Below are 57,671 nucleotides of genomic sequence, written 5' to 3' on the forward strand. Positions count from 1 at the left end.
TTTCATAGTATTGTCATTATGTTAGAAAATTTCTACATCAGTTCTAGCTACTTTAAGCCATTACCATAATTTCCTATTCTAGATGAAGAATTCCTAATATAATACAGCAAATTTATAACATAATTACGGCACTTTAACTTCTACATACGTAATATTCTACCTCGTCCAATTTCTCGCAATTTAACATTTTGGTAAAATCCTCATCCTTAGTTAGGATATAACACCGTTGAGTATATGCAAAAGCTGAAATAAACAGATCTATTCTCCAATTCTCTCCTTTAGGTTTAAGTCCTTTATTCCTTATTTGTTTTTCTAACCTAGAGGCAAATATAGCCTCATCTATATCAAAAGGCAATATCATGAAATCAGATAAAAATTGCTGTAACTGTACATCCTCATCTGATCCAGCGAGAATTTCCTCGTAAATTAGTGTTGTTATCGCTTTTCTACTACATTGATTAAAAATTCTTGACAATATATTACGCTTCCTCTCATAATTTCTTCTCAACAATATTCTTATATAATCAATTATTACACTTGTATCAAAAATTACACACTGACTGTTGCATAAGTTGATAATCTCATCAACGTTCATTAACTATCTCTTCTAATCTTTCGATATTAATATAATTAACAATATCTTCAAAAGGTCTAGGCTTAATGCAGGGATACTTTTTAGAGTATATAACTTTAGTTATTGCAGAATCTATAATATGGCCAACTAACGCACCTACTATTACACCAGTTATAGCCCCGAGAAATTTATCATCGTCGGATTTGCTTAATGAGCTACCAGCACCAGTTATAGTATCCATTACCTTCCCTATGATTACCTCCTCAATCTCTTCCCCACCTAACTTCTCGCAAACGGATTTTGCGATCCTAATGCTCTCATCGTCATCGTTAGCCGTATACCTAATGTTTATTTCTCCAATCCTTCTATGATCCTTAGACACAATATACCTAGCAACATACTCGTTCATAAATGTAGAGTCTAACTACTAACTAATAAATCTATTTTAAAGAGCGAGAGTGTAGCGTTCAGTATTAAATCTTTCGGTCAAACTTCATGCATAGTGCTAACTAACATTGCCTATATAGAAGATAGTGCTGTTATTAAGCCATAAATTCATACTTTAACGTAAAAAGGCGTCTCTGAGAATCTAAGCTAAACTATACTCTATATAGAGAATTCTCCTATTTAATAAATTTATGGCTTAATAACAACATTATCTCCACACTCACTTTCTAAGGTTAGCTAGCTTTAAAAAGCAGGGACATACTCATGGCGTATTACGCTATGCATATAAGCGAAATTCCTTTCGGGGATAATTAATTGAACGTATTTTTTAATAATTCCTCTAACTCCTTCTTTGCTTTTTCTAACTTTTCGTCCCAAAAATCGCTAAAGTAATATTTTAAATTAAGTAACCACTCTATGATCTCTTTTATGTCACTTATTACCTCCTCAGAGTTCCTATAATCAACAAAGTTAGGATCAAAACCATTATACGAGAACTTGTGTAAAGTTAAAGCAATTCTTATCACGTTCTCAGCGTCGATGCCTAAGTTTTTTAGGTCTTTTGAGATCCCTATTAAACCTGTTGTAGGTGCTGAATACCCCACGTTCTCGTACCAATACTTTTCCTTCTCGTCTTTTAATTTGATAATCTCGTTAAGGTTCTTTACAACCAGTGCACTAACAGCGGATTTTACACTTAAAAATGCCTTTGAAGAAGCGTTCTGTAACAGACCCTTTTGTATCATCTCTAAAGCCAATTTACCTTCAACTAAACTATCGTATAATTTAGCGTAAATATAACCTTTAGAATTATTTTTATAATCTAAATATCCTTCCATATGTTAAGTGCATACTAACGAGTAAAAAGCTTTAAGTCACTGCGGTACTTTCCACTGACGTCTTATATAAAACATTTTAGTCAGATCTTGCAATAAAGATCTAATTAATATGTTTTATATAAGGAAGTCAGGTTAAGAGTTTTCCGAATGCAAATAATTGAATAAATATAGAATGGTACTGTACTAGCACGTTATTAGTATCTTAAGTATAAATCGGGGAATTCTCTCCAATTTCGTTAATTCTTCTTTGAAAGAATTTTCACAATCTTTTTTGCTTAAATTATAATTTAAGAAGAATCTACAATTTCTCTATTTCTCTTATTAACTACATAGAAGTTTATTGAGCAGTTATGTTTAGAGTTAACCTTCAGAGCTATCCTTGCAATTCTCCCTATAACATCATCACTCTTATCCCTAACAACCAAAACATTACTATCATAAATTAAATCATCTTCTCCGGAGCAGTAGCATAAAAGATGAAGAAATGAGAGTGGTTTGCATTTAAGATAGCATTTAATTGAAAATAACTTTAAAAATTATAATATCTTTAACGTCTTCTTAATCTTCTAATACCTAATACTATTAATACTATGAGGAATATTAATGCAAGTAAAGATATTAATGAACCATATCCAGATGTATTGTTGTTAGTTACTGGAGGGTACAGGTAAAGTTTGGGTATGCTAGCATTTCCAATAGCGTGGAAGTTATTATTACCTATTAAAACCCACGCATAATTGTTTTGAAATAATACCATTAAGTTATCAGCAGATTCTTCAGTGTCTGACCCAAAGGTATAAAGGCTATTTGGACTTATTATTGTTCCATTCTGTAAAATGATTTGTAATCCTAAACTAGAATTCATTGATTTAAAGTACGTATACTCTCCATTGCCTTGCCCAGCAAATACTAGCTCTAGATCGTAATAGAATTGATTACCAGTCAGATTATAACCATCTATTAGTAAATAAGCAGATCTCACGCTAAAAACATGAATTGTTACATTATCATACCACTGTATACCGGTTCCATTATTATAGCCGAAGGAAATGGTAACGCCTTGTCTAGAAATATTATCAAGTTTAGTGAAAAGTATTAGAGAAAAAGGAAAAGTGTAGTTATAATAGGTAGTTGAATATGCATAGTAAAAGTTACCGTCCTTGTAATAGTAGACAGCTCCTTTACCGCTAACGCTAGCGTTAGTTAAGTAAGAGATATTCGAGGTAAAGTTCCATATATTATCCTCTATATAATATATTTTGATAGATGTTATAAAATCTATCACATTTTGAAGCCAAAACTGATAACTTTCATTATTCGTGTTAACCTGTAACACGACATTTAACTGTAGTGAAGCTCCAGATCTATTCGTACCCATAGGCGGTGTAGCATTAAATGCCGAAATATTATATACTGTTACATAACCTATTGCCTCCAAATATTTCATTATAGATCCCTTTAAAATGCCAGAGACATTATATACGCCATAATCAGTAATCCCTATTGGTGCAGGAAGTGAAGATTTATAATAATAAACACTAACTGGCGTTAGTAAATACTCTACATTTACAGTTATTGTATTATTACTCACATTATTCAGAACCACTAAATAATATATTCCAGTACTTAACGGACTTGTTTTAAAGCTTACATCATCGCTTACGTTAAAGTAGATGGGTATACCCTTGCTATCATTCTTAAAAATCAAGAATTGTTCTTGGTTAAATAACATTATTGTTGAGGGTAATGTGGTAATCACATGGAAAAATATACATTGACCGGAGGTGACATTTAATGGATAATATTCATAGTAGTTAGGGGGAAGAGCTACAGGTTGATAAGATATTAGAGATGAGGACATTATCGTTTTCAAAAATGATATCAAGAATAACATTAATAATAGGACATAGAGGATTTTCAAGTTCACATCAAGTAGTTATTCTAATTATATATATAAGATTTTCTCATGAATACCATCTGAACTACTGGTTTAAATGATCTATTTAAATTATTGAAATTAATTCAATATTTAAAGTTTTTAAAATATAAACTAACTAAATTCTATTCCATATTTTATATTTAAGATAAAAATAAATTAGGTATTATTGCAGAAAAGGGGGCGTTCAGTGGGAGCTTTCGGTATAAAAACTTTTCCTTAAAAATCGAGTATAGTGTGTACTACTTACGCAATGAAACCTGCTTTACTCACTAGCATCAAAGGGCTTATTATAATACAGCACAGCCCAAGTAATAACAGCTAATTTCCTTGCACACGCAACAATCAACTTCTTACCCTTAAGCCTACCCTTATGATCCTCATAAAAACGCTTGATAACAGGATTAACCTTGATGGCAGTCAAAGCTGCAAGATAGAAAGCCCTCCTCAAAACAGCATAACCCCTCCTAGAAATACCTATAGTTTCGTTGAGTCAATTCAAGTAGCTCTTTAAGATTAGATTCCTTTATCGGCTCGTGTCCTAATTTCTCAATCTCATTAAGCCTCACGCTCTTTTTATGTAATTTGTCGCATTATTAATAATCTCTTGCATTTACCTTGGATGCTTTATTCCAAAACCACTCACTCAATTTTTAGTATAGAAATTTTATTCAGCTAAAATATCAGATAAAACTCATTGGTATAGAAATATATACTTATTTTAATTTTTATAACTAATTGGATTCCTTATTAACGTCGTTTATATTTTCCATTTCGACGTTCTCTAATACCTCTATCATTACCTCCTCTGAGAGGAATATTAGAGTCATTCCTTTTATTCTTCTAACTATCATATCAGAACGCATTAGCTAAAAAATGAGAGAGATGAAAGAAACTATAGAAGATCTTGAATATTATGTAAGATCAATATTTTAATATGTAAAGTGAGTCTTCTCATTTAAAATTTGCAAGCATGCTCTCTTTAAAAGACATAAGTTATTAAATAAATCAATAATTGATTTTCTCAGCCTAGAATATTTGCTCATGGTATTACGAATCAAATAATTAAAATCTCGTTCTTTAGACGTGCCAAATGGAAGAATTTTTAACTCGCTTCAAATTTTCCACGGTATGGAATGTCCTTTTTGCGGATTTAAGTACTTGATAGACGTAAATGTAGGGCAGAGCACTAACAGACGCAATATAAACCTAGGATTTAATCTTCTATCTTTTGGCGTTTCAACAAACTTATTAAGAGAGTCGCATTTACTCTCCTTCAAAGCTGAATATTGCAGTAACTGCAAAAGAATATATACGGCGTGGAAATTGAATGATTTAAATAATATAGATTTGGATATAAGTAAGCTAAATTGTAGAATTTTAAAATGTTACGTCGTAATACTTATTTTATCAATTACTCCTTTTAAGAGGTACAAGAAAGATATTGCAAAGCACTTTGGCCTTAACGTTACTGACGTTCTAGATCCACTGATTATAATCATATGGTGTAGAAAAAATAATGATGGAATACTTATTAGACAGTTAAGAGGATATTATGATATGAATACTCACATTATAAGTATGCAAGGGTTACGATAATCTGACACCAGGCAGGTGAAAGATAATGTATGATAAATTGAGTATATCCGAAATAATTCTATTAACGCTGAGAGAAAAGGGAGGAAAGGTCGATATTGACAAACTGCAAGAGAGAATTAAAGAATTCTACAACTCTAAATGCACGAGCGAAGTATGCGAGAAAATTGATCCTAACGATAAAAAATTGATTGCTAACTCCTTATATTATTTAACCACCGTAGGGTTAGTGACGTTGGAGAAAGAAAAAATAGACAGCGAAGAAGTATATGAAATTGTAAAGAAATATAAAGATTATTTACTTCCAATAGTAGTATTATACTATCCCTACCTGGGTCGTAGGTTTGTTTTACCTCCCGTTCTTCCAGAGAAATTTACTAGAAGAGATATTAAAAACCTTATATTATTCTTGGAGAGATTAAAGGAAAATAAGCCGTCATTAAAAATTGAAAATGATATAGAAAAACTAAAGATGCTGATGAAAACTAGAACGCTCGTGAAATTAACGAAAGAGGGAGAAGAAATAGCTTCTAAGTTATTAACAGAATATAAGGTATAAGGTTTAGCAATCTTTTCTTTATGAAACCTGTCTTCATGCTTCTTCCAAGAATACTGTGTATGTTAAGAATACACACAATTTAACAGCTTCTTAATTTTAATTGTACAATTAGCTAAACGTTACTAGGATTTTTTATCAACTCCTTTACAGCATTAGCAGTCTCCTTGTCTTCGAAAAATACGTAAACTCCTCTCAACCCTCTGGTTAGCATTATATAATATCTATTCTTAAGGAGTGCTAACGCCTTCTTTTTATCTTTATAAGCGATTGTCTTTAAAGAAACCCTTCTGCCTACGTAGTCAGTTATTGGATCAGGGTTTACTGTCCAACCGTTATTCCTCCATATTAAATCTCTTCCCCATACAACTCCAACATAATCAGCTTCAAACCCTTGAGCCCCGTAAACCGAGGAGCAGTATTTTAACGGGTCAAACTCATCGTTCCAATACCTAGGGTATTCAACCCTCTCATGCATTAGCCATTTAATTTTCAACTCTTCCCCTTTAAATTTTACCCCTTTATATAAATCAAAGCCCGACTGTAAAGGATAGCCTATCCTTATGTTCTTTATGTTATTCCAGTTGGTCTTATCCTTGGTATCTCCTTCAGACTCTGTAAAAGAGCATATTAACGCTATTTTGCCTCTTTTTCTCCTATTTTCCAGCTCGTTAAGCATGTCAACTATATTGTCAAAAATTCTAAAATCAAAATTACCCGGATTTCCTTTTACTCCTTCTAAAATCCTTTTCACGAAATCTAGGTACTGCTTTGGTTCTCTCACAGGAGAAGGTAACTCGTACTCTTTTACATTAGTCAAGTATTTCAAAAAGTTATCCCTAGTTCCTACCTCATTTCCTATGAGTACTTGAGAATCGTCGTAAAAGTAAACGTTAACTATACCTCTAGGAGAATTCTTTATTACCTCCTCGGTCATCCTCTGGGCCTCGTCAAATATTATAAGGTCAATATTGAGATTGCCGAATTCCTTAGTAAACCACTCTTCAAAACCCTTCTCTCCAACTCCTGGCGGTTCTCTTCTTCCGGTTGAGTAAAACATGATGAAAAAAGATGACAGTTTCTCTCCCAGAGCTTTCCTTACAGTATTGATTAGCCTAAACTAATATTCTTCTAATATTTATGGCTCTAGGTATTACGTTCCAATGCGGCAAAAGGTTTTAAGTCATCAGTAAAAAGACTATCTTATGTATGTGTTATTTAAGGGAACACTTACAAACTTCCTCTTCTCACTTGACGATTACAAAACGAGAAAATCTAAACTTATACAAAAATATCCTCAAGGCTCTTTCATTTGGGGATTTAACCGATCTAGTAAACTTTTAGAAAATCAAGTAAGAGCATTTTTATACCTTAATAAATCTGAGTCACACTTAAAAGGTGGTATAGTCTTGGAGGGTGAGATAATAGATATTGCGGAATTAAGCGAAAAATACTGGCCAGAAGGGGAATGGAAATATTATGTGACATTGAAGATTATATATATACCTAAATCGGTACTTTCTACGACAGATACAACTAGATGGAAAATAATAGGTTTAGACAAACTTAAGGAAATAGGAGTTAAAATTTTACCTGGAATACAAAAAATAGATAATGAACTTGGTAGGAGAATAGAGAAACTTTTAGGTGAGATCGATGCAAACTAGCATTGATGATTTTCTAAATAATAAGTATCGTTCCGTGCTGTTTAGAGATATAGTGAAATTAAGGACAAATTATGCTACACACGATCTCTATCCATATCCTGCAAAATTTATTCCTAATGTGATAAGGTATTTCATAGAAGCTTACACCAAGCCTGGAGAAACGTTATTTGACCCATTTGCTGGATCTGGTACCGTGGCAATTGAGGCTGAGATAACAGGCAGGAATTATATTCTATGGGATTTAAATCCAATAATAGAAATCCTGGTTAAAGCAGAAACGTGGAAGGACGAAATTTCGGAAAAGATTTTTGAAATAGATTTTAATTATAACAAAAGTTTTATACCTAAATGGAAAAACTTAGGTTATTGGCATCCTAAAGAATTTATAGCTCAGTTGTCAAAACTTTGGGCATATTACCACGACCATCCGAACCCTTTAGTCGCAATACCGTTGTTTAAAATTACGAAATATTTCTCTTATGCTGAACTGGAATTCCCAAAATTATATAAATCAAAATTTGCAATAGAAAGAGTCAACGAGCTGTTAAATTCTAATTGGAAAGAAATAATGAGAGACATGTATTGGAAAGAAGTTGAAAGAGTTATAAGGAAGGTTAAGGAATTTCAATCTTTATGTAAATGCGTTTCCAGTGGAAAAGTTTACGGAGGAGTCGACGTTTTAAGCGAAAGCCCTCCAAATGTAAATGCTGTAATAACTTCACCCCCCTATCTGCAAGCCCAAGAATATATAAGGACGTTTAAAATTGAATTATATTGGCTGGGCTATGACGATAATAAAATAAAAGAGCTAAGTAAAAAGGAAATTCCATATAATAAACCCCCTAATGTAGAAATAAGGAGTAAAACCTTCAAGGAATACCTAGAAAAAATAGAGGAATTTGGAAATAAGAAACTGGTCGACATTTATATTACCTACTTTAGGTCACTGACATACTTCTTTGGTAAGGTTAATGCAAGAACCTTAGGAATATTTGTGGGGCCAGTAAAAGTAAGAACGCTTAGAGTACCTATAGACGAAATATTAAAGGAGCATTTAGAATCATTAGGCTGGAAGCACGAAGTAACTTTCATAGACAAAATAGTATCTAGACGAATAAAGGAAGTGTATAAGAACCCTGCTACAAAGTTAGAAGACGAACGCACGCCGACAGAGCACTTACTTATTATGAAGAAAAATTAATTTCTTCCTTCTCCCGCTTAATTTTAAACGGAATTACAACATCATATGATAGCAATAATATACTCATGTATAGGCCCATTATATATCAAAATTGCAGAAGAAAAATGTGAAAATATAGAGGAAATAAAATCTAAATGGAAATATGCATGCTTAATTGAAGTGTTTGATGATAAGAAAGAAAAGATGCTTTATACCTCATGATAAGATTATATCACATAAATAATGCTTAAGTATTAGTAGACTCATAATGATATATGAACTTATTAACAGTTAAGAAGTATTTGTTTAAGCAATCACTTACAAAATTCCAAGAGGTCCAGTTAAAGTATATTAACTCTATACTACAAGATATATTGGTTCCAATTCTTTGTGATTATAAAAATATTGATATCATTAAGTCTCAGATAACTGATATAGAAAGTTTCTATTTTGGCTTTAAGCAAAATCCTTCATTAATATCAGAAAAACTAGCTCTCCCATTATACATATCAAATAGATTTTTTATTGCTTCATCTGGCCCTAGATTCGGCTCAATATATGAGGATCTTATTAGATCTTTTCTAGAAAATTTTGGCTACCAAGTAGATGAAAGAGTAAATATATTTAAATATACACTATTTAGTGAATATTATCAAAAAAAGTATTCTAAACAACAAAAAGTAATAGATTTCATTGCGAGAAAAGATAATAAACTTTACTTAATAGAGCAAAGAACAAGTGAGCATTCTGGTGGAGGAACTGCTCAAGGATCACTATTAGATAAGTTTAAAGTCTTTCTGAATTGGATTATAGAGAAATCTGCGGACTCATTAATAAATAAAGGTATAAGAGAAATATATTTAATTATATTTATTTCATATTCAGAAAAACATGAGATATTGACTGAACAAAACGTGAATAGAGGTAGAATAAACGGTTTAATTGGAAAAATAGTAGAAAATCTCGGTGATTATTTTACCCGTCTGGTAAATAAGGGGTTTAAAACAGAATGCAAAGATCTAGCATCGTGTTTAAAAGAATATAGGAGATTAGTATTTTACACAAATCAAATTAAAATTGAGTTTAGAATTATGCTAGGAGAAGAATTCTATAAAGAAATATTAGGAGAAAAATATTCTTCGCTGAAGAATAAGATAATTAATGAAGAATTAGGAGACGATTTATGGGTAATATACTCCATTTTACCCTATGAATTAAGATTGTATTACGAGGAAGGATTTATGTGGTCTAAACGCATATATGAAATGTTGATTTCACGATATAAGAATATTATTACCAGCGCCTCTAACGAAGATGACATTATAAATAAGATAGCTAGTAAAATTATGGAAGATCAAAAAGATCTAAGATTACTGGAAACAAACAACTTATCAAAACAATATGAATACCTAAAAACTCTGTGCGCAGCTTCACTAATCCTTTATGCGTTAAAATGCCCGAGTAGACTAGGTATATAATTTAATATTATATAACTAAAAAAGATTAAAAATTATTTTATCATTTTAGTGATTATAAACAACCATTTTATTCAATAGATACTATTCAAGAAATATATTTAGTATTACATTCCTCCGCTATTTGTCTAGCATTATCTATTAGATATATGATATTAAACGATTCTTTATTTTTATTAAGAATATATTCATTTTTCATTATAAATTCCTTGACATAATCTAAGTTAATTTCCTTAGGAGACGCTACAGAAGATCTAATATAGCTAATCTTATTCATATCTATAGTAGCATTTTAGGGAAAATTCTAGAGTTAAATAATTTTCAAAATTATGTGGAGATAAATTTTGAAGTTTCATTATATACACATTAGATCTTTATGGTATATCATAAAAAATTAAATATAAATATTAATTGAGCCCTTTATAAGAATATTATAATGCAAGGATTTTCCAATAAATGCTATATGAAAATTTAATGAAGCCCTAATCCCAAATAGGATCTAATGCTTAATTAGGGAAATTCTCCATCTGTAGTCGATTGTCGACATAATGTCCATACTGATATCTGTTATACAAAAAAATTTAATAACGTTAATAACTAGTTTAAACATGTTATGCATAAAAAAAGAAGTAGTATCGAAGTAATAATTAGTATATTAGAAGCGTGTAACAAGGGTGACATTAAGAAGACAAGAATAATGTTTATTACGTATTTAAATCCTAGATCTTTCTACAGATATATAGAAATATTAAAGAGTAAAGGATTTATATCTCTTAATACTGATGAGACGTACGAGCTAACTCCAAAAGGATATGATTATTTAAATAAAGCTAAAGAGTATCTAGAAATTAAACGCAAATTACAGATCCTAAAGAAAGAATTGGATTTTAATAGTCAAAATTAAGATACAGTAAAATTAATTATGTTTATAAGATTGAAATTACGTATCGCCTTATATTTTGAGCCTTCTACTCGAGAATATTTAAGGGTATTAGGCAACAATACTTTCAAGTGCTATTGTACTAATAGAATCAAAAATACAAAGGGACTGTTCATCCTAAAAGGTGGATTTTATATACTTCTTTTTTAACCATCTTTATAAAAGGTTTATTTATACAGTTTTCCATGGCTCATCTTCTCTAAAGAATTTATTGCTAATCAATGGCTCCCACCACCATCTATTATTGACATACCATTCATACACTTTTCTCAGCCCATCTGCTAAAGTAGTGCTAGTATACCTAAGTTTAGTATTTATCATGCAATATCTTTTATCATGGCCAGGTCGATCGGAAACAAATCTAACTTCGATCTTTCTATTCATTATCTCTTCTAATAGTTTAATAATCTCTATATTGGTAACTCTTTGACCTCCAGGTAAATTATAAACATTACCTTTCCACTCAGCCTTAGATAATAGGTCTGCAATAATTTTTGCAGTGTCTTCAACGTAAATCCAATCTCTTTCTTGTTTTCCATCTCCATAGATCGGTACGTGAAGACCTAATAGGGTACGAATTATTGTCTTCGGAATAAATTTCTCTGGAAACTGTCTTGGACCGTAATTATTTGATGGTCTAACTATGATAGCTTCTACATTATAAGTTCTTACATAAGATTTAACAAGAAGGTCTGCCGATGCCTTAGAAGCACTATAAGGAGAGGAAGGATTTAGAGGAGAATTCTCATCAGCACATTCTTCACCATAGACTTCATCTGTTGAAACGTGAACATATTTAAAATTATATAATCTCAATGCTTCAAGAATATTAACTGTACCTAAAATATTGGTTGTAACGAAATCTTGAGGTTTATAAATTGAGCGATCAACATGAGTCTCAGCTGCAAAATTCACTATAATTTCTGGTCTAAAACTCGCTATAACATCATGGAGTTTACTATCTCTAATATCGCCCTTGACGAAATCGTAGTCTGTGCCACTTAAATTTTCTAATCGACCAGCATAGGTTAAGAGATCAAAAACTAATGGTTTAATTTTTCTTGAATTTAATTCTCTAACAAAAGCAGAGCCTATGAAACCCGCTCCTCCTAAGACCATTATTTTCATCATAACCCACTTCTAAAAGCTCTAAATTATAACTGAAGAATTCTCACCTATTATTAGTTCCTGCCATTTTCCTCCTTTCTCTACTGTCGAATTATTACCTATTAATGAATCCCTCAAAGAAACGCCTCTCAACTTAACATTATCTAAAATTACACTATATTCTATCTCACTATTATCTATTGTGCACTCTTTACCTATGGAGGTAAAAGGACCAATATAGGAATTTTTAATCTTACTACTATTTCCAATATATGCAGGACCTCTAATAGTTGAGTTTTCTATGACTGCACCTCTCTCTATTATTACTCTGCCATCAACTGCAGAATCCTTAATTTCACCTTCTATTTTTCTAATTGCATATCTGTCTAAAAGGAATGAATTAGCTTCTAAAATATCCTTGGGAGTACCAGTATCCTTCCACCAACCATCGACTATTTCATATTTAACCTCCTTACCTTTATCTATGAGAGATTGTATTGCATCCGTTATTTCTAATTCACCCCTCCAACTTGGTTTCAAATTTTCAATGCTATCAAAAATATCTCTAGTGAATGCATAAACACCAACTAAGGCTAAATCAGAGATGGGTTCTTTAGGCTTTTCAACCAATTTAATAACCTTACCATCTTTTATAACTGCAACTCCGAAACGATTAGGATTATTAACCTTAGCTAATAGGATTGAGGCTGAGCCATCAAATTTTGAAAATTTGGCTAAATTATAAGGCACTATATTGTCCCCTAGATAGACTATAAACTTATCAGAAACCATATCTTTAACGCGATATACAGCATCTGCTAAACCCCTAGCCTTACCTTGGTAGACATAACGTATATTGACATCTAAATGAGTACCATCTCCATAGTATTCTATAACTCTCATCGGATTATTATCTCCTAATATAATTATTATATCTTTAATTCCAGCCTCTCTTATTTGCTCTAGAACCCATTGGGATACTGGCTTGCCTGCAATTTTTATTAATTGTTTAGGCCCAGTATGTGTTAAAGGCCTAAGTCTCGTTCCTTGTCCTCCATGAAGAATTACAGCTTCCATTTAAATCACCATATGCTTTAAATTTTCATCAGTAGAGTAAAAATCTATCGAAACAAGTTTTTTAGCCTTTGAAATATCCAAAGATGAATCAAAGGGTCTTTTAGCAATCCATCCCTCTATCCTATCTACCTCAATTACCTTACCAGATAAATTATAGAGCTCCTTTATCTTTTGAGCTAAATCATAACGAGAAATCCTCTCTCCAGCAATATTTATAATGCCAGTTTTCTTATATGTTACTAGCTCATTAATAGCTTCCGCAAGCTTTGTAGCTGAAATAGGAGAGTAGAATCCCTTAAACGCTAAAACTTCCTTTCCCTCTTTTAAATTCTTATAAACATAAACTGGAAAGCCCTTATTTCTAAAAACTCCAGAAGTTCTAACAATAAGAGTATCATCATAAGATGATGCATAATTTTCTCCTAAAAGCTTAGTTAAACCATAATAATTTATGGGATTTGGGAGATCATCTTCTTTATAAAGACCTTTATTTCCATCAAAAACATAGTCAGTACTTATTTGAATTAGATAAGCCTCTATTACTCTAGAAGCTCTAACTATATGTCTTACGGCTTCAGCATTTATTTTAAATGCTTTATCTCTTTCTACCTCGCATCTATCTACATCTGTAAGTGCTGCAGCGTTTATAATGATTTCTGGTTTTTTCTTAATAATAAAGTCTTCTAAAGATAGATAATCCGTTAGATCTAATCTTAAACCTTCTGATAATTCATGTAAAGCAAAGGTTTTAATTAACTCATAATTTGAAAGCTTTCGAGATAGTTCAAGCCCTAATTGCCCCGATGCCCCTATAATCATTATTCGCATTAGTAAAAAATAATACAGAGCACATATAAAAGCATTTTTCCCAATTAATAAAGTACCAGTTAGATTAAGGATTTTTAGAATTTTTAAGTATGAAAACAATATATTAAATAATCTCAAATTTTTCTTTAAATTAATAAATTTAGGATATATCGTTGATAAAAATTCTAGCAAAAACATATATTAAGTGGTTAAGAATTATACCTAATATGAAGAAGAGTAAAGCAGTCTTAAGATTATCAGTCTTTGTGGTTACTTTCATTATCTTACAAACGATTGCTTCTTTGCACTCTATCTCCATGAAGTCAGTAACTGCTACTCCAATAAAACACGTTGTAATTATTATCCTTGAGAATCACTCATTTGATAATTTTTTTGGAACTTACCCTTTCGGAAATCCTCCTATATATAATAATATAACGGATTCGCTAATGAGGCCAGTAGGACTTAATTTTGGTGTTAAAATTGCCCTTGATAATGGTAAATATACAAGCCCATATTACGTTGACTCAGTGATCTTATTGGATCCTACTGAAGGATTTAGTGCATATCACAAGGACTGGAATTTCGGTGCAATGAATGGTTTTGTTGAGGGATCTGGTACTCAATCTTTAGCTTATGTCTCATATAAACAAATTCCTCTCCTTTGGGATTACGCAGAAGAATATGTCCTAGCTGATGATTATTTCTCACCTTCTTTAGAGTCGACACAGCCTAACAGAGTGAATTATTTAACAGGGTTTTCCACTAATATTACAAGTGATAGTTTTATTATTAATGTTATACCATTTAGTTATACAATTATGTATCAGCTGTCTCAATATAATATTTCTTGGGCTTATTTCGATTATGGTTATCAACAAGGGCAAAAATTACCGCCTTTTCCATTAGAAGTATTTAGCGGAGCCAATGGATATAGTGATCATTTCTTTAATACTAGCGTTTTCTTGCAAGATCTTAAGCAATGTACCTTACCTTCTATTTCTTGGCTTATGTTTACTGGCGGTGGTGGAAGCGATTATCATTATGTTTATGACATGCACCCACCATTTAACCTCACTATAGGTCAAATTAATTTAGCTTACTTTATTAACGCTATAATGGAAAGTAAGTATTGGAATTCTACTGTAATTTTCATAACTTTTGATGAGGGAGGAGGATTTTATGATCAAGTTCCTCCTCCAATAATTCCCACATATGGAATAGGATATGATAAATTTCTAAATAGTCTAGGAATTTATAATTATACTATATTAGGACAGAGGATTCCACTACTTATAATTTCTCCTTATGCTAAAGAAGGCTGGATTGACAATTATACTATGTCTGGATATACTTTGTTAGCGTTTTTAGATTATAATTGGCATATACCATTTCTTAATAAGATAGTTGCAAATAGCGATGTTCAAGGTTTACTTCAAGCCTTCAATTTTTCTCAAATTCCTAGAAAGCCTATAATTTTAACTCCTAATAACTGGACTTATCCTATACCTTTGCAATATCCAATACATTATGGATACACAGCTACTGTTCATAATAATTATACTAATTACCTATTATTATATAATAAAGGATTAATAAATAATACAGTTTTAAGCTATATAATGCAATTTTCTGAAAATAGTTCATTCAAATATAATACAAGTATATATAATTATACTCAAACAACTATTTATTACACAACATCATATTCATCACAACCTTTACCCTCAATCTCAATTGGCATAAGTTCAAACGAACTTGTAGATATCTTCTTAGTTTTGCTTATAGCGATAGTAGTAATAATAATTTATTATACCATTTCTAGGAAAAAACTATAAATTTTTTGTTTCTAATAAAAACATTTAAATTTATTTCCATTTATCTAATAATTTTCTATTTAAATATTTTCTAAATTCAGTACTATCTTCTCCATACTTAACTAAATAATTAAAACATGACGAACAGACAATTTTACCAGCATACTGATTTGTAGCAATTTCTCCACAATATATGCAAGTCTGTACTTGTTGCTGCAATTGAGTTATTCTGGCTCTAGCTATTAAGTCATCTGCTATATTTTTATAACCGACTATCTTAGATGTTTTAGATTTTATCTCTTCTTCTATTTTAGGGAGTATAACCGAAGGTTTTTCGTTTGTCACTAAATAAACATGAAAAATGATTATTTTACTATCTTCCATCTTTGTATATTTATAATGTGCATAATTTTTATTATCATTACTACTTGTAACTTCTACTTTTTTAGGTTCAATTTCTTCTTCCTTACCATCATCATAAATTATTTTAACTTTCATCTATTATCACACTTTATCGTTATTGTTTAATCCCTATATTAAATTGCGCAGTATAAGCTTGTGAAGACGGTATATACATTGGATTATTTTCATTCACATTAAAATAGAAGAATAGATTCTGCACTGTTTTAACATTAGTAGTGAGTTGCTGTAAACTGAAAAAGCCTATTGGTTTGCCCGTACTATTATTATATAACCCGTAGTTTTGCTGGAAATAGTTAAAGGCTATGTAAGCATAAATTATGCTTATTGCAACATTAATATATGCGAAGGCATGAATTCTATAATTATTTGCTAACTCATAACCATAAGCTGCTCCAGAAGTATGAGAGGAATTAATGAAAGTATTAAAAGCAACGTAAAGCATATTTACAGTGCCGCTTAATTGTAATGATTGACCGGGTGAAGGTGAGCCAGCAATAAATATAAAGGAATTATGTGTTGGAATTGAAGAGAACAGATTTCCTAATATAGTTATGGAATCTACTACATAGTTATCCCTTATCAGGATTACTAAATTCGATCCATCATCAAAATTATTAAAGGCTATAAATATAGTATGACCTCTATATAAATCAGATATAACAGCATTATAGTTAACAAATGAACATCCTACTATCCCATAATTTATACCTTGTGTCAGCTGTACACTGCCACCATTAAATGTAACATTTTGAAATTGTGTTGCAACTATTTTTAGATTATCTGCACCTTGAGTAACTATAGTTGCTCCATCAAATACACAGCCAACAACAGAACCATTATTACCATCAGTTCCAGGATTTAAATAGGTTATGTTAGTGCCTACAAATACACAGCCAACAACAGTCCAACCCCTGGGTGAGATTGCTAAATTACTACCGTTTTCAAATCTACAACCTATCGCCATTAGTTCCCTTGATTGCGTATCAAACAATAACTCTGCATTATTAGCATAACAATTATATAAGAGCACAGTACCTGTTTGATTTAACCATATGTTAGCAAAGAACTGTACACTATCGAAGTAAAACATAATTGAGTGCATATGATATGGCATTCCAGTAATAATAACCCATCTCTGTGGAGTTAAATTAATTAATCTCATGTTCTTAAAGGCAATTATCCAACCCCATGTAGAATAACCAGCTTCCTGCTTATTTGCTACTCCGTTGTTGTTCGTTATATACTGCATTTCAACCGTACTTATTGAGCCTATTGCAACTAAAGGAGGAACACTAGATAAGTTATTAGGATTTACATATATAATTTCTCCTAGTCCGTCACCTTCGAATATATAATGAAGAGATTGATCTAGTAATAAAGTTACTTGCGATGAAGCGTAAACATAAAGTCGACCTCTAATTATAATATGAGCGACTCCGTAAACTAAGGACAGTTGTAAAGCTTCTTGTAAAGCTTGTGTTGCATCACTACCTGGAGGAACGTAAAAATCTACATCAGGATCCATGTGATCTGAGATTATTATAGGCATTTTTAAGTCACCCCACCATAAAATAGAGCTCCCATTCTTTGGAAACCTATTCCAGTAATTAAATCGCCTAAATACATTAAATATCTATATAAACTCCAGAAAACTGGTATAGTTACCGGATCTTGTGCTATGGACGAGGAAAGGGTCGAAATCTGGGAGGATGATAGAACCGTAGTATAGAATTGTATGTTCTCTATTATAGAATACCAAGATCCTACATTAAGTCCACCTTGTTGGCTATGAATAGGGAAATTATTTATCCATAAATATGTGCGATTAGGATAATTTACACTTATTGACCCCGATGCTACTTGATTGCCGTTAATATAAATTGCTGCTTGACCATTACTATATGTTACCACTAAATGGAAGGGAATATTTGATGGAAAAGGTGCAGATATCGAACCGGTAGTACCTTCGAATATTATATCATTACTACTTGCTCTTATACCCCAAGCTTCTCCATCTTCTAACGAACCATAAGACAATATATATCCAGTATATCCGCTAGGTTTGCCAAAAATCCATGCTGAAATAGTGAATTGTGAAGGGGTACCTAAAGCTTGATCACCATTAGCAAATAGGAGTGATTGAATAGTTCCTGTAAATAATACATAAGGCAGTAAAGAAAATGACCTTCTCTTGGTTAAAATTTTATTGATAATACCAGTATTAGTGTACCAAAGTATTTTAATTTCATTACTAATTATTGGCAAAAGAGAAATAAACATAGGAGCACTACCAGGATTTATACAAATCATTCCGCTTCCAGTAATTTCAATGTTATTAGGCGGAGAAGTTATAGGGGATTTTATTGGATAAAATTTTCCAAGAAGAACTACTTCCCCTTGACCGTAATTATTTTGCAGATATTGAATAGCCTCATATATTCCGCATGTACCAGAACCATCTGTACAGCTTCCGTTAAAGATTACACCAGAATTTGTTAAAACATTATATCCATTACTAGGATCACCTTCTACAATTGCGATATAAGGATAGATAGATGATGATGAAGTTTGAGCTTTAGCTATTTCCTTCCTATCTTTAGCTGTAATTAATAAAGTAGCAGGAGTGCTAAATAAAATTGCTGAGGATGTTAGAAAAAGAAATTTCCTTCGGTCTAAATTAACTGAGCTATTTCCTTCACTCACATCAATCACATGATAATATATACTTATAAATTTTTCGGTATATACTTTTCTTGTATTGACGACTAGAAATTTTACCTTCCTTTCTACTCAAAATATTATTGAACATCGTAGAATAAATGAAACTCAATTATATAAATCTATTCCATAGTACAGAAAATACACTGTTAACAATTAGATCTAAATATTATTAATGCCATGATTGAGATTTTTCGTCTTTATAACTAATAATATAGGAAAATTTAAATATTATATAAGATAATAGATAGATATAGTTGTAATCATGAATCATTTAATTGTTAATGTATTTATTAAAATTCTTATAAAGTTTCTCTTTTGCTAACACAGATATTTTGCTATTTTATACAAAATTGTTCTATATGATTTAATGTTAAATCAAAAGAAATACGTTTCCGTAGGTTTTTCCTCGTCGATTCTACAATATTTTTCTTAAATAATAACTTTATTATAGGAGCGATTAGAACTTAAAAACTATATGATCTATTTTATGATATATTATTCTAAGATACCAATATCTATGTTTAATATGCTTAATGATCTATTTTCTGATTTCACATAAGTTATTTTTGATGTTTTTTCCGCTATTATCGAAGCTACTATTAATGTTTGTATATATCCTATTATACTATAAGCCTTATTAGGATCTGGATTATGAATCTTGACATTTACTGATTTTTGATCATTAAAATTTACCTCTACATTATCTCCAAAATTATATAATTCGACTAGAGCCTTCCTTAAAAGAAACTCCAAATCTTCGGAGAAATTAATTCCTTTCTTTCTCATTTCTTTAACTATTATACTCCCTGGAGTTTCTAAAAAAATGCCTATACCATCATTAAATTTATTTATTAGCTCTTCTTTAACATTCTCTATACGTACTGGAAACTTGTCAAGTAGTAATATTCCGTTGGAACCAATAGATGATGGAATAAATATTCTATAATAACTATCACTATTATAATATCTGAAAATTAATTCAAGATTTCTATATAAACTATCCATTAGTAATTCTACTTTGTCATCCTTTTTATGTCCTATATTCACACCATAAGCTGCAATACCAGTCGAAATTAAACCTAATGAAAAAATTGTAAATGGGGGATAAGAAATAACGAAGAGATTTATTACTAATAAGCCTAGTCCTAAAACTATTATATAAAACCATAGATAGTTCATGATAATTATTCCCAATAAACTTTATCTAACAATTTAACTACATCATTCCAACTTATTACTTCTTTTCTTCCTTCTTTACCCATTTTTTCTGCTAACTTTTTATTATCAAGCAATTTATTAATTTCTTCAGCCAAAGTTATATGGTCACCAGCAGGTACTAATACCCCATTTACTCCATTTATTATTCTAAACTTTAAACTCCCTACAGCACTTCCTACTACAGCTTTTTCTCTACTCCAAGCTTCACTTAAGGTAATTGAAAATGCTTCAACGTAATCCGAGATACTAGGAATTACTACTAATGATGACGAATCTATTGCTTGTATTTTCGTTAGATCATCAACATAACCTAAAAATATACATTTTTTATCTACGCCTAGTGTTTGGGCCATTTTTCTATATAAACTAATATCACCTGGTCCTATAAAAACAATTCTTGAATTTATTAACTTTGAAGCTTTTATTAAGACATCTATTCCTTTTAACTTGTGCAACCTTCCGATATACAGTATGTACTCATCACCTATTTTTTCGATAAATGTATTAGATCTTGGTGTGGAGAAGAAAATTTCATTTACACCCTCTGGTACTAGATACGCATCTCTCTTATATTTTTCTCGTAATATTTTTAAATCACCTAAATTTTTCACTATTAATTTTTTTGAATCATATAAAACTTTATTCATAGTAATAGTTAAGTATAGTGGTGACAATAATTTTATTATTTTATTTGGATGATTACGTAATCCGTTTATAGCCATTAAAGTAAAAACATTATTATCATTCTTATTAAGTAACATAACAGAAAATAAGGAATTCTGAGAGTGATAATGTACTATATCAGCATCGCTTAATATTTTACTACGCTGTATTGGTAATGTTAAATCTGGCATATTGAAGAATCTTATACTTTTTAATCTTTCAACTGTAAGTCCTAGCTCAGCTTTTGGAACTTTAGAAGATGTTATAATTGTAATGTCATATTTCTCTTTCTGTCTTATAGCTATTTCATAAATTGATTTTTCTATACCTCCAATTATTGGATAAAATGAGTGTATTACATGAACTATTTTTTCTCTTTTCTCCAAGCTAAAACTTCACCTCTTAGAGCAAAGAATTGTGAGAAAATTAGAAATATTTGATTTGGTATCCACGCCTTTAAAGCTTCTTTGAAATTTTTACTTACTAAACCTAATATAGTGGAAACAATTATTAAATCAGTAAATAAATAGATATTAGAAATTGCTATAACTACTGATCCAATAAATAGAAGCCATGGGTTTAGCAAATGCAAGTAAAATTCTTGCAAAAATATCTTTTTGTATGGTTTATTATTAGACTTAACTACCTTAGGTAAAAATCTTATAAAATATCTGATTAAATGGGATCCTCTTCTAGTTTTCCATGTAATGTAATCTACCCCTTTGGGTGCTATTTCAATAGCTCTCATTTTATCAACACAAATAGCTCTATATCCTTTTAAACTAATTAGCGTAGCGATTGTACTATCATCTGCTCCTACATTAGGCAACTCATCTGGTGATAAAATATCTTTTCTAAATGCGGTTAGTTCTCCGTGAAATATTGGCGTAGAAAAAATTGCAGACTCACCTATCCGTATTGTGTTGTAAAAATTTCTATATGAATTTTCAATATTACTATTAGCGTATTTTATACAGCTTACTGCACCTATATTATCTTTCAAATAAGCTATTGCATTTAATAAAGGGTCTTTCCATGTGGCATCAGCATCAGTGATAACTACAATATTATTAGTAGCACTTTTTATACCTTCTTTTATAGCGAAAATCTTTCCTCGTCTTTGACTCTCTTTTATTATTTTCAGCTTAGGAATTTGCATTGATTTTATTATCTCTATTGTATTATCATTACTGGAATCCACTACTATTATTTCCATATAATCTAAGGGATAACTCTGAATTACGTTAATTAGTTTATCTTTAATTCTTTCCCCTTCGTTATATGTAGGAATAATTATACTTACGCTATAGAATTTGCTATCAGAATATTGTATTTTTAATATTTTATTTTTTAATATTAAGTAGTACATAATAGGTTCAATGAAATGGATTATAACCAACAGTGCTCCTATCTCGAGTAATATAAGCATTTATATAGTATTTATTATGATCCAATTAAAAGTCTTTATGAGATAAACGATTATAAATGAATTTACGAGATTTATTCGCTATCTAATTTCGCTCATCAAATTGTATTTGATAAATTAAAATCATTTCCAGTACTCTTCACATACAAATTTATTATATTGATGTGTTGAATTATAATTGTGGAAGATTTAAGTGCATTGATAATTATGCCTCCAATCTTGTTTAGCAGTGAGGCTAAAACTGCAATAGCATTCTCCAATGTGCTTAGTGAATATGGATTCGTAAAGCAATATGGAATTTTCTTTGAAAAAGACAGCATTTCCAATATAATTAGATTAGCACCAGAGCTTTCTAGTTCATTGAATATTGTAGACGCAAAATTAAAAATGATAAAAGGTCCTATAATATCTGGAATTATCGATTATATTATAGCAAAATTAGGTAAACTAATTAGGAAGGTTGATATAAGTGTTAATCTATATTACACAGAAATACCGTTAGGTCTTGATATTGCATATGTAATTTATCCGCCATCTGTAATGTTGTATAAAGGTCTCTTGTATACCAAGTATGGTAAATTAAGAAGAATTTACTTAGATACTAATATTTATTTTCTAAAAAAAATAGCTAATTCAGAAAAATTGGTTTGCAGTTCTTATTATATACAATCGGTAATGAAAGAAAATTTTGGATATAATTGTTCTGTTATCTACCCACCTATAATAAGTTATAAGAGATTTCCCGATTTAGAAAAGGAGGATTTAGTTATAGGGATTGGAAAATACGTTGAACCTAAGCATTGGGATGAATTTATTCAAATAGCTAAGAAGGTTAGAAGAATTAACAATAAAATCAAATTTAAAATAATAGGTGGTCTGAATTACGTTAGATCTTCTTTAAAGTATTTTGAATATCTAAAATCTATTGCAAGTGATGATGTTGAATTATTAACCGATATTACAGAAGAAGAAAAATGGAAATTAATTAATAAGGCAAAGATAATACTGCATTGTATGAGAAATGATAACATAAGTTTAGGAGTTGAAGAAGCTATGGCAGCGGGAGTAGTTCCAGTAGTATTTAGAGCTACTGGATCTTGGACTGATATAACGAAAGAGGGAAAATATGGTTTTTCCTATACGAGCATTGATGAGGCAGCCAATATAATTTTAGATTTATTTAATGATGAAAATCTATTTAATAAGATGAGTAAACTATCGATCGAAAGGGCGGAAGAGTTTTCTTACAATACTTTTAAATCTAGATTATTCGGCATACTTAAAAGTATTATATAACTACTGTAAAATTTAACTTTTATTAGAGGATACTTTAAGGTTTTCGAAACCTATAAATATAACTTTTAAATATCTTAATACTCTTGTCAGTAAAAGAAACTTTCTTCTAGTTAGAAATATATAAGAGAAATCCTTTTTTAGTTAAGAGAGATTATTAATCATGATTAATCAAGATAATTATTACAAGGTGATCTAAATGCCTTATATCTCGGTCATAATCACAGCTTATAATAGGAAACAGTTCTTATTAGACGCGATTAAATCAGCGCTTAATCAAACGTTAAATAGAACTGAATATGAAATTCTTATTGCTAAAAATTTTAAAGATGACAATATTGATAATTATTTATATAAGAATGGAATGAAAAATATTACAATATTTAAATCAATTAATAATGGATATATTGCTGAAGCGGTTAAGCAATCATCGGGTGAAATAATCTCATTTTTAGACGATGATGATTTATTTTTGCCTAGTAAGCTAGAAAACATACAAAGAATATTCAATAAATACGAAAATTTAGGCTACCTTAAAAATGCTACATATGGTTTTTTAAACGATAAGCTTCCTACCCAGATTCCAGAGAAAAGAAATTATCAAGATATTTACATAAGACATGAAGAAAAGAAAAAGGTTTTTAATTACATAATGAAACTTCAACCTGATGGGAACTCAAGCTCAATTAATATAAGAAAAGAAATTCTAACTAATAATATAGATTTCCTTTATAAGGTTGATACAGCTCTCGATAGTCTCTATTTCTATCTTGCACTTATAAGTAAATTTGATATGCATATTTCGTCTAAGATCTTAACACTTAGAAGACATCATCAATATAATCTTTCAGCAATTCAAGATCAATCAATAGATAATTGGATATCACGCAGAATTAAATTCTTAAATAGCTATATAAATTCCTTATCAATAATAAGGAACGAAATAGTCTATGAACAGCCTTATTTAGAATATCTTGATCAGATAATATCACTTAATCGTATATATTTAGCGATCTTGCCTAATTCTAACGTAAAGCTTAAAATAAGGGATTATTTGCATTGGTATAAGGTGTATAGAAGAAATCCCAAGGGTATATTAGCGTCACTTCTTACTTTAGCTCCAAATTTTTTAAAAAGATTATATATTGAAAGAAGTTATAGAAAAATAATTAACTCAAATAAAAATTCTATGTATTTTTAATAAAATTATAAGAAATAGTCTTAAGCAAATTTAATATAAATCTCTTAATATGTAATATAAATGAATATTAGTATAAAAACATTAGATTGTACAAGGCTATAATGTGTATAATATCTGAAAAGATAAAGTTATGGACTTTGAAAGTGTTATCTATATTTCAGACTGTAAGAGAAATGACGTTAAAACATCAGTATGGTAATCGAATTGCTATATATAGATGAAGCGAACTCACAAATTCCTTGAAAGTCCAAATAGTGTCGTTATTAAGCTATAAATGAACAAGTGAGCTTATAAAGGCGTAAGTAACGTTACAGTCTATAACGGATTACTTCGTGACATAATTTATAGCTTAATATTAATCCCGATTCACAAAGGACTGCTGAATTGCCCTAACGTTATATCTTTAGATATTATACTCTAGAGATATTACATACTCCATGTCTATAAATTTTCGGCTAAATCGCTTAGGGACGTTAGAGGCTAAAGCAGCAGTGCCTAGTAAGCTTATAGTTCTACTGCTCTCAAAAATCTATCATAAAATTTTTCAAAAGTAAATTTTTTTGCGGTCTCTATTGCATTATAAGATAACGTATCTGCAAGTTCTGGATTATCAAGCAATTCTATTACAGCTTTAGTAATGCTTAAAGGATCATTAATTGGAACAACTAAAGAGTTAACCCTATTTATAGCATAATCTTTAGATCCTCCATTATCAGTAACTATTACGGGAGTTCCAGATGCCATAGCTTCCAAGGGGGGAAGTCCGAAACCCTCAGCTCTAGATGGGAAAATGAAAATATATGAAGAGGCATAAATTTTGCATAATTCTTCATCCGATGGATATTTTATTGAAGTATATGGAAATGGAATAGAGATTACACTATCTTGAGGATTAATTATTACTATCTCAAAATCTCTTCTAATTGTTAGTAATTTTTTCATACTTTCTATAAATATATCGAAGCCCTTATTATATCCTGTTCTAGCTATTACTGTAATAACTCTCTTTCTCAATGATGGTGGTTTTGAATAACATTTAAAGAAAATATCATTTACAAAATTTCCTATATATCTTATTTCCTTACTATACCTTTTTAGTTGCTCGGTAACTACTCTAGATATACTAAGCTTAATTAACGGTAATGAAAAGGCTTTTTCCATCAACTTTCTTCTTCCAGAAGCAAAATGGCCAGAGGAAAACATTTCGAATGTGTCTTGAACTAAATGAAAAGAACCCTCTGCTTTAAACACAGCTTCTGCTGTGTAAAATGACGTAGCTATCATTATATCTGCATCAATTTTCTTTAAAAGCTGATAAAGGGAGATAGAGTTAATCTTATATAATGGATTAACCAAAAATGCAAATTTACCATATTTTTTATTATATTCCAATAAATACTGTAAGGAGAATAATGTTCTTAATAGTTTATTTTGAATAATCACATTACTATTCAATCTTTTAATTACATCTTCATTAAAACCATAACCTACTAAACTTATTATGTTAACTTCTTTCCCATCCTTAACTAGCTTACTACTTAATTTATATACAAGTCTTTCACCACCAGAACCTCCTAATCCCCACATTGCAAAAGTTACTGATACCATTACTTAAATTATTAATTAAATGCCAGATATTAGAGTTGCGGTGCTTTATTGATTTGTATAAGAATGTAATCTTAGAGAGAAAATATATTTATTGATTAAAGATATATAAATTTTAATTAAAAATATATTTTTAAAATAATATTTAATAAAATTTCTATCTAAATTTTATAGAGAAACTTCTGTTTCATACCACCTTTTCGCAGCATCTAATCTAAACTTCTTAGGGGCAAAAATTAGGAGCAACTGCAAAATATCCCTAATGCTCTTCCTATGAAAATCTATGTAATTAAGAATATCTTTAATGCCAAGATTTTCCTTGGGAGAGCATTCATTCGGAAGTCTCGCTAAACATATCTTCCTATCTGATATCATAAAATTAACGAATTTGCTTGAAATATTCTGTTCTTTTAAGAATTCTGATATTAAGGTAAATTCTTTAATACTAATCTTTAATCTATCCCTCATCTTTAATAGCCAACTCTCGAAATTGTCGTCCCTTACTTTCGAGTTTAATTTATGAATTCTCTGTTTAGTTAAAACTTCAGTATCAAAATATATCCCTTTATCGCTTGCAATACCGGCATAAAATAGAAAAATATCTAGAGCATAAGTAAAATTTTTAATATAATTCTTATTTTTAATTATAATAGACTTATCTATTGAAATGGAACTATTATTATATATGGAATAATATTTAAAAATCAACTTATCTACGTATTTTTGTTTATCTCTTTGCTGAATAAGTAGTAATGGCTTATTAAGCTTAATAGGATACCCTAATATTCTCTGTTTCGTATCTATATGAACATAACTATTATGATAATAACCTATATTGTAATTATTAAACATTTTTAAAACTTTCTCTATTTTATTAGGTAAAAACAAGTCATCATCTTCTAAAATTGATATTATATTACCTTGAGCTTTATCTACGCCAATAACTATTTTTTCTCCTAACGAGTGGAAAGCTGTATTTACATTTATTATTCCTAATTCTTCTAATTTTCTATCTATATATTCATCTGTAAAATTTTTAACTACTATTATTTCATAACGCTTTTTAGACACAGTTTGGTTTAAGCACGAGCTAACTGCGTCTAGAAGAAAACTTTTCCTATTATGAGCTATAATTAGAATAGTTAGGTCTACCATATGTAATCACTTATTCATTCTGAACGCTTTATTAGTGAAATTTATAGAGCTATTTTTAAACTTTACTTATTTCGTTGCTTTGTTGACCTCTTCAATTTATTTCATAAGCATGATATGATACACTGAGAATTTTTCAGTAATTAATATTTATTTCAACGTTATTCGCAAGCTCACACCCTAATACCCGGAGCTCTACCGACTAAAGAATTAGCCAAGTGGACCATCCATGCATAAGCCCAGAACTTGAGCTTAGCCTCAACCACTTGCCCTAAAAAACTTGTAGCCCTAACAGATTCCCCAAAAGTACAGCAGAGAACAAGGACTCAATCCTCCACCCAACACCATAACCCTTCTCCTCCCTCCAACGATTATAACCCAACCTCTTGAACTCCCTTACAGCCTAGCAGGATGACCACGCCTCGTTCTTCCTAGGTGGGACAACAACCTCAACCCCGGTCTTGTAAACCTCATTAGCATCATAAGCTTTATCTCCATAAAACCTTCTTTCCCTTATCTTGTAAATCCTTAACCGTCTTAACTGCAGTCTCAACTTCGTTGCTGGTTACTTCAGCGTTTATTACGTTGAATTGGTCCTTATCAATTACTATTTCGATTTTGAGGAATTTTGAGTCCTTGGTTTTTCCCCATTTTGCGATAATGTATTGTCCTCCTTTGTTTGTGCTTATTCCCGTTGCGTCTGCTTCTAGTTGGTCATTTGCTTCTGGGAATGTTATGTTCATGTTTCTTACTCTTTCCCATATTGTTGAGTAGTCTAGGCTTGTTGGGATGATTTTCAGTCTTTCTAGTGCTATCAATACTCCTTCTATGGCCCTATAAGGTAGGTGTGGAGGAATGCTAGGAATTCGTTGAACTCCTTTGGTGCCTTGTAGGTTTTCTTGGCGTTCCTATTCTCCTCTGCTAGTTAACCAGTGTTCGAAGACGTAGAAGGGGAACATTAGGGTATATCTCGTTATGACGTTCTCGTCGTACTTGTGCCAATCCCTCTTGTACTTACTCTTTCCCATGGGTAATACTCGACATAATTATTTATAAATTTTTGTATAATTCTGAAGTAGCCCACAAAGCATTATTTCGTAAAATTTCTCATATGGAGAAAAGTGCTGCAAATAAGCTATTGAGATTAAAAAAGGATAGTTTAATATAGTCTCTTTCATATTAACTGCAATGCTTCTATTCAATTAAATTGTTGATAAGATTCTTACTAGACACTTCTGCTTTAACCTCTAACAATGCTATGTGTGAATTCAATCACTGTGAAGACTTTCTCGGTTAGACTGCGTTACAAATTCAATGAAAATTACTATATCTGTAGTTTCCGTAAATTCTATGCTAAATGGGGAGTTTTTAGCTTAATAGGTGCAAACTTTTTCCACATTCAATATCCACAGATTACTATAAGCGTTTCATCAATATGAGGAATACATTTTAATAATAATATTTCCAGAAATATCTATTTGATATTAAGTTTTACAAAAACAATCATCCCAAATATTGAGAGGTCTTTAGAGTAAAGTTATACCCTGGTTATCATGGAAAATTCTTAACATTACTTAGAGTAGAGACTTTCTTAATTAAATCTTTATGCTTTATTATAAGGCCCTTTTTCATTAAATAATTTTCATTAAATAAAAAACTTTTTCTATGATTTATTCTGAAGATGATTATTTTATGGATTCTAGAGATAAACCAAATTAAGGCCCTTATTCTAGCTAACGCCATGTGGCTTTTCTTTCTATATATAATGTCTATAAGTATACTTCCTAAAAAGTAAAAAAATATTTTATGGATTCTCGGAATAAGAAAACTAGAATCAAAATTTTTAAAGATAAAATATAATCTTCTACTTTCTAGATAATATACAAGTCTTTTTTCCCTTTCTTTTGTGAATTTCGAAAAGGAGCCATGTTCATGATGAAATACTGTTGCAGAAGAAAGATACACTATACGTTTACCCTTCTTTATTGCTCTATAACATAGATCTGTTTCATCATAACCATAAAAGTACTCGTTATCAAAACCATTTAGGTCGCTAAAGATTTCTCTACTCATTCCAATTGCAGCACCTTTAGCATAAAGTATATTATGATCTATTTCGTCTATTTCCTTCACATCTTCTCCTTTAAATAACTCAAATGGATATCCTAATTCATCTATTACACCACCTGCAGCATCAATTCTTCCATCATCTCTTATTAGTTTTAATTGAACTATAGAATCTGTATTGTTTTCAATAAAACTAATAAATTTCTCTAAAGTATCTTCAGTTAACTCTGTATCGTTATCTAAAAATAATAGAAACTTGCCACTTGAAGCTTCTACACCCTTATTTCTGCAATACGCTAAACCAAGATCTTTGGTAATATTAACCAATTTTAAATTTCCAGATATTGAATTGCTATCATCTACTACTATAAGTTCAAAATCTTTATATGTAGATCTATTTAGAGAAGATATTAATCTAGGTAGATTCTCTTTTCCTTTAACATTTACCACTATAATGCTAAGCTTAACCATATGCAGATTTACCTTCGTTATTCTTTAAATATCTTAGTTTTTAAATATCTTTTTATGATAGCTCGCCTTACTGAGGTAAATTCTTCGTATCCAAATACCTGATCTCCTAACATTTGTAAAAATACGTTACCTTGATTACTTATCTCCTTTATATATTTTCTCTTTGTAGCAACATATTTTGCTTCTTTAAAAAGTGATAAAAGTGCCTTTATTTGCGCTAACCTATTAGGGCCTTTAAAAGATTGAACAAACCTAATAATATATAAGATTGGGAATATAGTTAATAACTGTGATAAATCATAGTATGTAAGTAAAAGTAACATTTGATTTCTTAATGTTAAATAAGACGTAAAAGGAGACGGTAATTTCTTAAAAGTACCGTGAGCTTCATGATGTACCTTAGATTTAGGAACCATTAATATTTTATAACCTGCTCTGTATAATCTCCATGATAATTCTGTATCTTCCCAATAAAAGAAATAATGTTCATCAAATCCCCCTACTTTTAGTATTTCTTCCCTTCTCACCAAAGCTGAAGCTGTAGAGAACCAAGGAATTAACCTAGGCTGTTCGCCATAAGGCCAGTCCGTGTATAAGCTTTGTACAGCCGCTATTTTATCATCTGATGTAATAGTTTCAACTAATGGATCTAACCAATCTGGTGGAGTCCAAACATCATTATCTAAAAACGCTATAAATTTATTTTTAAAAGTTTTTAACGCGACATTTCTTGCATAAGCAGGACCATAATTTTTATCCAAGGAAATTAGTCTTACACCCAAAGATTTTACATATTCTTTACTGCTATCATTTGATCCATTATCTACTACTACTACTTCTTTGTAAGGGTATCTAGTTTCTAAAACTGATGTTAAATATTTCTTTAATAATTCGAGCCCATTATAGTTTAAAACAACTATAGGTATTTCTTCCATCATAGTTATTACCACATAAAGACTTTTAAACTAAAATAGTTAATGATAAATCATATTGAGAATAGTACAAGCAACACCATTCTATCATCCAATAGTAGGCGGAGTCGAAAAGGTTGTTAAAAAGATTTCTGAATTTTTAGTAAAAAAAGGTTACGAAGTTATAGTTGTCACATATAATAGAGATAGGAAGCATATAGCTAATTTTGCGCCAATTGAGGAGATAAATGGAGTAAAAGTAATCAGAGTTAAACCCTTAATAATGTGGTCTCACGGTAGTTACTCTCCATCTATTTCGACAATTGTAAAATCATTAAACCCAGATATAGTTCATGTTCATGTATGGAGGCATCCTCATGTCCTTCAACTAAGAAATATTGATAGTATAAGGGTTTTGCAGCCACATTCTCCATTTTATATGAGAGAACAAGTAGGATATATTACCTTTATCTATTATAAATTAATAGATAAAATAGGGAAAAATATTATTAAAAAATATAATATCATAAGCATGACCCCATTAGAACGAGAAATATTATATAGAAAATTTAATATTAATTCAGAACTTATTCCTAATGGCGTTGATGATGAATTGTTTTCGATAAATTCTAAAGGGGATAATTACTACTTTTATATAGGAAGAATAAGTAAAGAGAAAAATATTTTAACTATGCTTAAGGCGTATAAGCTTTCGGGAATTACTCGACCATTAATTATAGCAGGTCCAGATAATGGATTTGCAAAGGAAATTAGTAGATATATTGAAATTAATAATATAAACGTTAAATATTTGGGAGAAGTATCAGAGAAAGATAAAATAGATTTGCTATCAAAATGCAGGGCTTTAGTTAATCCTAGTCCATATGAAGGGTTTGGTTTAACACTGTTAGAAGCTCAAGCAATAGGTAAACCTGTAATAATTACGGGCCATGGAGGTCAAGAATTTGCAGCTCCACCTTGTAAATCAAGTATAAGAGCTGAAAATGATGCCGAGAGTTTAGCTAAAGCTTTTATACAAATGGAAGATGAAGTTCTATATAAGAAATTGTCTGAAGGAGCAAAAAATTGGGCTAAAAATTTTAGATATAGCATGATTCTTGATAAATATTTAAAGTTCTATAAAAATCTATTAAGTATATAACTATCTTTAAAAGGATATTAGTCATATTTAAATTTTAAGTCTTGAATCTGCCAATTAAACAATAAAGCTTTTTAGATACTCTTCTAAAATATCTTACAAATGTATAAATTGCTTTATATTAATGTGGGAAATCCTGCTGTTTCTGGAGCAACAACAATTGTAACAGAACTACTATCACGACTACCTATGCTAGGAGTTAAAGTTGATTTAATAGAGCTACTCTTTAAAGAAGAGGAGGGTTTATTAGGAAGATATCCAGAACTTAAGGATAAAGTAAATGTTATAGATATTATTAGGATTCCTTATTCTTATAATTTAGCTGGTAGATTTATTAGATATATATACAAGAATATTATACTAAAGCAAAAAATTAGGAACTTAATGGATAATTATGATTTTATCATTGGAATAAACACGGCTAAAAGTATAAGAATGCTTTATTTAGAACCTTTTATTACATTTCCATTATATAAACATTATCTTAATTTAATACGAATTACAAATATAATAGATGGAACTGCTTGGTTCATAGATTTAGTTAAAGGATTCAGAGAATCAAAGAAGAGCAAATTAAATATATGTGTAGGTAGTGTACTAAGTAAAATGGTTAAGACTAAATATGGAATAGAATGTGAAGCCTTAGATCCACCTGGTGGTGTAGATCTAAATCTAGTTAAAAGTGTAACTCCTTTTCCAGAAAATTTTGACGCAATACATCTAGCTAGGCAAGGCTTTATGAAGGGGACACCAGAGGTAATACAGATTATGAAAAATCTAAAAAAATATGGCTACAAAAAATTTGCAATTATAGGAGGCCAAGATTATGGATTTGATATTAACACATACTTAGATGATAAAGATATAGTCTATTTTGGTGAGATATTAGATAAAAAACGAATCTATTCTATTTTAAAGTCATCTAAAATCTTTATTTATCCCACTCATGTAGACTCATTTGGAATAGTTATTGCAGAGGCATTAGCTTGTGGTGTTCCAGTAATAGCATATGATTTACCAGCAATCAGATATTATTATGGAAATTGTGAAGCTGTAAAATTAGTGAAAGAAGGTGATGTAGAAGGAATGGTCTCGGAGGCATTGAAAATTATTAAGGATAATGAATATTATAAATCATTAGCCTTTAAATGCATATCTAAATATACATGGGATAAGGTAGCTGACTCGTTTGTTCAAATCTTGCATAAATTTAAGAAAGAATTTTCTTTAGAATACCAGCTATAAAATTGAGAGATGAATTTTGAACTACAGATAAAATTATATTTATTTCCTGCTGATTTATTATTTTAATTTTTACATATATTTTATATGAGATTATGATTAAAAATATATCAAGAACTATACCAAACATATTATTTATAAAAAGAACAGGAAGCAAAAATATACTTGTAGCCAAATAGATCTTTATTACATCCTTTATCGGCAATTGGTAGTTGTAATTCTTTTTAACAAATGAGAGAGATATTATATATCCGGGAATCCATCCCAGCCAGTTGCTAATGAAATATCCGATGTAACTAAATTTAGGAAGCATAAAGAGAAGTAGCAGAACATAAAATACTATATTTATTAAATTTGTTCTAGCTACTAATTTGGAATAGCCTTGAAATAGAAGTAAAGAGTTTATAATTGAAGTTCCAGCAGCAGTGGTAATTAAAGGATTTATTAACGATAACCTTAAAAACAACGGAGCTAAAGTATATTGAGAGCCTGCGAGAACATAAATTATTTGATAAGCTAGATATTCAACTGATATAAGAATAGGTAATTGTAAAATAATATTTAATTTATATAATTCATTAGTTACTTTAACTATATCATGCTTATTTTTATCTAATTTAGACAACGTAGGCTGTAACGCGTAAGATAATGGGTTAAGAATCGTATCAAACAATGTGCCTAACTTAGATGATGCTGTAAGATTAGAAATCTCGAAAATCGAAAGGATTCTATTTACTAGAGAAGTTGTATATATTCCAGAAATTGAGCTTCCTAAAGATGGCAAAACAAAAGGAAATCCAAAAATTACTAGTTCTTTCATGTTATTAATAGATGGCTTACCTAAAAGCGATTTTCTCTTAAGTATTACGATGCCATAAATAACTATTGCAGTATACCCTATTATATAACCTATAATAACACCATAAACTCTTAGAAAACTTAATGCTAAACCTACACTTAAAATAGTTTGAACAGAATAATGTATTATCCACATTTCACTATTATGTTTAGTAAGTTCTAATCCCAAAATTCCTGAAAATATAGAGCTCGAGGCCCAATAAGGAATTGTAAAAAAGCTAGCAAATTCGCCATAAGGAATTATCTCTGGTTTATTATAAATATATGTGAATATATACGGTGTCAGCAAATAACCTATAACTGATAATAAAATACCATAGATTACATCAAAAATCATTCCAGAAGTTATCATACTATAAGCTTTTGTCAGATCAATTTCTTTATATTTAGCAACAAATCTAGTAACTGCCGTGTTGACTCCAAGATTACCAAATATACTCACAGTATATGGTAAAGACATAGCTATACTTAATATACCATAGTCAGCTGGTTCAAGGATTCTAATTACTAAGATTGAGCCTATAAATCCAATAATGTGAGAAATAAATCTTCCTTGTAATAAATTAACATAGTTTAATGTTAGATTTTTTCCAAGTTTTTCTAGGTCAGACACTTTTATGCCTCCTCATATACTTTAAGTAAAGACTTAGCAATATTTATATAATTGAATTGAGATGCCTTATTTAGTCCTTTTCTTATCATATCTGTCTTTAAATTAGGATCTGAAAGTACTTTACATACTTTTTCTGCTATATCTTCTGGATCTTCTGGATCGGCTAAAAGTCCAACTCCTTCTGCTAATTCTTTCATTGCCCATCTATTTGAAGTTACTACTGGAGTACCACATGCCATCGCTTCTACTATAGGCATTCCAAAACCTTCATAAATAGAAGGAAATAAAAAAACCTCACTTGCGTTATAATATTTCACTAATTCTATATCAGGCAGGTGAGTATATATAATAACATCATTAATATTTCCTAGTTCAGACTTAATCATATTTATTCCATAATTCCAATATTCTCCAGTAATAACCAATTTGATATCAAAACATTTACGAATAATTTTAAATGACTTTATCAGGTTTAAAGGATTTTTTAGCTTGTCATACCTAGATACATTAAGGATAAATCTCCCAATCTTCTGTCTTATCGGAGAAATTTCATGATCATTTAATTTCTTGAATAGTGGATCAACTGGATTATATACAACTGAAATTTTATCTTCATCTATATTAAGATATTCTATTAATTGGATCTTAGTACTCTCAGAAATTGCAATAACTCTATTAATGTTTTTTATAACTGATTTGAGAATTAATATATTAATTTTTTCCTTTTTATTCATAAATTCCGGCAAGGCTAATGGTTTCAGATCGTGTATTGTCAGTAATTTTTTATATTTAGCTGGAAAATAAAGCATTATAGTAGCACTAACATAAGGATAAATAAAATGGTATATATTTGGATTTAATTTTTTAACTGAGAAATAATGTGAAAATATATCAGTTAATATATCTTTTCCAAGTATTTTCGGAAATTTTCTTATTTCTACAAATCTAAATTCTCTGTTCAAAGGATATTTTGATATTAAATACACATCTTCACCTAATTCTTTTAGACCTTTATAAAAAAGAAATGTCAATCTACCTAGACTCCATTCTTTGTTAGTGCCAGCAAATCCCATAAGAGCAATCTTCATTACAAGATCACTGAATAATTACTAGCTTATAAATTAAGTAGTAACATTTTCAGTGCGATGATAATGTCGCCATTATGTTATAAATTCTGGGATTAGCCTTTTATCCCACAAGACTAGGGCTAATGAGTACTTAACCATCTCTAAACTCCTATTAACAGCCTTCGTAGCCCTCTTGAACCTACCCAACTTGTCCCTTATTGAGGAGTGAAAAGACCCGTTAGGATTCACGGGTGAAACCACAGTGTGATTCTTTAACCAGAAATACAAGTTGTAATCATCACTAACCCACCTTCCACCCTCTGGAACATAACATTTAATCTCGTCAAAAGCACTCGCATCCCTATCACCCACGGAAAAAACTAAGTAAAGACCGAGAGTAGTGTAGACGAAACAAGTGAAAAATCCATTTGTGAAATACCCTTGTGTTCCTAAACAAGTAATAAGTAAACATCTCATCAACGACTTTAGCAATAGTTCTCCCCTCAGCCAACTCCTTATACCTCTGCCCACCATAACGCTTAATCCAAGTGAAAACAGTACCTAGAGGTACGTTAAGCACCCTGGATATGGCCCTCATACTCATACCATTAGCATACATCTTTAAAGCCTCCTCCCTCAACTTCTTGGAATGGTAAGTAGCATCACCCAAGAAGTACCTACCACAATCCCTACACAAATACCTCTGCCTACCCAAAGGCCTACCACACTTAACAACATGATGAGAACCACAAGAGGGGCAAGAAACGTCTTGCCTAACTACAGCCTTCCTACCCATAAGTAATACTCGTTATATAAATATAAATAGCTTAATGGCGACACTATCATCTCACTCAATATTTTAGCTTATAGTTATAAGACACCTCTATTTGAAGATAAAATTTCTCAATTAATTAGATTAAATTCTTTTTTAATACTTAACTTTCAGATATTTTAGAGAGCTTAGTTAATAGATTTTATAATGGGAATTTAGCATATAGAATCTGAAGAGTTAACATTAAAAGGCTTTTATATTAGATCCCCTTATGGAAAGGGAGGCCAACATTAAATAGTTAAATACCCTATACACTAATAGGAATATACCTCTTACTTTTAATAACTTTGGTTTTTAATATTAATCTAGAACATGTACATTATAGCTAGAAACCTAACTCTTTATAAACTAGTATAGTTAATAAATAATGTGAATGAACCGTTAGTAAGTATAGTAATACCAACTTTAAACTCTGAGAAGACCGTTAAAGGTACTTTAGAATCATTACAAATACTTGACTACAAGAACTTTGAATTAGTAGTAGTAGATGGACATTCAACTGATAATACGCTAAATATAGTGAAACAGTTTGTAGAGAAATACGGAATAAGAATAGTATTAGAGGAGAGGAAAGGTAGAGGTGTAGCTTATAACAGAGGAGTTTTAGAAAGTAAGGGTAAATATGTAGCATTTTTAGATAGTGATGCACGAATAGCTACTCCAACATGGATAAAAAATGCAGTTATATTAATGGAAAATAATGATAAGATAGGAGTTGTTTTCACTAAAGTTTTTTCTCCTCCAGATTCTAAATTTTTGCAAAAATCCATAGATACATACCTTTGTAAAGGGTTTACAACTGCAAATGGAGCAATCTATAGAAAAGATGCAGTGTTAAAAGTAGGAGGATTTAACGAAAAAATGAATTATATGCAAGAGGATGAATTACTTTACAAATTAACGAAGGCTGGATACAAATACGAAGTTAACTTTAATGATAAAATATATCATTATCATAGAGACTCAATAAGATCTTACATAAAGCAAAATATGGAGGCTGCATATGGTGCTAAAATTTTCCATAAATTAACCAAAGAGAAATGGGTTATAAGAGATGCATTAACTAGATTAACAATATTTTTTGCCTCAATTATTTTTGGGTTATCATTGATTCTGCTGAATATTAAGCTATTTTTAATATTATTATTGCTATCATATATTATTTTATTACTTAAAGTAAATTTCGAGACTTGTAAACATTATAGATGGTCAAAATATATATATTTATCCCCTTTTCTTATATATATCTCAATTATAGGTTATTCAATAGGTTTTTTAACCCAAAGAGATAAAAAGAGATAATGGTTGAGGTTTCGCAGTTAATAACTCAATATAAGATGATATACTCGCAATATCTTTTAAGCTTGGAATTATATAGGATAGAAACTTATTTATTATTAGTTTTACCATTAATGTTTTTTGCTATCTATTATTTTTTCGGAAAAAAACTAAAATACCATTATTATCTAATATGGTATAAAGTTAATAAAAAGAAAAAAATTGTATCATTAAAAAGTGGAAAAGATCCTATAAGTAATGGTATATTAGTTGGAATTATTATAATTTTACTATTATTTGGATTTGGAATATATACATTAAATATTCAGCCCAAGGAAAATTTCTCAGAAATGGTTATCTTAAATTCTAATGGCATTATTGGAAATTATCCATCACATCTAGTTCCTGGAGAAAATGCATTAATTTATGTTTTAGTCCAAAATCATGAAGGTATACCAATGCTTTATCAAATTAAAGTGATTTTAAATGATAACAATACTAATATAACTCTATATACATCATATAATATAGTTAACAATAATGGCGAATGGAAATTACCTATAGCTTTCGCTATAAATTCTACTGGAACTTTTAAATTGGAAGTAATGTTATATTACTACAACTTAACTTTACAGAGGTTTATATATACAAATATCTTTAACCAGTTAGTAGTTAGTGTAAGTTAAGATGATGATTATGCAAAAAAGGGAAGTAGAGACAAGTAAAACCGTCGAACAAATGGTAAATGAACTTGTAAATAAAGGATATAGTGAAATTGAAGCAATTAAGATAATACATGATAAATACGAGATAGAGAATAAATTAGATTTCACTAGCATAATTATTCATATATCATCATTGATCTTGATATTATCTCTATTCAATTCTTCAAGTTTCATTATATCATTAAAAATAGCTTTAGGCATATTTTACTCAATATTTTTTGTAGGATATGCTGCATTGCGAATATTTTATCCAAAAGAGTTAAAACAACTATCTAGTTTACATACTTTAGGTATTTCGTTAGCAACAAGTTTTGCTATAATAGCTATGATAGGTCTGTTATTAAACTTTACTATAGGTATTACTATATATACAGGAATAATAGGCATAGTAATCTTAACCGAAACGTTTAATATAATATATAATTTAAGGGGATATAGATGAATTATAAGACATTCCCTATTATTTTAGGATTAGAATATACGTTAATCTCAACAGTTTTGTCTGTACTCAATTTAACCGATATTAAAGCATATATAATTTTATTTGCTATAGCCTCTGTAATAACAGAAATTATATATTATCCTTTATCTAAAAGAACAAATTACGTTATTTCTGCTATTACCGTGTTCTGGGTAATATTGAGCATCTACTTTATTTTACAAATATTTGGTTTGACATAAGGTGGAAGAAAATGAAAATAGAAAAAATACAGATAACATTGCTTTTAATTTCTATAGAATTAACTCTAATAGATATAGTTAATATATCTATATCTAACTATAATTTGCTTAAATATCCTTTTGGACTAACTCAAGAACTACCACCTATATATTGGATAACGGAATTTATTACAGCAACTGCTTTCATAATACCTTTAATTAAATTTAAAGATTTTGATAGAAACGTATACAATTATACAATGCCTATAGCTTACCTGCTACTTCTTTTTGATACATTTTTCATATTTAATTTTATAAATCCTGTTTTTATATTATCGAGAGATGAGTTAGGTCATTCAGCGGAGGTATTCAAATTACTCGTTAAACATTCTACAATGAACAATCCTAATACTTATCAAGCATATTATCCTTTAGGATTTATTTACGGAGGTATATCATTTCTAATTTCAGGATTTACTCCCACATCATATTTCATATTCTTCGGACCTATGTTCTTTACTATATTTCAGAATTTGGTAGTGTATGCGTTACTTAGACTCTTTTTTGAGTCTCCTAAATCTGAATTAGGAATATTAATTTATATGTTATCATCTATGCCTTTTTATGTAGCCGAATGGTCACCCCAGTTAATGTCATATAATCTTTTGTTCCCAGTATTTCTGATATTGGGATTGATAATAAAAAGAGGAGGAATAAGATTCGTGCCACTACTAATTCTCCTATCAGAATTAACTGGTTTAACTGACATAGGAACATTTGGAAGTGCTATTACAATAATTATTTCTGTTTTAATATTTTCAAGGAAAATAGGTAAGCTAAATCTAAAATTCGTTATTTATGCAGCTACATTAACGGCATCAGTTTACATTTATTGGGTTTACTTTAACCCTTTAGCACAAGGAGCATTAGGTGGTGTTCACGTACTTATAAACGATTTCGTTAAAGTTATAGAATCAATATTTATTCCTCAAGCAACAAAAAATCTTGTACTTCCTTCCAGCACGTTAATATATACATTTATACCTTCTTCACCATATCATTTGTATTCAGTTGTAAGTAAATTATTGGATGGTGGTATATTTCTTTTAACCTCTATAATATCTTTCATTTACCTAATTGTCTCGAAAAAAACAAATAACTATATTTGGCTAGCCTTTTCTGTAGGTAGCGGACTATTATTAATGCAGTCCGCTATAGGATTAGCAGATAATATAAGTAATGTATTAACAAGAATGATCCCTCAAGCAATGACATTTTATACTATTATTATAATATATTTTCTATATGATAGAAAAATTTTAAAGACAATATTTACTCTATTTCTAGTTGCACTAATCCCTCTTTCGGTATTGGGATATGCAATGATAGCTACTTCTGAACATTCACCTGAAGCAGCATTTTTAGGTGGAAAATTATTAGGCGAATATGGAATTAATACACCTTCAACTTATGGATTTTATGTAGCAGTATATGAATATGAAGGTAAAATTATGCAAAGTTATGGAACTAGTTTACAAGGAATTAAATTTGCGGGACCATATATAGAAACATTAGTGCTATATTTTGGTGGTCCAACTGAGGTAAATGACTACCAAAGCTATTATAATGGAATTGTACAAAACTATACGATATTCTTTAACTCAGGTGACTTAATTGCTGGAGTAAATTGTTTCGTATAATTCTATAGTTTTATTTGATACTATATCCCATTCAAAATTTTTTGCTACATATAATGAGTTTTTACCGAGTTCTTTTCCGTTTTCTATAGACTTTAATATAGCATTTGCTACTTGATTATAATCTTCTGGATTGACAGTATATCCGTTAAAACCATCTTTAACTACTAAATAGTTAGGACTATTCTTTGATACTACTATTGGCAAACCTGAACCTAGTGCATCAAGTACTGCAGAGCTTATTCCTCCATCGCCAAATGAATCTCCTAACATTACAAAAACATCTGAAACACTATAAATATACTTTCTCTGATTATATGGTAAAGGATTCATAAAAAATACTTTACCATTTAGTCTAAGTTCGTTTACCAATGATTGTAAATAATCCTTAAGATATCCCCAAGCTACTAATACTAACTTAGAATTAGGTATTTTATTTAATACAATCTGGAAAGCTCTAATTAACTCTGGTAATCTTTTTCCTTTAACTAACTGCCCTAGATATAGTATTATTATGTCATCGTCATTAAATCCAAATTTAGCTTTTATCTCAGATTTTGACTCATTTATTTTTAATCCCTCAATATCTATACCTAACGGAATAAGTATAGGGTTAATTTTTACGTATTTTTTTATTTCATTCATTATTATTTCATTTGGTACAATATATGCTGAAGCCATTTTATAAATAAAATACATATATAACCTTCTAAAATTTCGCTTAATTTTAGAAGTTTCTCTTAAACTACTTGCGCCTATGATAGTTACTACTTTTTTCCCTATTGGAAATAATTCTATACCAGCGTAATATCCACCTATACCATGCACTATATCCGCATTTTCCATTATTTTCAATGTTTTTGGTGACGAAATTAAAATCCTTAAAGCATATAATTTACCTTGAAAATTAGGCGTTTTAACATCAATTAAGGTAAAGTTATCATTGATAGCTTTTACGTTATTTTTTATACCAATTCTTATACCTACAACTTCTATTCCTTTTTTACTTAATCTTTTAGCTAATTCAAATGAGTACGCTTCTATTCCATCCCAAGGCTTGTCAGTAGACGGGAAAAGTACTACTTTCATCGTGTAATATCTTTAAACTAAATATTTAAAGATTAGCAGAAATTAAGTTGAGTAGAATGTTAGTTTCAATAATCATTCCTACATCTAATGGCGAAAAAACATTACCAGAAGTTTTAAATAGTATACTAATACAAGACTATAAAAACTTCGAAATAATAATAATAGATAATGGTTCTAAAGATAATACAGAGAAAATAATAGAAAAGTTTTTAATAGAAAATGATTTAAATTTAAAATATTTTAAATATGAAAATAAATTAGGCCATGCAGGAGCTATTAATGAAGGAATAAAGAAAGCTTCTGGGGATTTCGTATTAATATTACACGATGACATGAAGTTGGGAGAGAAAAATTGGATATCGAGTATGTTAAAAGTCTTCGAGAGAAAAGAAGTAGGAGTTTCCTCTTCTCTTTTAGTTACATCTCCTTTTAAATTAAATGGCATAAACAAAGCATTTAGCTATATTTATATTTTAGGATGGCATAAAATTGTTAATATTCCCGAACAAGAAGTGCTATTTACGGGTTTAAATAACGATATAATAAGAAGAGAAGTGATAGAAAAAATAGGAATGTTTGATAATACTTATCCTTATAGTATGCATGATATAGATTTTTCAGAAAAAGTTAGAAGATTAGGATATAAAATAATTCTCAATCCTAAGGTTCATGTTGAGCATTTATTATCTTCTTATCAAAGGTCTCTTAAATCACACCTTATTAAAGCTTGGCAATACGGCTTTCCCTCTACTCTAATTCTAAAGAGATATAAGTATTTACCTAATTTAGATAATTTTCTATTCTTTATCTTCATTATATTCTTTTTTATGTCCTTCTTTATTAATAAATTCGATATACTACTATATATATCAATTGCTATTACGCTTTTAACTTTACCCCTAGAACAGCCTAATTTTTACGGCAAGAATAAGCTAAAAAATAGAGGAAAAAAGCTAATTATTAGTTATATTTTGTCAAGTTTATTCTATCTATTAAATAAAAATGCCTTCTTCTTATTTTTAGGAGGAAGTGTTATCTTTTATAGAACACTTAAAAGCTCTATAGAATCCCTTAAGGAACTAAAGGATATAAAGACTTCTCTTCAAATAATAATCTTCTATCTTATTTGGAGTTTTATAAATGGATTAGCAGTCTTCGCTGGAATATTCAAATTTCTAATAGCTTATGATAAAGTGAAATTATCTGCTCAATAATTTTTTTATTATCATATTTTTTCATAATATTCTCTCTAGCTATTTTTCCCATTTCCTCTATTTTGCTTCTAGGAAGCTGAGAAATATTATACAAGGATAATGCAAAATCATTTAAATCGTAAACGTTAACATGAAAACCGTCTATACCATCAGTTACTTGTTCCACTAGGCCACCATTACCCTTAGTAACTATTACGGGCCTTCCAGCTAACATTGACTCAGTCACAACTCTAGCCCACGTATCGGGGACTAAAGTAGGTACTACAACAACATCCACATCTAAAAGCATATCTCTTATTTTACTAACGTATTCCGAGTAAGGAAACCTTCTAGTCACTACTACTCTGTCCTCTATTCTAAGTGACTTTACCATCTCTATTACCCTAGGCTCTTCTAGTCCTCCTAGTATTTTCAATTTCATATTTCTATTATATTTTAGAGCAATTGAAAATGCTTTAAGTAATTGAAAAATACCTTTTCCTTCGTCTGGATAACTAAGATAGCCAAATGTAAAATTATTGGAAGGATGATATTCAACATAATCAATTGGTAGAGTTATAGCATTTACATTTATAACTCGAATTTTATCTTCTGGAAATCCTCTAGATATAAGAATATCTCTCACAATATTACTTACTGCTAAAATTATTGAGGCTTTGGATACATATTCTTTTATCTTATTTAACTTGTTTATCGCATAAATTGCTTCTATAGGTGATAATAATTTATTAAAATAGTTATCCCTCTTATTATATATACATTGAGCAATCTTTGTAAAGCTCTTACAATCACAATATGGATTTTCCATAGAGTTAAAATAGCATGTGGGCCACCAATATTGAATATTTATTATGGTTTTGGCATTATTTTTTTCAGCTATCGGTAAGATTCCATACATGGCGTTAGCAATATGTATTATAGTATCTTTAGATTCATAAATAATCCCAAATATTTTTTCAGCATATTTTTCATTATTTACCATTTTCTCGTAACCAAAAATTCTACTCTTGTTAGGATAGGGCAAAACATTATATTCTGAATTAAACGTGGTATATATTTTAGCATCTATCCCAATTTCAAGTAATTTTTTATATAATAATAACATTGTTGCAAATGTTCCTCGTTGTTGCGTTTCAGTCAAAATTCTTACTTTCATTAGTTACGTATAACTAATTTAAGAGTTAAAAACTTTATAGAAATACATCAAACTAGCTACCCATGTAAATTAGCTATTGAAACTCCTTTTCTTCTAAGGTCTAATATTTAAAGATTTTATAAAATTTTTGTGAAAAGAATTCTTAATATTAGTTTTATTTTATCTAAAATATCGAGAAAATATTAATTTTAGCTTAAGTTAGCTAAATATTAACACAAGCGATATAATAGTTGCCAAATTTATAGTCTTTTTCATAATAGTTGCAACAGGCTTTTAACTTCTCTCAATACAAAATATAGAAAAACATTGAGAAAAGCTTGTATTATTGTGAGATAAAACCTGTTAACAGATAATAAATTAAATATGAGAAAAATTTTCCCATACTTATACCTTCCTCAAGCACGTCATGAAACTTATTAATCCAATACCTAGTATAATTACCCTTAGAAACCAAATAATAGAACTCATCCTCAATTCTAGAGTATAACACGAGTGATAATAAATATTAACCCAACGCTTCAAATCCTTCCAAACCAACTCAATTGGGTTTAAATCCGGAGAATAGGGAGGCAAGAATAGCAAAGTAATGTTAAGCCTAGAAGCAGTAGCGAGAACATAAGAAGACTTGTGAAACTTAGCATTATCAAGAATCAACACGACATTACCAGAATTCCTAACCCTAAGCAAGTAAAGAAAATTAGCGAAAACCCTAGAATCAACATTGTGAGCATAAAACAAGGCTTACCATCAAACAAGGGAATACAAGCTAGAATATTAACACTTGGATAATCAACCCTAACAACATACAAACCCTAGAGGGATCATGACGAATACCAGACTCATCCATGAAAAACACTTTTACACCCTTCTTAATAACGCCCTTCAACCTCTCCCTAAGTCAGCATCTATTGGTCTCTTCTTGTCGATCTTGTAGGGTTTTATGTAGGGAATTTTCAGTCTTTTTCTCGCTATTCTCCAAGCTGTAGCTTATTTTTACGTTGAACTTCTCCTCTATGTTTTTGCTTCCCATATTTTTCCTTGTATTTCTTCTACCTTTATTTCCCTCTCGTTTACCTTCTTTTTTCTTCCTTTTCTTTCCTTGTGGAATAGGCATTTTTCTCCCTCTCTCTGGAATTCGTTAATCCATCTATATACTGTGCTCTTGTGAACTTGTAGTATTTTTGCTATTTCGCTAATTTTCATTCCTTCCAAGTATTGCCCTAGCTTTTGTCTCGTTTAGGTTCTTGGGCTTCTTGCTAATTAGCTTCCTTTTTAAGGTCCTTAGCACACTCATTTAGTTTTAATAGTGCATTTTGTCTAATATATCTTGGGGGCTGTTGGGTTCAAAGCGAATTAAGGTCCTCAACACGCTCAGCCCAACAGCTCCCCATTACTAACACTAGATTTACTAATTTTAGCCCCCCGTTGCAGCTATTATGAAAAAGACTATATACTGTCATAATATTTAATGAAAATTAAAGTATACAATAGGCTAGACTTATTAGGAAAAGGGAAGATCTCTGGCATATGACTAGTTCTAAATAACTAAGTTTCTAACTATTAACTCATATCAAAATGGTTTATTATATTCCCTACTAATAGATATCAAATCGGTTATAGCATATTTAAAATAATTCTTTAGCATATATAAAATAGGCTAAAAGTTATATCATAATAACAGTCTTATCCCTAGCTTTAGTAAAGAAATTATATATTATATTTAGCGGAATCGACATATATGATGGAGCTATAAGAATATATTAAAACAGAATTAGTAGTCTATAATTTAATAATTAAATATTTATCATCACATGTATACCTATTTTCGTAGAACGCATAATTAATATGAAAATTGTTAAACGTTAAGGTACTACTGGTTAAGCTCTAGAATTAAGACTGTTAGCTAGGAGGACCGAACTCTTTCTCATGCATTTCTTTCATTCAGATTATTTTGGAGCTCTAATCTATCTTATCCAATGGTTTGTGGGTTACTTCAAATTTTATCAAAGCTGGCATTAAACTTTCTTTTAATATAACGTTTGATTTCAAATTTTAGGAAATTCAATGAGCTTAACATATAAGAAAATTGAAGAAGTTCCCATAAAGCACTTATCCAGAGAAAAATTAAAAACTACCTAGGAAAAAGGGATAAAAATTTTATATGCCTAGATAAATAGATAAGTTGTGGATAATGTAGTAATATATCTTGGGATAATAGTTGCAGGTTTCTTAATAGGCATACTATCCAATATTATACTAAAAAGAAATTCCCTATTAAAGTCATTCTATATAGTATCTGTGGCAGCTATTAACTTGATTATATTATCATTAATTTTAATTACATCGTTATTAATGAGAACCAATTTAAGTAATACACTTATACTTCTATCACTCTTATTTCTCTCAATATTCTTTTCATTTTATATAAACGCCTATAGGAATATACTAAGTGATATAAATGTTTCAGCATTTGGACTAATTACGATAGTTATTCTATTATTAGCTATATCTCCCTTTTATATTTCGACAGATAGAAATACATCATATTTACCATCTTATGTAACTAATCCAAAAATCTCTACATCTCCCTTATTCCAAGATTATATAAAAATCTTAGGTAACCCTTATTACTATAATGTATATCGTCCTAATCCGATTTTATCGAGGAGTTTGGAAATATATTCGAACATGGTATATAATTTATTAGGCAACTTTATTAATCAGTCACTAAGTATCAGAAATTTTTCTAATTATATATACATATCATTACATTCTGGAAATACTAGTGGAGCTATACAATATTATTCTGAATTATTGGAAACATTTGATAATCTTACAATCATAAAAAATAATATCACATATTACGCAAGCATTTTAGGTGAGTACTCAGATAGTTTAAGTTTTGGACAATTTCTACATATATTAAATAAAAATTATACCGCAATTAAAAACATTGTTAATAATTATTATATCATAATGAGTTTTATTTATAAACTACCCAAAACCTCCCATATACCAGTAGAAATAAAGATTACCAAGTTAATAATTCCGTTTAATAAGACGGTAAATATAACTGGATTTCTTATTTCACGTTCTAACTATTCGATAAATGGTACTTTATTTGTAAAATTTCTTAATACCTATAAGGTTGTTAATTTAACTAATTGTAGATTCTCTTTCCCAATTCGCTTAACTAATTACAGTAATCCTATTTATATAACTATATTATTTACGGGAAATAATATTTTCTTACCAAATATAACAACATTCGTAGTATATACCAATGTGACGTTTACTAAACTATTTGTTAAGGCAATACCATACAATCCGTATGTAGGAGGTGATATGAATATAGTAGGATATGTTACTGGGTATAATAGAACGCTTGTAATTTCTTTGTTAAACTATACTAAAACATATATAGTTGGCGGTAACTTTAGTATTAAATTCCCTCTACCTTATAATCTAACTAATACTACATATCTCTTAAATTTTACTGTCTTACCTAAGAGTTATTTATCTCCAGCTGTTAAATATATAGTTATTACTCCTAAATTATACTATGAAAATCTTAGCGTTAATGTTATAGATAAATGGATAATTCCTTTTCCATTAAAAATAACCGGAAAGATATATTATAATAATACACCTCTAAACAATGTGAAAATTTTCGTCTTCATTGGAAACTCTAGATATGAAACTATTTCGCATAATGGATATTTTTCTATTGAAGCAAAGCCTAAGCTTAGCGTTATATATGGAAATCAAATAATATATGTGGAATCTGACCCTCAATATGCTTATTATAGAGAAGTAGCCGAAGTTCATACTACAGTGTATAACTTTATGATGTTCATTATATTACCTTTGATTTCATTATTTATAGTCATATTGCTTAGAAAAAGATCTAAAGCAAATAAGCTTAAACAATTCAAATTAAAGGAGATTCCAATACAAGGTGTAAAAAATGAAAAATAAGGTATCAATAGTTTTGTCAATATGCATATTACTTTTACTTCCGATAATTTTCCCAGACACCTATCCTTTTTCCCCTTTTAATATAGGGAGTCAGGGTATATCTTATTTCTATAATAATTTTGAGAATATTACTTCATCTAACGTTACTATCTTAATATTAATGGAGAATATCAATAACGTTAATCCTTATTTAATCTATCTACTTGAAGGAAACACAATTATTATAACTGGAAATTATAGTAATGTAAACAATTTTCTGCATAAGTTAAATGCAGACGTTATTATAGCTCCAATAGTTTTAACGAATAATTTAGATTATTATATGAATAACAAGATAATAATAGTAAATGAAAGTAATTATACATTAATATTTCCTTACGCACATCCAATTATCGGAGGAATACCATTAGTAGAAGTAGATAATAATAGCATTATAGCTTATTATCACTATGGATCAGGAAAAATTATAATTATATCTACTCCATATTTCTTTTTAAATAGCTATTATAAATTGTTTAATAATTCTGAGTATCTACATGAAATAACTGGCACAAATAAGATAAGAATCGTCATATATACTCAAGTCTCTCCATTGTCAGAATTTAAGGAATTTTTACAATCTCTTAAATCTTTACATTTATAAACAAATTCATTAATTAATTTTTGGTAAATTAGCAGAGGAAACAAAACATGTCCTTATTTAACTACGACTTACTTTGTGTTCAAACTTTTTATGTAGTTCAAATACAAAGAGAATTTTATCGCTAATAATAATATAGTCTCTTTGATATTAACTGCAACGCTACTACTCAATTAAACTATTGATAAGATTCTTACTAGACCTTCTCGATTAGACTGCGTTCCCAATTCAATGAAAACCACTATAGAAGAAATTCCACACAAGTACTTTATAGGAACTTCTTCAATTTTCTTATATGTTAAGCTCATTGAATTTCCTAAAATTTGAAATCAAACGTTATATTAAAAGAAAGTTTAATGCCAGCTTTGATAAAATTTGAAGTAACCCACAAAGCACACAAAAGAATAATAATCTTTAAATATATAAATGTAAGTAAGTCTATCTATGAAATTGATACTGCTGAGCATATTACTTGGGCTAATTATACTGTTGTTTATTCCGGTTTTTAATGGAGGCAGCCAATTTTACGTGCTTGAAGTGTCAAGTATATTTCCATTTGAGATAAACGGTGTATCTTATCCCCCTGGCAATTACTATCTAATGTATAGAGGAATAGTAAATATAACCTTTTTCAATTTATATTATCAATCAAATACATCAAGATTACATCTTATAGGAATAAACTTTAATGGCACTTTCCTTAATTCTTCATCAGAAATTATAGGCATATTAAAAATTTATAGTAAAAATAATTTCACATCTGTAATAGTTAACACTACTGAGCTATTTTATACCCATATTTCTTCTCTTTATGACAAAGAATTTTATGTTATAGTTAATGCTAGGCATGGTTCTCCAATAAGTAGCGGTTGGTATGCTTCTGGTGAGTTACTTACAATACCTTTAGGTGATACCTATCAAAATGGTTCAATAAGGTACATAATATCTCATGTATTGGTTAACGGCACACAGAAAACCTCTTTTAATGTTAATTCGCCTTTGATAGTCAATGTTACATATCTTGTAGAATATTTGGTTAACTTTTCTAAACCTACGTATGCCTATATGAATGGCAGTTTAGAAATAATGAGCTCCCAATGGTTACCTAATGATACTCAACTAGCTATTCCAAAATATATTAATCTAACTAGAGATACCAGAATATTTACTACTGGAAATCTTACTGGCGTAGTATATATCAATAAGCCGATAATTATAAATGATACTCAAATTTTTCAATATTATGTTAACGTTAAGGACCCAGTAATAGCTAAAATTAATGGAAACTATACTAATTTTACTTCAAATTGGTACAACGCAGGAACACAGATATTTATCCCCCCATATTTTCCTTTAATTAATGATTATAGAATAGCCATATATGGAAATCTTACTGGGATGTTTACTATAGAGTCTCCACTTATAATAAATGATAGAGAAAACATCCAATACTATTTGCAATTTCCATTCCCTTTACAAATAAGTCTATCTAATGGTACATTATACTATGGAACAAATATATGGATTAATAATGGTACTTATGCGATAATATATTCTCAAATACGTTATATAAATAACGTAACTAGAGCAATAGTAATACAACAAGTCTTTAATTCTCCAAATTTTGGGAAATTAAATTATATCTTACAATATTTTGTTACTTCAAATCTACCGTTACCCGTTTCCATAAATGGAACTAACACTACATTAACTAATGGCTGGTTTAACCAAAGTACAGAATTTTACGTCTATCCTGTCTATTATGTGAACTCTACCGAGAGAATAGTAATCTTATACATTAATTATAGAAATATTACTCTACTCTCGCCACTATATTTTAACGTATATTATATTAAAGAATATTTAGTTAACATAGAGGGATATTATTCACATTTAGTTATATTAGACGAGAAACTCTGGGAACCTTACGGTTCTATTGTGCAAATACCATTGCAATATGAATATGAAGGTATCTATTTTGAATCCAATTCAACTACTAATCAATATTATATATTTGGTCCTTCAAACATTACGATTTATTATAAGCCGATAGATATTACAACTTCAGTCTATACTCCAGTAATTGCAGGATTACCTATAGAAGCATTCGTAATAACTATAATTATAATAATCGTCTTAGCGTTAGTTTTACTTATATTTAACAGAAGTAGAGTTAATAAATAAATGATTTTAACAAATAATGTGCCTCATAATCAATGAATCAAATATTGATGTTGTTTATAGAGTTAAAAACGGCTTACTCATTTTACTTTTTAGTATTTTTTGAGAAAAACTCTTTAGGTCTTACTACTTCCTTAATTTCATCAGTCCTTCTCGACATCAAACTTCACTCGTTAAAATTCTGTTATTCCTAACGCTTTTAATCCTCTCCAAAACTTCATCAGGTAAAGTTCTTTCAATTGTTAGAGTCTTAGTAGTGATGTATAATAATTAGATTAAATACATTTATATAGTATAGTAGCAATTTTATACTATGGTACTCTTAAGTATTACAATAACAGCTAAAAATGAAGCTCCAGTAATAGATAAGGTATTAAATAACTTGATTAAACAGCTAAATGATATAAACTATGAAATGATTTTAATAGATAATTGGAGTAGCGATAATACTTTTCAGATATTAAAGAAGTATGAAAATAATCACATTAAAGTTTTTCGATACAAAGGAAGTAAAGGCTCTGCAAGAAATTTTGCTCTTAAGAAAGCCGATGGAAAATACGTAATGGCATTAGATGCCGATCAAGTTTATCTCAATTTGGATAAATTTCTTAGAGATTATTTTTCAAGATATTCTTCATATGCAGTAAAAATTGGTAGAAGTTCATTTCCAATAATATCTCCCAAAGAATTACTAATGAATGTAGGAGGATGGAGAGATCTGCAGTTCGCAGAAGATTGGGACTTATGGTTTAGACTAGCGGAGGCATGTAAATATATTTATCTTATTGATTATGATTGGGTATTTGGAGAACATATTAGAAGTCATAAAAATAATTATAGCATACTATCAAAAATACTAAAATACATGCTAAAATATAGAGATTTATATATAGTTGGGTTACCAATCCGTCCACAAAATATTTATAATAAGTTTTTTTATCAGTTAGGGATGGTGCTATCATTCTTCAAGAACGAAAAGAAAATAGTATACAATTGCACTAAATACTTAGAAATACCCACTGATAAAATTGAAAGCGAAATGGATTGGGATTTGCAGTTTCACTATAATTTAATTAGATATCAACTTTTAACATGTAAAAATAAGCCTATATTTTTAGAAGTATTATCTAAATTTGAGAATTATTTTAAAAAGAAATTGTAGCCTATAATATATAAATCACATCATTGATTCTAATCTTTCCATGATTTTTAGAAAGCTAAATTTTCCCTTTTATATTTATAGAATCTAAAAGATTAACGAGAAGTTGACGTATTAATGCGTAAGATTCCATTATCATCTGCTCCAATAAAAATGCTATCATGTACTTGTTTTTCTTCTTCAATGCTAGCAAAAAGTATTATCTATCAAAATTTTTTTCTATCTGGAAATTTTTATTATATCTAAATAATTCAAAGCAAAGTTTATCTTATACTTAACATATGTATATTTAATGAAGTTTCTTATAAGTGGCGGTGCTGGATTTCTAGGCTCTCATCTTATAGAAAACTTGGCTAATGAACATGAAATAACAATAGTAGACGATTTATCAACTACAAAATATATACAACTACCAAAAAATGTGAAATTGATAAAAGACAAAATAGAGAATTTTAAAACAAATGAAAAATTTGACTACATCCTACATTTAGCGGCAAGGCCATCACCAGAAGATTACATGAACAATCCAATAGAAACATTGTTATCAAACTCCATAGGGACATGGAATGCATTAGAAATAGCTAGAAAGAGTGATGCAATATTTATGTATACTTCTTCCTCAGAAATTTACGGCAATGCAGAAGTATTACCAATACCAGAAGAATATTGGGGAAAAGTAAACCCTATTGGAGTTAGAAGTTGTTATGATGAAGGAAAAAGATTCTCGGAAGCATTAACAATGGCATATTATAGGGAATATGGATTAGACGTTAGAATACAGAGACCATTTAACGTTTATGGGCCTAGATTGAGAGAAGATGGAAACTATGGAAGAGTAATATCACGTTTTATATATCAAGCATTAAGAGGAGAAGACATTACAGTCTTTGGAGATGGTAAACAAACTAGGGCATTCTTATACGTTACAGATTGGGTTGAAGCTACGAAAAAGCTTTTATTTAGCAAGGGAATAAAGGGCATAGTGTTAAATATTGGCTCAGATAAAGAGGTTAAGATAATAGAGTTAGCTAGAATGATAATAAATCTAACTAATAGTAAATCTAATATAAAATTCCTTCCACCAAGACCAGATGATCCTTCAAGAAGGGCTGCAGATATAACAAAAGCTAAAAAGTTGCTAAATTGGGAGCCTAAAGTATCCTTAGAAGAAGGGTTAAGGAAAACAATAGATTGGTTTAGGGGTGTAATTGAATGATAATAGGTATAGTAGGCTTAGGCTATGTAGGATTAGTAACTGGTGCAGTTTTAGCTGATCAAGGACATTACGTAATAGGTGTCGATATAGACGAGAAAAAGGTAAATGGATTAAATTGTAATAGAATACCAATTTATGAACCCGGTTTAGATGAGTTAATAATGAAAAATAAGAAAAAAATACAATTTACTACAAACTATTCTGATCTATCTGATGCTAATATAGTTTTTATAGCAGTTTCTACACCAACAATAAATGGAAAAATTTTTCTACATTATATTTACTCAGCAGGAGAAAATTTACAAAAAATCTTGAATAAAGAATCCGTAATAGTAATAAAAAGTACAGTGGTTCCAGGAACTTCAAGAAAGGTTAAGGAAATAACTAAGAGAGAAGTAATAGTGAATCCAGAATTTTTAAGGGAAGGGAGTGCTATTACTGATACTAAACATCCTGAAAGGATAGTTATAGGTGGAGATGATGAAAAAGCGATTAAGTTAATAGAAGATTTATGGTCATTTACTAATTCGCCGATAATAAAAACTTCAATGGAAGAGGCTGAGTTAATAAAATACGCAGCAAATTCTTTTCTCGCTGTAAAGATTTCATTTATAAATGAGATTGCTAACCTATGTGAAAAAATCCCAAATTGTGATATAAATAATATAGCAAAGGCAATCGGCATGGATAAGCGCATATCACCATATTTTTTAAACGCAGGACTAGGTTTCGGCGGATCATGTTTCCCTAAGGATACATTAGCTATTACCTCTTTTGCTAAAGATTTAGGAGAGAGACTACATATCGTAGAAGCTGCAATCGAGGTTAATAATGAAAGGCCCTTTAGAGCAGTCAAAATGATGGAAGATTTAATTGGAAAATTAGAGAACAAGAGTATTTGTATATTAGGAATAGCATTCAAGCCAAATACTGATGATACTAGAGAAAGTGTAGGTCTAAAAATAGCTAAATTGATTAGAGAAAAAGGAGGTAAGGTTATAGTATACGATCCAAAAGCTAAAGCTGATTTAGAGATGGTCTCACTTGATGAGTGTATAAATAAAGCTGATGGGATAATAATTGCTACTGAATGGGATGAATTCAGAGGATTAGAGGATAGATTAAAAGGAAAATATGTAGTAGATGGAAGGAGAATCCTAAACTATAAAAAGTTAGAGAAAGGTAAATTTAAGGCAATAGGTGTTAGTTAATGCATGCAGTAATAACTGCAGCTGGATTAGGCACTCGAATGTTACCCGCTTCTAAAGAAATTCCTAAGGAGATGTTTCCAATTCCCTTTAACAATGGATTTAAGCCAATTATACAAATAATCTTTGAGCAACTTTATAATAAGGGTATAAGGGATTTCGTTATAGTTGTTGGTAGGGGTAAGAGGGTAATTGAAGATCATTTTACACCAGATTACGATTTTGTCTCTTACCTTGAAAAAGTAGGTAAAGAAAAGCAGGCAAGGGAGTTATTAACATTTTACTCTAAAATAGAGAAAAGCAATATAGCATTTGTAAATCAGCCTGAACCAAAAGGATTTGGAGATGCGGTACTGAGAGTAGAACCTTTTATTAATGATAAATTCATTGTAGTAGCAGCAGACACTCTATTAAGAGAGATTCCAGATTTAATACCTAACTCTTTTCTAGTTACTGAAGTAGAAGATCCTAGACCATATGGTGTAGTAATATTAGAGGGAGATAGAGTTATAGATGTCGAGGAAAAACCTAAGAATCCTAAATCCCGTTTTATAATAGTTCCTTACTATATGTTTACATATGATATATTTCACGCCTTAAGAGAAGTTAAGTGTAACGGAGAATTACAACTTACTGAAGGGATAAAAATATTGCTGAAAAAAGGTGTGGAATTTATTGCAAAAAGAGTAAATGATGTTTATGATCTGGGTAGTATAGAGAATTATATTGCATCTATAAAGAAAATTATTGGATAACAAGTAATTTAGTTTATATTATCCTAAATTATAATAAAAACTTTATATCTAACTTCATTTAAATTCTATTTAATGGTATAAAATAATATTTTAAGATTCAGTCTGCATTAGCTCTTCCAATTTCATTCTAACTTCATTAAGCTTGCTATACATCTCCATGTATTTATCCAACAATTCTAGTACTCTTTTCCCCTTATCTGTCAAAACACATTTTCCCTCATTAAATTCCATTAAATTCATTTCTTTCATATTATAAATATATTTCATAAAAACTGAATAGTTCAACTTAGCAAGATACATTAATCTAGTCTTCTTACTTCCTTCACTACAACCTCTTAAAATGCTGTAAATTATTTCAGTCTTAGTCCTTCTTCTATTCTCAATCATTATCTGTACTATCAATATTCATTGTTAAAAAATTTTCTCGAAATTTAGAAGATTATCTTAAATTTTTTGAGTGATTAAATTTTTTATTTATCTAATAAACTTCATAAAGATTTAATAGAAGGGAAATTTTCCATTTAATAGTTTTTATTGAATTGGGAACGCAGTCTAATCGAGAAGGTCTAGTAAGAATCTTATCAATAGTTTAATTGAGTAGTAGCGTTGCAGTTAATATGAAAGAGACTATATGGGGAAAAGCTAGATTTCATGTTTTTCTTTTTTTACATAAAATTTAAAAAATCTACATTAATAATCTTTACATATCTTTAATTATTTTCTCAAGAATATCTCCAGCGACAAATGAGGTATGATTTTTTAATATTATATCTTTATTTTCAGTAAAATTTAAGTCTATTTTACCGCTCAAGATTTCTACTATTCCATTTATAAATTCGTCTTCTGTCTCAGCATTAATATATTTTATATTATCTATACCTTCTACGGCCTTTTTTGTGGCTATTATTGGCTTTCCAGCTGCCATATATTCCAAAACTTTAAGCTTTACTCCTCCCCCTCGTTTTAGAGGGGCTATACAAATATCAGCTGATAATATAAATGGAATAGTGGATTCTACATATTCTGTAGTGTAAACTGGTGGGCTAACCTTAGGTGGTGATGGCCCAACTAAATAAAAATTTACATATTTCCCCATATTCTTCAGTTTTTCAGAAATCCTAACTATAAACTCAGCTGCCTCTCTATTAGGTGGATATCCCATGCCTCCTACAAATACTACTGCAGGCCTTTTTAGTTCTATAGGTTTATATAAATTGAAAGCTTCTATATCAATAATATTAGGCAATATTTTTACTTTACTACTTTTCAATAGTTTTTGTTCTATCTTCGAGGGAACCAGTATAATATCACAGAAAACTGATAATTTTTCAAAGAAAGTTATTATGCTTTTTCCTAATAAACTTAAACCGACATCTTGCTTAGATTCAATAGAATGCAAATGTAAAATGCATTTTTTATGAAAGATTTTACTAGATATTAATGATGGTATGATAGGCCAAGCAGTTTCAGAAATTACTATATCGTGTTTAGATATTTTGGAAATAAAAGCTGGAGAGTTTTGTCTTAACCATAGAAGCCTTCTTCCTTTCTGATCTACATTTCTTTTTGAATATGCCACTATTTCTGCGTCATAACCACGTCTATGTAATTCTCTTAACAATAAATATACTTGTTCATGAATACCACCTCTTTGAGGATAAATGCTCTCCATCATTACAAAGCCGATTTTCATTTTCATGAATTATATATGACTTAAGGTATAAATAACTTATGTTTCATTTTTTATCAAGAACAAGAATATATATTATATTAAA

The 57,671-nt window shown here is 29.8% G+C and carries 51 protein-coding genes and 3 pseudogenes; 25 read left to right on the plus strand and 29 right to left on the minus strand.

All coding sequences use genetic code 11. The features are described 5' to 3' along the window. Positions 1-133: 133 nt before the first annotated feature. The 5 genes and pseudogenes from YN1551_RS11025 to YN1551_RS11045 form a co-directional block, all read right to left on the minus strand. The gene (locus tag YN1551_RS11025) at positions 134-595 is read right to left on the minus strand and encodes a type II toxin-antitoxin system VapC family toxin (protein ID WP_012713465.1); all 462 of its coding nucleotides are present in this window, start codon (positions 593-595) and stop codon (positions 134-136) included. After that, positions 585-983: a hypothetical protein gene (locus YN1551_RS11030; protein ID WP_012717829.1), complete on the minus strand. Its 399-nt coding sequence runs from the start codon at positions 981-983 to the stop codon at positions 585-587. Before YN1551_RS11030 ends, YN1551_RS11025 begins: the two co-directional genes overlap by 11 nt. Before the next feature lie 349 nt (positions 984-1,332). Then, entirely contained in the window at positions 1,333-1,860 is a 528-nt protein-coding gene (locus YN1551_RS11035; protein ID WP_012717830.1) for a PaREP1 family protein, read from the minus strand. A 547-nt stretch (positions 1,861-2,407) separates the two neighbouring features. Continuing rightward, entirely contained in the window at positions 2,408-3,787 is a 1,380-nt protein-coding gene (locus YN1551_RS11040; RefSeq protein WP_012717832.1) for a thermopsin, read from the minus strand. Positions 3,788-4,061: 274 nt separating this feature from the next. Continuing rightward, a pseudogene (locus YN1551_RS11045) lies at positions 4,062-4,274 on the minus strand (transposase); the annotation flags it as partial. A gap of 653 nt (positions 4,275-4,927) precedes the next feature. Here YN1551_RS11045 and YN1551_RS11050 point away from each other — a divergent pair. Both YN1551_RS11050 and YN1551_RS11055 read left to right on the plus strand, forming a co-directional pair. Beyond that, positions 4,928-5,395, plus strand: a complete 468-nt coding sequence (locus YN1551_RS11050) for a hypothetical protein (RefSeq protein WP_048052355.1) — start codon at positions 4,928-4,930, stop codon at positions 5,393-5,395. Between the two features lie 25 nt (positions 5,396-5,420). Then, positions 5,421-5,951, plus strand: a complete 531-nt coding sequence (locus YN1551_RS11055) for a hypothetical protein (RefSeq protein WP_012717835.1) — start codon at positions 5,421-5,423, stop codon at positions 5,949-5,951. A 112-nt stretch (positions 5,952-6,063) separates the two neighbouring features. Here YN1551_RS11055 and YN1551_RS11060 read toward each other — a convergent pair whose 3' ends face one another. Then, positions 6,064-7,008: a DNA/RNA helicase domain-containing protein gene (locus YN1551_RS11060; RefSeq protein ID WP_238527829.1), complete on the minus strand. Its 945-nt coding sequence runs from the start codon at positions 7,006-7,008 to the stop codon at positions 6,064-6,066. Between the two features lie 145 nt (positions 7,009-7,153). On the opposite strand from YN1551_RS11060, the gene YN1551_RS11065 reads away from it, so the two are divergent. The 4 genes from YN1551_RS11065 to YN1551_RS11075 are packed head-to-tail and all read left to right on the plus strand — an operon-like array spanning position 7,154 to position 10,273. Beyond that, positions 7,154-7,615 (plus strand): hypothetical protein, encoded by a 462-nt coding sequence (locus YN1551_RS11065; RefSeq protein ID WP_012717836.1) that lies wholly within the window; start codon positions 7,154-7,156, stop codon positions 7,613-7,615. Then, entirely contained in the window at positions 7,605-8,816 is a 1,212-nt protein-coding gene (locus tag YN1551_RS11070; RefSeq protein WP_012717837.1) for a DNA methyltransferase, read from the plus strand. Before YN1551_RS11065 ends, YN1551_RS11070 begins: the two co-directional genes overlap by 11 nt. A 45-nt stretch (positions 8,817-8,861) precedes the next feature. After that, entirely contained in the window at positions 8,862-9,017 is a 156-nt protein-coding gene (locus tag YN1551_RS17130) for a hypothetical protein (RefSeq protein ID WP_012717838.1), read from the plus strand. 53 nt (positions 9,018-9,070) lie between these two features. Next, positions 9,071-10,273, plus strand: a complete 1,203-nt coding sequence (locus YN1551_RS11075) for a hypothetical protein (protein ID WP_012717839.1) — start codon at positions 9,071-9,073, stop codon at positions 10,271-10,273. An 85-nt stretch (positions 10,274-10,358) separates the two neighbouring features. On the opposite strand, the gene YN1551_RS11080 is transcribed toward YN1551_RS11075, so the two are convergent. Continuing rightward, positions 10,359-10,547, minus strand: a complete 189-nt coding sequence (locus tag YN1551_RS11080; protein WP_012717840.1) for a hypothetical protein — start codon at positions 10,545-10,547, stop codon at positions 10,359-10,361. A 336-nt stretch (positions 10,548-10,883) separates the two neighbouring features. Between YN1551_RS11080 and YN1551_RS11085 the strand changes: the two genes are divergently transcribed. Further along, complete coding sequence (locus tag YN1551_RS11085; RefSeq protein ID WP_012715701.1) at positions 10,884-11,174, plus strand: winged helix-turn-helix domain-containing protein; 291 nt, start codon at positions 10,884-10,886, stop codon at positions 11,172-11,174. 207 nt (positions 11,175-11,381) lie between these two features. Here the strand turns inward: YN1551_RS11085 and YN1551_RS11090 are convergent, their stop codons facing one another. From YN1551_RS11090 to YN1551_RS11100, 3 genes are read right to left on the minus strand one after another with little or no spacing between them, the layout of a single operon-like run. After that, complete coding sequence (locus YN1551_RS11090) at positions 11,382-12,338, minus strand: dTDP-glucose 4,6-dehydratase (protein WP_048052494.1); 957 nt, start codon at positions 12,336-12,338, stop codon at positions 11,382-11,384. Between the two features lie 21 nt (positions 12,339-12,359). Beyond that, on the minus strand, positions 12,360-13,394 hold the full coding sequence (locus YN1551_RS11095) for a glucose-1-phosphate thymidylyltransferase (RefSeq protein ID WP_012713450.1): 1,035 nt from the start codon (positions 13,392-13,394) through the stop codon (positions 12,360-12,362). Continuing rightward, the gene (locus YN1551_RS11100; RefSeq protein WP_012715702.1) at positions 13,395-14,222 is read right to left on the minus strand and encodes an SDR family oxidoreductase; all 828 of its coding nucleotides are present in this window, start codon (positions 14,220-14,222) and stop codon (positions 13,395-13,397) included. It lies immediately after the preceding gene. A 152-nt stretch (positions 14,223-14,374) separates the two neighbouring features. Between YN1551_RS11100 and YN1551_RS11105 the strand changes: the two genes are divergently transcribed. Further along, a complete protein-coding gene (locus tag YN1551_RS11105) occupies positions 14,375-16,039 on the plus strand; it encodes a phospholipase C (protein ID WP_012717842.1) in 1,665 nt (554 codons plus the stop codon). A gap of 30 nt (positions 16,040-16,069) precedes the next feature. Here YN1551_RS11105 and YN1551_RS11110 read toward each other — a convergent pair whose 3' ends face one another. The 6 genes from YN1551_RS11110 to YN1551_RS11135 form a co-directional block, all read right to left on the minus strand. Then, positions 16,070-16,516 (minus strand): hypothetical protein, encoded by a 447-nt coding sequence (locus YN1551_RS11110; protein ID WP_012717843.1) that lies wholly within the window; start codon positions 16,514-16,516, stop codon positions 16,070-16,072. Between the two features lie 19 nt (positions 16,517-16,535). Beyond that, positions 16,536-17,990 carry a hypothetical protein gene (locus YN1551_RS11115; protein WP_012717844.1) on the minus strand — a complete coding sequence of 485 codons (1,455 nt, stop codon included), beginning with the start codon at positions 17,988-17,990 and terminating at the stop codon, positions 16,536-16,538. Positions 17,991-17,992: 2 nt separating this feature from the next. After that, positions 17,993-19,153 (minus strand): LamG-like jellyroll fold domain-containing protein, encoded by a 1,161-nt coding sequence (locus YN1551_RS11120; protein WP_012717845.1) that lies wholly within the window; start codon positions 19,151-19,153, stop codon positions 17,993-17,995. A 504-nt stretch (positions 19,154-19,657) separates the two neighbouring features. Further along, positions 19,658-20,341 (minus strand): hypothetical protein, encoded by a 684-nt coding sequence (locus YN1551_RS11125; protein WP_012713444.1) that lies wholly within the window; start codon positions 20,339-20,341, stop codon positions 19,658-19,660. A gap of 5 nt (positions 20,342-20,346) precedes the next feature. Further along, positions 20,347-21,429 carry a glycosyltransferase family 4 protein gene (locus YN1551_RS11130; RefSeq protein WP_012717846.1) on the minus strand — a complete coding sequence of 361 codons (1,083 nt, stop codon included), beginning with the start codon at positions 21,427-21,429 and terminating at the stop codon, positions 20,347-20,349. Then, entirely contained in the window at positions 21,408-22,472 is a 1,065-nt protein-coding gene (locus YN1551_RS11135) for a glycosyltransferase (protein WP_012717847.1), read from the minus strand. Before YN1551_RS11135 ends, YN1551_RS11130 begins: the two co-directional genes overlap by 22 nt. A gap of 177 nt (positions 22,473-22,649) precedes the next feature. Between YN1551_RS11135 and YN1551_RS11140 the strand changes: the two genes are divergently transcribed. Continuing rightward, entirely contained in the window at positions 22,650-23,765 is a 1,116-nt protein-coding gene (locus YN1551_RS11140; RefSeq protein ID WP_012717848.1) for a glycosyltransferase, read from the plus strand. A gap of 196 nt (positions 23,766-23,961) precedes the next feature. Then, positions 23,962-24,963 carry a glycosyltransferase family 2 protein gene (locus YN1551_RS11145; RefSeq protein WP_012717849.1) on the plus strand — a complete coding sequence of 334 codons (1,002 nt, stop codon included), beginning with the start codon at positions 23,962-23,964 and terminating at the stop codon, positions 24,961-24,963. Positions 24,964-25,467: 504 nt separating this feature from the next. Here YN1551_RS11145 and YN1551_RS11150 read toward each other — a convergent pair. From YN1551_RS11150 to YN1551_RS11180, 5 genes and pseudogenes are all read right to left on the minus strand, one after another. Beyond that, positions 25,468-26,571: a glycosyltransferase family 4 protein gene (locus YN1551_RS11150; protein WP_012717850.1), complete on the minus strand. Its 1,104-nt coding sequence runs from the start codon at positions 26,569-26,571 to the stop codon at positions 25,468-25,470. Positions 26,572-26,736: 165 nt separating this feature from the next. After that, on the minus strand, positions 26,737-27,723 hold the full coding sequence (locus YN1551_RS11155) for a glycosyltransferase family 2 protein (protein WP_012717851.1): 987 nt from the start codon (positions 27,721-27,723) through the stop codon (positions 26,737-26,739). A 170-nt stretch (positions 27,724-27,893) separates the two neighbouring features. Continuing rightward, positions 27,894-28,748 (minus strand): annotated as a pseudogene (locus tag YN1551_RS16095) (transposase). 523 nt (positions 28,749-29,271) lie between these two features. Next, positions 29,272-30,258 carry a glycosyltransferase family 2 protein gene (locus YN1551_RS11175; protein ID WP_012717853.1) on the minus strand — a complete coding sequence of 329 codons (987 nt, stop codon included), beginning with the start codon at positions 30,256-30,258 and terminating at the stop codon, positions 29,272-29,274. A gap of 17 nt (positions 30,259-30,275) precedes the next feature. Beyond that, positions 30,276-31,193 (minus strand): glycosyltransferase family 2 protein, encoded by a 918-nt coding sequence (locus YN1551_RS11180; RefSeq protein WP_048052356.1) that lies wholly within the window; start codon positions 31,191-31,193, stop codon positions 30,276-30,278. 55 nt (positions 31,194-31,248) lie between these two features. Between YN1551_RS11180 and YN1551_RS11185 the strand changes: the two genes are divergently transcribed. Further along, complete coding sequence (locus tag YN1551_RS11185) at positions 31,249-32,331, plus strand: glycosyltransferase family 4 protein (RefSeq protein WP_012717855.1); 1,083 nt, start codon at positions 31,249-31,251, stop codon at positions 32,329-32,331. Positions 32,332-32,430: 99 nt separating this feature from the next. Further along, complete coding sequence (locus tag YN1551_RS11190) at positions 32,431-33,573, plus strand: glycosyltransferase family 4 protein (protein ID WP_012717856.1); 1,143 nt, start codon at positions 32,431-32,433, stop codon at positions 33,571-33,573. Here the strand turns inward: YN1551_RS11190 and YN1551_RS11195 are convergent. The 3 genes from YN1551_RS11195 to YN1551_RS16100 form a co-directional block, all read right to left on the minus strand. Further along, a complete protein-coding gene (locus tag YN1551_RS11195) occupies positions 33,539-35,041 on the minus strand; it encodes an oligosaccharide flippase family protein (RefSeq protein ID WP_012717857.1) in 1,503 nt (500 codons plus the stop codon). The genes YN1551_RS11190 and YN1551_RS11195 overlap by 35 nt on opposite strands. Positions 35,042-35,043: 2 nt before the next feature. Further along, the gene (locus YN1551_RS11200) at positions 35,044-36,129 is read right to left on the minus strand and encodes a glycosyltransferase family 4 protein (RefSeq protein WP_012713434.1); all 1,086 of its coding nucleotides are present in this window, start codon (positions 36,127-36,129) and stop codon (positions 35,044-35,046) included. Between the two features lie 72 nt (positions 36,130-36,201). Then, positions 36,202-36,904, minus strand: a protein-coding gene (locus YN1551_RS16100; RefSeq protein WP_457852654.1) for an IS1/IS1595 family N-terminal zinc-binding domain-containing protein whose coding sequence is annotated in 2 segments — positions 36,202-36,528 and positions 36,530-36,904 — 702 coding nt in all. The coding sequence is not laid out codon by codon here. 405 nt (positions 36,905-37,309) lie between these two features. Here YN1551_RS16100 and YN1551_RS11215 point away from each other — a divergent pair. Genes YN1551_RS11215 through YN1551_RS11235 form a run of 5 tightly spaced genes read left to right on the plus strand, consistent with a single transcriptional unit; the run spans position 37,310 to position 41,303 of the window. Beyond that, on the plus strand, positions 37,310-38,242 hold the full coding sequence (locus YN1551_RS11215) for a glycosyltransferase (RefSeq protein ID WP_012717858.1): 933 nt from the start codon (positions 37,310-37,312) through the stop codon (positions 38,240-38,242). Then, positions 38,242-38,904 (plus strand): DUF1616 domain-containing protein, encoded by a 663-nt coding sequence (locus YN1551_RS11220; RefSeq protein ID WP_048052359.1) that lies wholly within the window; start codon positions 38,242-38,244, stop codon positions 38,902-38,904. Before YN1551_RS11215 ends, YN1551_RS11220 begins: the two co-directional genes overlap by 1 nt. A 1-nt stretch (position 38,905) precedes the next feature. Next, a complete protein-coding gene (locus tag YN1551_RS11225) occupies positions 38,906-39,385 on the plus strand; it encodes a hypothetical protein (RefSeq protein ID WP_012713432.1) in 480 nt (159 codons plus the stop codon). Beyond that, positions 39,382-39,624: a hypothetical protein gene (locus YN1551_RS11230; RefSeq protein WP_012713431.1), complete on the plus strand. Its 243-nt coding sequence runs from the start codon at positions 39,382-39,384 to the stop codon at positions 39,622-39,624. The genes YN1551_RS11225 and YN1551_RS11230 overlap by 4 nt, the downstream gene beginning before the upstream one ends. 11 nt (positions 39,625-39,635) lie before the next feature. Continuing rightward, the gene (locus YN1551_RS11235; RefSeq protein WP_012717859.1) at positions 39,636-41,303 is read left to right on the plus strand and encodes a hypothetical protein; all 1,668 of its coding nucleotides are present in this window, start codon (positions 39,636-39,638) and stop codon (positions 41,301-41,303) included. Here YN1551_RS11235 and YN1551_RS11240 read toward each other — a convergent pair. Next, a complete protein-coding gene (locus YN1551_RS11240; RefSeq protein ID WP_012717860.1) occupies positions 41,274-42,389 on the minus strand; it encodes a glycosyltransferase family 4 protein in 1,116 nt (371 codons plus the stop codon). The two genes, YN1551_RS11235 and YN1551_RS11240, sit on opposite strands and share 30 nt — an antisense overlap. 56 nt (positions 42,390-42,445) lie before the next feature. Between YN1551_RS11240 and YN1551_RS11245 the strand changes: the two genes are divergently transcribed. Next, a complete protein-coding gene (locus YN1551_RS11245) occupies positions 42,446-43,603 on the plus strand; it encodes a glycosyltransferase family 2 protein (RefSeq protein WP_012717861.1) in 1,158 nt (385 codons plus the stop codon). Here YN1551_RS11245 and YN1551_RS11250 read toward each other — a convergent pair. Both YN1551_RS11250 and YN1551_RS16110 read right to left on the minus strand, forming a co-directional pair. Then, positions 43,557-44,759, minus strand: coding sequence for a glycosyltransferase family 4 protein (locus YN1551_RS11250; protein ID WP_012717862.1), 1,203 nt, complete (start codon positions 44,757-44,759; stop codon positions 43,557-43,559). The genes YN1551_RS11245 and YN1551_RS11250 overlap by 47 nt on opposite strands. A gap of 447 nt (positions 44,760-45,206) precedes the next feature. Further along, positions 45,207-46,053, minus strand: a pseudogene (locus YN1551_RS16110) (IS630 family transposase); the annotation flags it as partial. Between the two features lie 890 nt (positions 46,054-46,943). Between YN1551_RS16110 and YN1551_RS11265 the strand changes: the two are divergent. The 7 genes from YN1551_RS11265 (at position 46,944) to YN1551_RS11300 (ending at position 55,896) form a co-directional block, all read left to right on the plus strand. After that, positions 46,944-48,737: a hypothetical protein gene (locus tag YN1551_RS11265; protein ID WP_012717864.1), complete on the plus strand. Its 1,794-nt coding sequence runs from the start codon at positions 46,944-46,946 to the stop codon at positions 48,735-48,737. After that, positions 48,727-49,380, plus strand: coding sequence for a hypothetical protein (locus YN1551_RS11270; RefSeq protein WP_012717865.1), 654 nt, complete (start codon positions 48,727-48,729; stop codon positions 49,378-49,380). Before YN1551_RS11265 ends, YN1551_RS11270 begins: the two co-directional genes overlap by 11 nt. 441 nt (positions 49,381-49,821) lie before the next feature. Next, positions 49,822-51,561 (plus strand): hypothetical protein, encoded by a 1,740-nt coding sequence (locus YN1551_RS11280; RefSeq protein WP_012717867.1) that lies wholly within the window; start codon positions 49,822-49,824, stop codon positions 51,559-51,561. A 310-nt stretch (positions 51,562-51,871) separates the two neighbouring features. Then, complete coding sequence (locus YN1551_RS11285) at positions 51,872-52,720, plus strand: glycosyltransferase family 2 protein (RefSeq protein ID WP_012717868.1); 849 nt, start codon at positions 51,872-51,874, stop codon at positions 52,718-52,720. A 289-nt stretch (positions 52,721-53,009) separates the two neighbouring features. Beyond that, positions 53,010-53,933: an NAD-dependent epimerase/dehydratase family protein gene (locus YN1551_RS11290; RefSeq protein WP_012713422.1), complete on the plus strand. Its 924-nt coding sequence runs from the start codon at positions 53,010-53,012 to the stop codon at positions 53,931-53,933. Continuing rightward, the gene (locus YN1551_RS11295; protein WP_012717869.1) at positions 53,930-55,144 is read left to right on the plus strand and encodes a UDP-glucose dehydrogenase family protein; all 1,215 of its coding nucleotides are present in this window, start codon (positions 53,930-53,932) and stop codon (positions 55,142-55,144) included. The genes YN1551_RS11290 and YN1551_RS11295 overlap by 4 nt, the downstream gene beginning before the upstream one ends. Continuing rightward, positions 55,144-55,896, plus strand: a complete 753-nt coding sequence (locus tag YN1551_RS11300) for a sugar phosphate nucleotidyltransferase (RefSeq protein WP_012710743.1) — start codon at positions 55,144-55,146, stop codon at positions 55,894-55,896. Before YN1551_RS11295 ends, YN1551_RS11300 begins: the two co-directional genes overlap by 1 nt. Positions 55,897-55,986: 90 nt before the next feature. On the opposite strand, the gene YN1551_RS11305 is transcribed toward YN1551_RS11300, so the two are convergent. Together YN1551_RS11305 and YN1551_RS11310 are read right to left on the minus strand one after the other, a co-directional pair. Next, entirely contained in the window at positions 55,987-56,283 is a 297-nt protein-coding gene (locus YN1551_RS11305; protein WP_012717870.1) for a winged helix-turn-helix domain-containing protein, read from the minus strand. Positions 56,284-56,596: 313 nt separating this feature from the next. Beyond that, positions 56,597-57,595: a glycosyltransferase family 4 protein gene (locus YN1551_RS11310; RefSeq protein WP_012717871.1), complete on the minus strand. Its 999-nt coding sequence runs from the start codon at positions 57,593-57,595 to the stop codon at positions 56,597-56,599. Positions 57,596-57,671 lie beyond the last annotated feature (76 nt).

It is taken from the genome of Sulfolobus islandicus Y.N.15.51 (assembly GCF_000022485.1).
In the GTDB taxonomy this organism is placed as follows: Archaea; Thermoproteota; Thermoprotei_A; order Sulfolobales; family Sulfolobaceae; genus Saccharolobus; species Saccharolobus islandicus.

What these genes read in the sequence shown, in the direction of transcription:
- YN1551_RS11100 (WP_012715702.1), bottom strand. Translation starts at nt 14,222, where the DNA reads ATGCGAATAATGATTATAGGGGCATCGGGGCAATTAGGGCTTGAACTA.
- YN1551_RS11295 (WP_012717869.1), top strand. Translation starts at nt 53,930, where the DNA reads ATGATAATAGGTATAGTAGGCTTAGGCTATGTAGGATTAGTAACTGGT.
- YN1551_RS11280 (WP_012717867.1), top strand. Translation starts at nt 49,822, where the DNA reads ATGAAATTGATACTGCTGAGCATATTACTTGGGCTAATTATACTGTTG.
- YN1551_RS11310 (WP_012717871.1), bottom strand. Translation starts at nt 57,595, where the DNA reads ATGAAAATGAAAATCGGCTTTGTAATGATGGAGAGCATTTATCCTCAA.
- YN1551_RS11145 (WP_012717849.1), top strand. Translation starts at nt 23,962, where the DNA reads ATGCCTTATATCTCGGTCATAATCACAGCTTATAATAGGAAACAGTTC.
- YN1551_RS11090 (WP_048052494.1), bottom strand. Translation starts at nt 12,338, where the DNA reads ATGAAAATAATGGTCTTAGGAGGAGCGGGTTTCATAGGCTCTGCTTTT.
- YN1551_RS11055 (WP_012717835.1), top strand. Translation starts at nt 5,421, where the DNA reads ATGTATGATAAATTGAGTATATCCGAAATAATTCTATTAACGCTGAGA.
- YN1551_RS11245 (WP_012717861.1), top strand. Translation starts at nt 42,446, where the DNA reads ATGTTAGTTTCAATAATCATTCCTACATCTAATGGCGAAAAAACATTA.
- YN1551_RS11025 (WP_012713465.1), bottom strand. Translation starts at nt 595, where the DNA reads ATGAACGTTGATGAGATTATCAACTTATGCAACAGTCAGTGTGTAATT.
- YN1551_RS11240 (WP_012717860.1), bottom strand. Translation starts at nt 42,389, where the DNA reads ATGAAAGTAGTACTTTTCCCGTCTACTGACAAGCCTTGGGATGGAATA.
- YN1551_RS11235 (WP_012717859.1), top strand. Translation starts at nt 39,636, where the DNA reads ATGAAAATAGAAAAAATACAGATAACATTGCTTTTAATTTCTATAGAA.
- YN1551_RS11095 (WP_012713450.1), bottom strand. Translation starts at nt 13,394, where the DNA reads ATGGAAGCTGTAATTCTTCATGGAGGACAAGGAACGAGACTTAGGCCT.
- YN1551_RS17130 (WP_012717838.1), top strand. Translation starts at nt 8,862, where the DNA reads ATGATAGCAATAATATACTCATGTATAGGCCCATTATATATCAAAATT.
- YN1551_RS11180 (WP_048052356.1), bottom strand. Translation starts at nt 31,193, where the DNA reads ATGGAAGAAATACCTATAGTTGTTTTAAACTATAATGGGCTCGAATTA.
- YN1551_RS11050 (WP_048052355.1), top strand. Translation starts at nt 4,928, where the DNA reads ATGGAATGTCCTTTTTGCGGATTTAAGTACTTGATAGACGTAAATGTA.
- YN1551_RS11075 (WP_012717839.1), top strand. Translation starts at nt 9,071, where the DNA reads ATGAACTTATTAACAGTTAAGAAGTATTTGTTTAAGCAATCACTTACA.
- YN1551_RS11080 (WP_012717840.1), bottom strand. Translation starts at nt 10,547, where the DNA reads ATGAATAAGATTAGCTATATTAGATCTTCTGTAGCGTCTCCTAAGGAA.
- YN1551_RS11220 (WP_048052359.1), top strand. Translation starts at nt 38,242, where the DNA reads ATGGTTGAGGTTTCGCAGTTAATAACTCAATATAAGATGATATACTCG.
- YN1551_RS11155 (WP_012717851.1), bottom strand. Translation starts at nt 27,723, where the DNA reads ATGGTAGACCTAACTATTCTAATTATAGCTCATAATAGGAAAAGTTTT.
- YN1551_RS11175 (WP_012717853.1), bottom strand. Translation starts at nt 30,258, where the DNA reads ATGGTTAAGCTTAGCATTATAGTGGTAAATGTTAAAGGAAAAGAGAAT.
- YN1551_RS11230 (WP_012713431.1), top strand. Translation starts at nt 39,382, where the DNA reads ATGAATTATAAGACATTCCCTATTATTTTAGGATTAGAATATACGTTA.
- YN1551_RS11135 (WP_012717847.1), bottom strand. Translation starts at nt 22,472, where the DNA reads ATGCTTATATTACTCGAGATAGGAGCACTGTTGGTTATAATCCATTTC.
- YN1551_RS11190 (WP_012717856.1), top strand. Translation starts at nt 32,431, where the DNA reads ATGTATAAATTGCTTTATATTAATGTGGGAAATCCTGCTGTTTCTGGA.
- YN1551_RS11035 (WP_012717830.1), bottom strand. Translation starts at nt 1,860, where the DNA reads ATGGAAGGATATTTAGATTATAAAAATAATTCTAAAGGTTATATTTAC.
- YN1551_RS11285 (WP_012717868.1), top strand. Translation starts at nt 51,872, where the DNA reads ATGGTACTCTTAAGTATTACAATAACAGCTAAAAATGAAGCTCCAGTA.
- YN1551_RS11070 (WP_012717837.1), top strand. Translation starts at nt 7,605, where the DNA reads ATGCAAACTAGCATTGATGATTTTCTAAATAATAAGTATCGTTCCGTG.
- YN1551_RS11060 (WP_238527829.1), bottom strand. Translation starts at nt 7,008, where the DNA reads ATGTTTTACTCAACCGGAAGAAGAGAACCGCCAGGAGTTGGAGAGAAG.
- YN1551_RS11305 (WP_012717870.1), bottom strand. Translation starts at nt 56,283, where the DNA reads ATGATTGAGAATAGAAGAAGGACTAAGACTGAAATAATTTACAGCATT.
- YN1551_RS11030 (WP_012717829.1), bottom strand. Translation starts at nt 983, where the DNA reads ATGAACGAGTATGTTGCTAGGTATATTGTGTCTAAGGATCATAGAAGG.
- YN1551_RS11065 (WP_012717836.1), top strand. Translation starts at nt 7,154, where the DNA reads ATGTATGTGTTATTTAAGGGAACACTTACAAACTTCCTCTTCTCACTT.
- YN1551_RS11270 (WP_012717865.1), top strand. Translation starts at nt 48,727, where the DNA reads ATGAAAAATAAGGTATCAATAGTTTTGTCAATATGCATATTACTTTTA.
- YN1551_RS11300 (WP_012710743.1), top strand. Translation starts at nt 55,144, where the DNA reads ATGCATGCAGTAATAACTGCAGCTGGATTAGGCACTCGAATGTTACCC.
- YN1551_RS11115 (WP_012717844.1), bottom strand. Translation starts at nt 17,990, where the DNA reads ATGCCTATAATAATCTCAGATCACATGGATCCTGATGTAGATTTTTAC.
- YN1551_RS11150 (WP_012717850.1), bottom strand. Translation starts at nt 26,571, where the DNA reads ATGGTATCAGTAACTTTTGCAATGTGGGGATTAGGAGGTTCTGGTGGT.
- YN1551_RS11110 (WP_012717843.1), bottom strand. Translation starts at nt 16,516, where the DNA reads ATGAAAGTTAAAATAATTTATGATGATGGTAAGGAAGAAGAAATTGAA.
- YN1551_RS11290 (WP_012713422.1), top strand. Translation starts at nt 53,010, where the DNA reads ATGAAGTTTCTTATAAGTGGCGGTGCTGGATTTCTAGGCTCTCATCTT.
- YN1551_RS11250 (WP_012717862.1), bottom strand. Translation starts at nt 44,759, where the DNA reads ATGAAAGTAAGAATTTTGACTGAAACGCAACAACGAGGAACATTTGCA.
- YN1551_RS11085 (WP_012715701.1), top strand. Translation starts at nt 10,884, where the DNA reads ATGCATAAAAAAAGAAGTAGTATCGAAGTAATAATTAGTATATTAGAA.
- YN1551_RS11200 (WP_012713434.1), bottom strand. Translation starts at nt 36,129, where the DNA reads ATGAAGATTGCTCTTATGGGATTTGCTGGCACTAACAAAGAATGGAGT.
- YN1551_RS11125 (WP_012713444.1), bottom strand. Translation starts at nt 20,341, where the DNA reads ATGAACTATCTATGGTTTTATATAATAGTTTTAGGACTAGGCTTATTA.
- YN1551_RS11225 (WP_012713432.1), top strand. Translation starts at nt 38,906, where the DNA reads ATGATGATTATGCAAAAAAGGGAAGTAGAGACAAGTAAAACCGTCGAA.